Source organism: Faecalicatena contorta (assembly GCF_001404335.1).
GTDB classification, from domain to species: Bacteria; Bacillota; Clostridia; order Lachnospirales; family Lachnospiraceae; genus Faecalicatena; species Faecalicatena contortus_B.
Map to the genome: position 1 here is coordinate 1 of NZ_CYZU01000036.1, position 57,522 is coordinate 57,522.

The window sequence follows — 57,522 nt, forward strand, 5'->3', positions numbered from 1 at the left end:
TTTCTCGCGCTGGGTCAGCTGATTTTTGGATTCGGAATCCAAAAATCTCTCCATTTTCAGGGCTGTTTCCCACCAAGAATTTCTAAGGCCCGCTTAGAGCGTTTTTGAAAGGACATGGATGTTCTCCGGGAGGCTTTCGGCTATCCCTTTATGGAGCGTCCCCATCCGTGCCGAGAGTAAAGCTCGTCGCTAACTTTCTTTCTGGATTAGTGACAAAAACGTAGACGTTTGCTTGTGTGCAGGCACAACGCATGATAAAATATAACAAGTAAAAGAATATGAAAAGTTGGACTTATATCCCCGCAAACTGGGACAACATCTTGCAACAAGCAATTTTCAGACGCGCTCCAGTGGGATGTGGATTTCCGGCGGAGAGGGAAGGAATGAATAAAATGCGGGAATTTTATGAGATCGTCGAGGAAAATCCGGTGATCGCGGCAGTGAAGGATGAAGAGGGTGTGGAAACATGCTGCGCCATGGAAGAAATGAAGGTGATTTTTGTACTTTACGGGGATATCTGTTCTATACCCGGTATTGTGAAGCGGATCAAAGAGGCCGGGAAGACGGCTCTGGTACATATCGACCTGATTACCGGGCTGAGTGCCAAAGAGGCGGCAGTTGATTATATCAAGAACAGTACCGCCGCCGACGGGATTTTGTCCACAAAATCGCTGATGATCCAGCGGGCTAAGGAATTGTCAATGTATGCAGTGCTGCGTTATTTCGTCATAGATTCCATGGCCATTAAGAGCATAGAGAATCTGGACAGACAGCGGGGCAAAAAACCGGATTTTATCGAGGTCATGCCGGGAGTGATGCCCAAAGTGATCCGGAAGATCTGCAGAAGCAGCCGGATTCCGGTCATTGCAGGCGGATTGATCGCGGATAAAGAGGATGTGATGGGAGCCCTGGAGGCGGGGGCTGTGGCGGTATCGTCAACCAACCCCGGCGTATGGGAATTATAAGGCGTACAAGAATTATGGCGTGTATGGGAATAGAAGCAAATGCAGAAATCATAAAAGGAGGGTTTTACTATGGCAAGGTATGTGATGGCGCTGGACTCGGGGACGACCAGCAACCGGTGTATTCTTTTTAATGAAAAGGGGGATATGTGCAGTGTGGCACAGAAAGAGTTCACACAATATTTTCCGAAGCCGGGCTGGGTAGAGCACAATGCGGAAGAGATCTGGTCCAGCCAGCTTGAGGTGGCGCAGCAGGCAATGGCAAATATCAATGCGACGGCTGCGGATATAGCAGCCATTGGCATTACTAACCAGAGGGAGACGACGATCGTCTGGGATAAGGAATCCGGCGAGCCGGTCTATCAGGCGATTGTATGGCAGTGCAGGCGGACATCTGAGTATTGTGACAGCCTGAAAGAAAAAGGGCTGACAGACAAATTCAGGAAAAAAACAGGCTTGGTGATCGACGCCTATTTCTCCGGGACTAAGGTAAAGTGGATTCTGGACAATGTGGAAGGGGCCAGGGAACGTGCCGGGCGAGGGGAGCTTTTATTCGGGACGGTAGAGACATGGCTGATCTGGAAGCTGACAAAAGGGGCGGTTCATGTAACGGACTATTCCAATGCCTCCAGAACCATGCTGTTTAATATCAATACACTTCAGTGGGACGCAGAGATACTGGCGGAGCTTGGAATACCGGCCTCCATGCTTCCGGAGGCGAAGCCGTCCAGCTGCATATACGGTGAGGCGGACGCCGGGTTTTTCGGGGCGCCCATCCCGATTGCGGGGGCAGCAGGAGATCAGCAGGCGGCGCTTTTCGGCCAGACCTGCTTTCAGAAAGGCGAGGCCAAGAATACATATGGAACAGGCTGTTTTTTATTGATGAATACCGGGGAGAAGCCGGTATATTCCGAAAATGGTCTTGTGACGACGATTGCCTGGGGCATGGACGGGAAAGTCAATTATGCACTGGAAGGTTCCATCTTTGTAGCAGGTGCGGCGATCCAGTGGCTGCGGGACGAGATGCAGTTGATTGATTCGTCACAGGTGTCCGAATATATGGCCCAGAAGGTGGAGGACACAAACGGATGTTATGTAGTTCCCGCATTTACCGGTCTTGGAGCGCCGCGCTGGGATCAGTACGCCAGGGGAACCATCGTGGGCCTGACCCGCGGTGTAAACAAGTATCATATCATACGCGCCACCCTGGAGTCTTTGGCATATCAGGTAAATGACGTGCTGCGCGCCATGGAGGCGGATTCCGGGATAAAGCTTTCTGCACTCAAGGTAGACGGCGGCGCCAGCGCAAACAATTTCCTCATGCAGACGCAGGCAAATTTGAGCAATGCCCCTGTAAAACGTCCGCAGTGCGTGGAAACAACCGCCATGGGCGCAGCTTACCTGGCCGGGGTTGCTGTAGGATACTGGAAAAGTAAGGAAGAGGTATTAACAAACTGGGCGATCGACCGGGTATTTGAGCCGGATATCGAGGCCGATACACGGGAAAAGATGCTCCGGGGCTGGAACAAAGCGGTGAGGTACTCATACGGCTGGGCAAAAGAAGAATAAAGACAGCACAGTGAATCAGCAGCATCAGATCATTTTCAAAAATAGGGATATGTGAATACATATAGAAATGTGAGGCAGGACATGGGCAGGGTTAAAAATGAACCAAAGATTAAAAATGCATTAATAACGGCCATCCGGGAACAACTGGAGCACAGAGCAACCTGGCTTTATCTGCTGTGTGATGAGGCAGAAAAAAGAGGCCTGGACAAAAAAGATTTCGGCAGCGCCGCAATCAAACGCTGCGGGCTTACCCAGGGAGCGGCACTGGTGAAAAAGGGCGGCACAAAAGATTTCACAGGACTCAGGAAAACCTTATTCACAAAACCAGCCCAGTGGGTATTTGAAATGAAAATCCGAAAAAACACGCCAGAAGTATTGGCAATAGATTTCCATTACTGCCCGCTGGTAAAAGCGTGGCAGAAGGCGGGATGTTCCGATGAGGAAATCTCTGATCTGTGCGATATAGCCATGTGCGGAGACCGGGGAATCGGAGAAGCTTATGGCGGAAAACTAAAGCTATTAAAGAGCATTGCCAAGGGAGATGAGGTATGCAGATTATATTACCATAAACCAGATATTAGCTGACGAGCTTAAGTCTCGGCAGCGGATGGGGCCTCCGAAACGGTGGCAGCGTATTAATTAGAACGGTGGAACACGCTCTAGGCCAACTCAGTACAACCAAACGAATTAATCCGCTGCCACCGTTTCGGAACCCCACCCAGAGGGGAAACTTTCCCTCCTTAAATTCCGGTTGTAATTTGGGGGAGGGAGGCGTATAATATATATAGAAATAAATAATTTGTGCCGATGAGAACAGAGCCTGGCAGATGACATATCAGCAGATATGTTTGTTTGCGGGCTCTGTTTTTTGTCTTTAAAGACAAAATATTTTTCGGAATCCAGGAGGGATGAAATATGTATGATGTAATTATAATTGGAGCCGGTGTTTCCGGTGCGGCGGCAGCAAGGGAGCTGTCCAGATATAAGGTGAAGGTATGCGTTCTGGAAAAATCAGTGGATGTATGCTGCGGGACATCCAAAGCTAACAGCGGGATCGTCCATGCCGGATATGACGCACGGCCAGGTTCTCTAATGGCCAAGCTGAATGTGGAGGGAAACCGCATGATGGGGATGCTGTCAGAAGAGCTGGATTTTCCGTTTCAGAGAAAGGGGTCGCTGGTTATATGCAGGAATCAGGAGGAGCTTCCGGTTCTAATGAGGCTGCAGGCTCAGGGAAAAGAGAACGGTGTGGAAGGCCTGGAGATTCTGAACAGGGAACAAGCGCTTGCACTGGAACCCAATATTACGGAACAGGTGGAGGCCGTCTTGTATGCACCCACGGCCGGAATCGTTTGTCCTTTTGGCCTGAATATCGCAATGGCTGAAAATGCCTGTGCCAACGGCGTGGAATTTCGGTTTGATACGGAAGTGGATGCGATTGAGAAGGTGGAGGGCGGTTACCTTCTCAAGACAGATTCCGGTGATTACAAAGCCCGGTATGTGGTAAATGCTGCGGGTGTGTATGCGGACCGTTTCCATAATATGGTGAGCAGCAGAAAGCTCCATATCACTCCAAGGAAGGGAGAATATTTCCTGCTGGATAAAGGGGCAGGAAATCACGTTTCCAGAACTATATTCGCCCTTCCGGGGAAATTAGGAAAGGGAGTTCTGGTCACTCCGACTGTGCATGGAAATCTGCTGGTTGGACCTACGGCGGCAGATATCGAGAATAAAGAAGGCACAAATACTACAGCAGCAGGGCTTGCTGCGATTTCAGAGAAGGCCGGGCAGAATGTAAGGGATCTGCCTCTCAAAAAGGTGATCACCAGTTTTGCCGGTCTGCGTGCCCATGAGGACGGAAATGACTTTATCATAGAGGAGGCTTCAGATGCCCCGGGATTTATCGACTGTGCGGGAATAGAATCTCCCGGCCTTACCAGCGCACCGGCTGTGGGGCTTATGGTGGCGGAGATTCTGCGGGATAAGATGAAGCTGCAGAAAAATCCTGATTTTCAGGGGAGGAGAAAAGGGATACTGAATCCTGCGCTGCTCTCCATAGAAGATAGAAATAAACTGATTCTGGAACAGCCGGCCTATGGACACATTATCTGCCGGTGCGAAATGATTTCCGAAGGGGAGATATTGGATGCCATACACCGGCCGCTGGGGGCGCGTTCACTGGACGGCGTGAAGCGCAGGACGAGAGCAGGTATGGGACGGTGCCAGGCCGGATTCTGTTCGCCGAGGACGATGGAGATTCTGGCAAGGGAACTGGGCGTGTCCATGGAAGCGATTACAAAGGCCGGCGGAAACTCCGGACTGATCGTAGGGACGAATAAAGATGTGCTGTAGATGGATTGCATCAGATGTAACAGTTCAGGCAGGCATGAACTGTTATCATCAGATCAGCAGCATGGAGAAGATGAACTGGAAGTCTGCGGACAGTAGGAGGATATAAAAATGGAGAAATATAAGATCGTGATCATCGGAGGAGGGCCTGCGGGACTGGCAGCCGCAGTTTCAGCTAGAAATGCAGGAATAGAGAGCATTCTGATCCTGGAGCGGGATAAGGAGCTGGGGGGAATTTTGAACCAGTGCATCCATAATGGGTTTGGTCTGCATACCTTTCAAGAGGAGCTGACCGGTCCGGAATATGCGGCGCGTTTTGAGGCGCGCGTTTTGGAACTGGGGATTGAATACAGACTGGAAACCATGGTCATGGACATCAGCCGGGAGAAGCTGATTACTGCCATGAACCGGGAAAGAGGCATGTTTCAGATTCAGGCGGAGGCCATTGTCCTTGCCATGGGATGCAGAGAGCGTTCCAGGGGTGCGCTGAACATACCGGGCTACCGCCCGGCGGGGATCTATTCGGCCGGCACGGCGCAGCGGCTTGTAAATATGGAGGGCTTTCTGCCCGGCAGAAAGGTTGTGATACTGGGATCCGGGGACATTGGTCTGATTATGGCGAGAAGAATGACGCTGGAAGGCGCAGAGGTAAAAGTGGTGGCGGAGCTGATGCCTTACTCCGGCGGGCTGAAGCGGAATATCGTACAGTGTCTGGACGACTACGGCATACCACTGAAGTTGAGCCACACCGTAACAAATATTAAGGGAAAAGAGCGCGTGGAAGGGATAACGCTTGCGGCGGTTGATGAAAAAGGAAGACCCATTTCCGGGACAGAGGAGGACTATGAATGTGATACGCTTCTCTTGTCTGTCGGCCTGATTCCGGAAAATGAATTATCCGGGCAGATGGGAGCAGAGTTAAACCCCGTCACCTCCGGGCCGGTGGTGAATGAAAGCCTGGAGACCAGCGTGGCCGGAGTCTTTGCCTGTGGGAATGTTCTGCATGTCCACGATCTGGTAGATTTCGTTTCGGAGGAAGCGGAAATGGCAGGGCAGAATGCCGCACTTTATGTTAAGAAGCATGTGGATAAGTCCACAGAAAACGGCGGAGGATATGGAAAAGTGCTTCCAATACAGCCGTCAGGCGGGGTGCGCTATACAGTCCCTTCATTTATAAGACCGGATCATATGGAGGATAAGCTGACGGTAAGATTCCGGGTCGGCAGTGTGTACCGGAAGTGTTATGTCAGCGTATATCTCGGGGAAGAAAGAATCATTCACAAAAAACGTCCTGTAATGGCTCCGGGAGAGATGGAAGAGATCAGGCTGGAGAAGTCCCTTTTGCTGGGCTGCAATGAAGATGAAACAATCAGAATTCGGATAGAGGAGGCATAGAAATGGAGAAAAAAGAACTGATCTGTATCGGCTGTCCCATGGGATGTGCCTTAACGGTGGAGACAGAGGATCATGAGGTGCTGTCTGTGGCCGGAAATACCTGCCCCCGCGGGGAAAGCTATGCCAGAAAGGAAGTGACGAACCCGACCAGAATTGTGACCACAACAGTCAGAATGAGTGACAGCCGGGAGAAGACGGTCTCTGTAAAGACGGAGACGGATATTCCGAAAGGAAAGATATTTGAGTGTGTAAGGCAGCTGAAGGATGTGGAAATGAAACCTCCTGTGCATATAGGGGATATCGTTCTGGGGAATGCGGCGGGAACCGGAGTAAACGTGGTGGCTACCAGGGAAGTGCTTTGCTAAAGACCGTGACTAGTACAGCATTGCACTAATCATTCAGCAATAAATCCCTGCTCTCTACGCCATAGCTGTACCTGCTTTCGCTAGACGTAGGAACCACTAACTCTGACGCAGATATCAGGCGCTTATTACTGAAAGATTAATGCACTGCTGTACTAATTAAACAAATATGAACTTGTCACTGCGGTATATGGTCCTGGCAACCTCTACAACGGTTCCGGAGGGAAGCGTGACGCAGCGGCAGGTGAGAACAAGACAGGGAGCGTACCCTTTTATCTGCAGAAGGGAGCGCTCCTTTTTGCTGAGAGAAGAGACCGTAAGCTGCCGGTTCTCCGTATGCAGATTGGAATAGCCGCAATTATGGATATAGTCATAGACCGAAGTAATCGAGGCACCGTCCTCCTGAATGCAGGGGAACAGATCCTCCGCCATATAGCTGATATGTATGGCAGCAGGCTCACCATCCAGTATGCGCAGGCGGGTGATCTTATAAATAGGCTCCTCGAATTCCACACCCAGCATGCTGTGAATCAGAGAATCTCCCCGCAGTTTCTGGCATCCCATATTCCGGGTCTCAAAGGAAAGATTGAGATCCGCCATCTTGCTGGAAAAACTCCGGTCCTCCATAGAAAGCAGAATCTTATCCCGCCTGCCGGAAAAGAAACTGCCATAGCCCTGCATGGCATAGATATAACCCAGTTCCTTCAGCCGTTCATAAGCCTTCCGGATCTCGGAGCGGGGGACGCCAAATCGGACGGCCATCTTATTTTCACTTGGCATCTTATCGCCCTTCTTGTATATATTTTTCTGAAATTCCTGTATAAGAACATCAACAATGGACTCCCATGTCCAATTTTTCTTCATATAAGTACACCTCCGTGTATATTCAGACAATGAAGCTCAAGGGGGTCAGACCCCTTTGACCTCCCCTTCAAATTCTGCCTGTTTTCCCCACGATTATAACAACAGAATCTCTCAAGCACAACAATATTCAGACAACTTTACGAAGAGTTTACGCAACGCAGTTGGCAACTTTACATTCCTCACATAAGATGCTCAGAGAAGTAAAATATTTGAATTTAAACAAAGGCAGATCAGGAGGAATAGTTATGACGAAGCGGGAGATATCCGTAATTCTGGCAGGAGCTTCCCAGAAGGAAGTAATAGAAATTGCTGGTCCTATGAAAGAAAACTGTGAGATTCAAATTATGAAGCCGCCGCAGAAAACACTCGTGATGGTAAAAGCCAGGGAAACTGTTAAAAGATCCCTGTTCTATCTCGGCGAAGTGCTTGCAACAGAATGTATGGTGCTGGTGGATGGCGTGAAAGGCGCGGCAGTACTTGCGGGAGATGATTTTGATAAAGTGACGGCGGCAGCTGTTATTGACGGATTTCTGAATCTGCCGGATAAAAAGGCAGAGAAGCAGCAGGTACTCGGGCAGATTCAAGAGCTTGGCAGGCAGCAGGCAGCGGCGCGTGCAGAGTTAAATCGCGCGCTTAGAAAATCGAAGGTTAATTTTAATGTAATGGGAGAATAGAAAATGGTGAAGGAATTAAAACTTGCATATGAGTTTGATTTTGTGTTTGACGGACAGAAGGTATTCAGAAAACTGCTCCATGCCCTGGCTAATCCGGGAACAATCGGCAGTATCGGTCATCAGGCCGGTAAATTTGCAGGCAGCCACCAGGCTTTGATGGCACTGGGATGCACATTGCTGGATAATGAAGAAACAATGTATGTAGAAAAGAATCCGGTACTTTCTGCGGATTTACACAGTCTGACACTGTGCCATGAGGCGGATCTGGACAAGGCAGATTATATCTTCCTTTCCTCCGAGATGAATTATGGCTCCATGGAACAGATTTTGAAAAATATTAAGCATGGGACGTATGCCGATCCTCAGCAGTCGGCCACGGTTTTTCTGCAGTGCACGGAGCTGGCAGGCAGAGAATCCATGACACTGGAGGGACCCGGCATCAAAGACAGGCTTACTGTCGAGGTCTATCCTTATATAAAAAAGGTCACCGCTCTGCGTCAAAGTCTGCAGATTGAGTATCCGCTTGGGGTGGATTTGGTATTTGCGGATGTTACCGGGAACATTATGGGACTCCCGAGGTTGTGCAGGATGATATAAAAGCAGAGTATTCAAGAAAACAATAGGAGGCAGACATATGGCTTATGTAGCAGTTACCGGCGGCAAAGAGGCAATTGAACAGTCCTTGAAACTGCTGGAAATATTCAGAGAGAGCAAAGAAGATATCAGTGTGACATGCATGAAAGAAAATATGGCGCTGTTAGTAGATAAGATCATGAGCGAAGCAGGGTTTTACTCAGAAGAGTATGCTGCGCTGGCGCTGAAGCAGTGCGAGGGCAGTGTGGAGGAAGCGGTATTTTTACTGCGGGCCTACCGTTCCACCCTGCCTAGAAACTATTATTCACTGCCGATTGATACGGGGAAAATGCGGATTCTGCGGAGGATTTCCGCTGCCTTTAAAGATATCCCGGGAGGGCAGATATTGGGACCTACATACGATTATTCACATCGTCTTCTGGACTTTTCGCTGATGGAAGATATCATGGAAGACAATATAAAAGGCAGTAGAGAAGACAATACGAAAGGCGGAACAGAAGACCGTGTAAATCACGATAAACCACGGGAAGTGCAGGAACAAATAGAAAGAACTGTGGCAGAAGACGGCGCCGACATTCGCTGCAGCCGCGTGACAGATCTTTTAAAAGCCGAGAATCTACTGGAGGATACAGCGGAAGATAATACCCCTCCCTTTGATGTGACCAGCAGTCTGCTCACATTTCCCGCTCCGCGCAGTGCAAGGCTGCAGACGTTTGCAAGAAGTGATGCCGGATTCCTGGGGGGAGTTGCTTACAGCTCCATGCGCGGGTACGGGGCTGTACATCCGACCGTATCCGAGCTGCGGAGCGGATATGTGGAAGTATGCATTCCCTATGCACTGAATGAGGAAGAAGAGATCTGTATCGGAGAAATCCTTGTGACCGAAGTGGAAGCACTGGTGCCTTCCCACACAGAAACAGATGAGGAATTCGATAAGATGACGCTTTCCGGAGGATACGGCCTGATATTCGGCAGAAATGAGAACAAGGCCATTGCCATGTCTATTGCCGATGCGGGACTGGAAACCGAGGGGAGCACCCCGTCCCAGGATGAGGAATTTGTTCTCACCCACGGCGACTGTCTGGAAATGAGCGGCTTTATATCCCATCTAAAGCTGCCGCACTATGTCACCTTCCAATCGAAACTGGACAGAGTCAGAGAGACAGACACCAATGGCAAAGAGGGCAGACCCCTCTGCAGAGAAACGGAGGATGAATAAATGATTGATGCAAAGCACTATAATTTTGCCTTTCTGGATGAGGGCTCCAAGCGTGAAATCAGAAGAAGCATATTAAAGGCAGTGGCCATCCCCGGCTACCAGGTCCCTTTTGGTTCCAGAGAGCTGCCCATCGGCAGGGGCTGGGGAACAGGCGGCATTCAGATCACCCTGTCCATTATCGGAAAAGAGGATGTACTGAAAGTCATTGATCAGGGCAGCGATGACAGTGTCAATGCCGTAAATATAAAAAAACTGGTGGAAGAATGCACCGGGGTGGAACTCACCACAGATTCGGAAGAAGCAAGTATCATTCAGAGCCGTCACAGAATACCGGAGATTCCCATGAGAAATGACCAGATACTGGTCCTTCAGGTGCCGACGCCGGAACCTCTGCGTATTGTAGAGCCGAGGGAATCTGTGACAAAACAGATGCATGCAGAAGCAGAGTACAGCGGCATGTGGCTTTCTCTCTTTGAGGATCTGACCCAGTTCGGGGATATCAGCATCAGCTCAGAATACCCGGTCATGGTGGAGGAACGCTATGTCATGAACCCCAGCCCCATCCCGAGGTATGACAACCAGAAGCTGAATGACAGCGATACCCTGTATCTGTTTGGGGCAGGACGGGAAAAGAAGATCTATGCGATCCCGCCGCATACGGATGTGGAATCCATGTGTTTTGAGGATGTTCCGTTTAAAACAGAAGACTTTGAAGGAAAAAGATGCAGGCTGTGCGGTGCACAGGGGGTATATCTGGATGAAATCATAGATGAGAGCACAGGAGAAAAGGTATACGAATGCAGTGATACCGGATTCTGCCGTGGCAGAAGGGAGCGTGGAGCGTAATGGAAAAGCCCGTACTGGATATTCAGCACCTGACCGTGCGTTATGGAAAAACCTGTGATCACTGCAGGAATGGCGGAGCACTGGTCAAAAACACCTGCCCCCATTGTAAAACCGTCTGGGCATGCAGCGATATTAATGTAACTCTGTACGAGGGCGAGATACTGGGAATCGTGGGAGAGTCAGGTTCCGGAAAATCAACACTGATGAAGAGTCTGTACTTTGATTTTGATATAACGGAGGGACAAGGGTATCTCCGGGATTTTGAGAATGGGGAGGCAGATATCTTCGGACAGAGCCTGCAAAAGAAAAAATATATAAAAAACCATATCATGGGAATGGTTTACCAGAATCCCCTGCTGGGCCTTCGGATGGACTACTCAGGCGCCGGCAATATCGCCGAGAAGCTGATAGCCGCAGGCCAGCGGAATTTTGCAGGGATGAACGAGCGCGTAGAGGAACTGCTGGATGCGGTGGAAATCCTGCAGTCCAGAAAGAAAGAACCACCGAAAAACTTCAGCGGGGGCATGCAGCAGCGAGTACAGATCTCCAAGGCACTGGCAAATAATCCGGCGATTCTCCTGCTGGATGAAGTCACCACGGGGCTGGACCTGTCCGTGCAGGCAAAAGTGCTGGAACTGATCCGCAGAATCCGGCAGGAATTCCACATTTCCATCATGCTGGTTTCCCATGATCTGGCGGTGATACGCATGCTGGCAGACAGAACAATCGTCATGCTGGACGGAAAGATCATCGAGCAGGGGCTGACCGATCAGATTCTGGATGACCCGCAGCAGCCATATACCCAGCAGCTGGTCCATTCCCTTTTGTAAAAGGCAGAATGGGGGTTATACAACAACTGGAATGGGAATGATGCAACAGCCGGAATGGGAATGATGCAATAGCTGAAATGGGAATGATGCAACAGCTGAAATGAAATTTGTGTAACAAAGGATATAAAAATGATGCAACAGCTGAATTGGAAAATGTGAGGAAGATTACATGCAGAAAATAATAACAAACGGAATTATTGTCCTGGAGGAGCAGATGCTGCAGGCCCATGATGTGGTGATAGAAAACGGCAGGATCACCGGCATCCGGAGGACTGGGGATGCGGATAAAACCGGTTCCCGCGAAATCTATGATGCCGGTGGAGCCTATATTATGCCTGGGATCATAGATATTCACTCCGACATGATTGAGACATATATACAGCCGCGCAGTACTGCGGTTATGGATTTTGAAATGGCTTTGGGGGAAGCGGAGCGGGTGCTGGCCACCTGCGGTATTACCACAATGTTCCACTCGATATCCATGTTCCGGGACGGCTCCTGGGATGTAAAAGAAATCAGGCAGTCCTCCCAGGTTAAGAAACTGGCCGGTCTGATTGGAGAATACCGGCACAAGAAGAGACTGATCCGCCACAGATATCATCTGCGCTATGAAATTGATAATCTGGACTGCTATGAAGAGGTAGCGGACATGCTTGAAAGCGGCCTGGTGGATCTGCTGTCCTTTATGGATCATTCGCCGGGACAGGGGCAGTATAAAAATCTGGATATTTACCGGAAACATCAGCCAGACGAGGGCAGAGGCCTTTCGGAGAAGGAATTTGAGGAACTGGTAGAGCGGGAAATGCGGAAAAAAACAGTATCATTTCCTCAATTGAGAAAATTGGCAGAGACAGCAGCAAAATGTGGGATCTCCGTGGCGAGCCATGATGATGATACCGTAGAAAAGCTGGATATGAACCGGGAACTGGGCGTGTCCATCAGTGAATTCCCGATTACGCTGGAAGTGGCAGAGGCCGCGGTGAAAAAAGGCTTTCAGACCGTCTTAGGGGCGCCGAATATACTGCTGGGCGGATCGCATTCCGGTAATCTGTCCGCTCTGGAGGCGGTTCGTGCAGGTGCAGCCAATGTTCTTGTATCTGATTATTATCCCCAGGCCCTGCTGCAGGCGGTATTCTGCCTGAACCGGGAATACGGCATCCCTCTTTGTAAGGCAGTACAGTATGTGACGGCCAATCCCGCCAGAGCTGTGGGGCTTGATCAGGAATTGGGGTCTGTGGAAATTGGAAAGAGAGCGGATCTGCTTCTCGTAGATGCAGCAGAGGGAAAACCTGCAGTGAAGCAGGTATTTGTGAATGGAGAATGTATTATGGAATGCCGTTACCGTGTGGCGGATTAGGAGGAATTATGGAGCATATACTGGAAATAAAGGGCCTGTCAAAACAATTCTATCTGCATGAGCAGGGCAGGGAGATCAAGAGCTGCAGGGATATCAGCTTTACGCTGGACAAAGGCGGTTTTATTGGAATCGTGGGGACATCGGGGGCAGGAAAATCTACGGTCCTGCGCTGCATTTACCGCACCTATTCCGTCTCCACCGGAAGCGTGATGTACGATTCACTTTCATACGGAAGACTGGATCTGGCAAGCGCGGAAGAAAGAAAAATCATTCATCTGCGGAAAGTAGAGATCGGATATGTATCGCAGTTTCTGACGATACTTCCCCGTACCACAGCCAGGGAGCATGTGATCAACGGCGCCCTGGACGCTGGATTTTCCTATGAAGAGTCCAGAGAAAAAGCGGAAGAAATGCTGCGTTACTTTAAGCTGAGCGAGACGCTCTGGGATATTTATCCCAATACTTTTTCGGGCGGGGAAAAGCTGAGGCTGAACCTGGCTCATGCCATGGTAAAGGCGCCAAGGCTATTATTACTGGATGAACCGACGGCATCACTGGACAACGGCACAAAGCTTCTGGTAAAAGAATTACTGATGAAGCTGAAAGCAGAAGGAACATCTATGATAGGAATTTTCCACGATCTTGAGTTCATGGAAGGGCTTTGTGACCGCGTGTACAATATTTCAAAGGGCAGCTTTCAGACAGAGGAGGCGGTGTGATGTACCGGGCGGATTTACATATACATACGGCGGTATCTGACTGCAGCCTGCAGACAGAGGCCATCCTTGCCGGGGCCAAAGCGGAGGGGATTACGCACCTGTCTTTTACGGATCACGATACAACGATTGATGCCGAAAAGCACAAGGCGTTGGCGGAGGAACAGGGGATTCAGGCTATTCCGGGAATTGAAATGTCTGCATTTGATTTCAAAAGAAATAAAAAAGTTCACATACTTGGATATAAATATCAGACTAACCGACAGATAGAGGCCATTGGAAGAGAAACACTGAAAAAAAGAAATGAAAACTGCCTGAAGCAGATCGGGATTCTTAAGAACCTCGGGTACCGAATATCCGAGGAGGAGATCAGGAGGGCGGCAGGGTCCTGCATTTATAAGCAGCATATTCTGGATTATCTGGTAAAGACCGGGCAGAGTGAAACGCTGTTCGGGAGAGTTTACCAAAATATATTTAAAAATCAGGGCCCCTGTGACTTTGATATTGAGTACCCTGCTGCAGAGGATGTGGTGCAGGCAATCAAGGCCGATAAAGGATATGCGGTACTGGCGCATCCGGGGCAGCAGGGAAACTACGGGGTGATACACCGGTTGGCGGAGGCAGGGCTGGACGGAATCGAGTGGAACCACCCCTCCCACGGGAAGTCCGACCGAAGAAGGGTTGAGGAGTACTGCCGCAGCTACCGGCTGTTCATGACAGGGGGAAGTGATTTCCATGGCAGGTATGAAAATGGGAAGACAATGCTGGGAGCCTGTCCAGCTCATGAAAGCAGCGAGATCCTGTTTCTTCCCTGAATATGGTTACCGGGGATGAGTCGGCAAGCTTCAGTTTTGTCGACGGATGGGGGCGCGAAAGGAAGGGATAGCCGAAAGCCTCCCGGTGAACATCCATGTCCTTTCAAAAATGCGGCCACGAACCTAAGAAATTCTAGGCGGGAAACAGCCGCGAAAATGGAGCACAGCTGACACATCACGAGAAATCGGATGATTTCTCGCGCTGGGTCAGCTGAATTTTTGATTCGGTATCAAAAATTCTCTCCATTTTCACGGCTGTTTCCCACCAAGAATTTCTAAGGCCCGCTTTGAGCATTTTTGAAAGGACATGGATGTTCTCCGGGAGGTTTTCGGCTATCCCGTCCTTTCGCTGGGTTCATCCAATCGGCAGTAAAGCTCGTCTACTGGGGAGGGTCCGTAACGGGGGCAGTGTATTGATTCGACCGGTGGAACATGAAGTCCCCATTCATTTATCAACGATACGGTTGTAACTTTATAGAAATATAAATTGTTGTGCTGAAAGCGCATGAAAATTATTTTTGGAATGGGTCCTGCATTTAGTATTCAACATTTTCTAACACCCTGTATAGTAAAAGTATACCCAAGGGTACCCTGTAATTCATACCTGGGGAAGAGTCAGCAGCAGAATAAAGCTCAATTTACTCTTTCTATGTACCGGGGCTATGCTGTGTCATCAAACGACTCAATACGCTGCCCCCGTTACGGACCTCCCTAGTTGACAAGTTTATCTACCGATTGGATGAACCCAGCGAAATAAAGGGAACGCCGCCAGCCTTCCAAATATACATATGCCGTTGGAAAGCGCTAAAGCGGACCTTAGAAATTCTTGGAAGCCGACAGCCGAAAAAGTGGGGAAATTTTGTGATCACCGAATCACAAAATTAGGCGACCCAGCGCGAGAAATCATCTGATTTCTCGTGATGTGTCGCCTGTGCCCCACTTTTTTGGCTGTCGGCTTCCTAGAATTTCTTAGGTTCGTGTCCGCACTTTCCAACGGCATATGTATATTTGGAAGGCTGGCGGCGTTCCCTTTATTTCGCGTCCCCATCCGTCGACAAGTCTAAAGCTTGCCGACTATACTCCAGGTAACTGAAAATGTAAAATAATTTAACATTTCCAGGAAAATATTTTACAGAATTCCAACCAACAGATGATAAGAATTCAATAATCAGCCGATATAATTGCCTTGTGAAATGAAGATAAATAATAAATCTGGAGGTAATTATGAAGAAGATTATAGTAATGGGAATGATAGCGCTCATGACCCTGGGCACACTGACAGGATGCGTGACTAAGGCAAATGCAGAGGAAGGCAGCAGCACATCGGCAAGTGCAGGAGACGAGAATGTAATCAATGTATATACCGCTCTCGAGGACGAGCAGGTGACGGATTATCTGGAAGAATTTAAGGAACAGAACCCGGATGTCACAGTAAATGTCACAAGAGAATCCACGGGTATCATCACATCTAAACTGCTTGCGGAAAAGGATAATCCGGTTGCGGATGTGGTATGGGGCCTGTCGGCTACCAGTCTGCTTGTACTGGCACAGGATGATATGCTGGAACCATACGAACCGGAAGGGGCGGACAGAATCCTCCCGGAATTCAAAGATAGCGCGGATGTACCTTCCTGGGTGGGAATCGATGCATGGGAAACTGCGTTTATTGTAAATAAGGAAGTCCTGAAGTCAAAGGGAATTGATACCGTACCAAAATCTTATGAAGATCTGCTGGATCCGAAGTATAAGGGACTAATCGCAATGTCCAATCCCGCGTCTTCCGGCACCGGACTCTTAACTGTTAATGGAATTCTCAGCCTCTACGGAGATGAGGAAGGCTGGAACTATCTGGATAAGCTTCATGAAAACGTAGCGGTTTATATGCATTCTGGTTCTCAGCCTGCTAAGGCGACAGCAGCAGGGGAATATGGAATCGGCATCTCTTTCGGCTACCGCTGCATTCAGTCAGCAGAAGAAGTGGGAAGCGAGATCTGTGAGGCAGTGTTCCCGTCAGAGGGTTCCGGATGGGATATGGAAGCAAATGCTCTGATTAAAAAGGACAATGAAAAAGAGATATCCAAAAAGTTCCTGGACTGGGCGATATCTGATAATGTTATGAAAAAATATGCAACCAATTATCCGATCGTTGCAACGGGCGCCAGCGATAATATTCCGGAAGGATATTCACAGAATCCGCTGGATCAGCTGATCCCGGATATGGACTTTAACAAAGCGGCAAAGAACAGAGAATCCATTTTGGAAAGCTGGACTGACCGTTACGATTCCAAGAGTGCTCCGGAAGAATAGAGGTAGATCCTATGAGCGTAAGTTTAAAAATCAGTGATGTTTCAAAGGTTTTTGAGAAGAATGTGGCATTGAATCATGTGAATTTACAGATCCAAGCAGGCGAATTCGTCTGCCTGCTTGGCCCTTCCGGGTGCGGCAAATCTACATTGCTGCGCTTAATAGCCGGCCTGGACCGGCCAAGTGACGGGAGGATATACATCAATGACAGAGATGTGACCAATCTTCCGCCGGCCAGAAGAAACTTTGGGATCATGTTCCAGTCTTATGCGCTCTTTCCGAACCTTTCGGCATACGAAAATGTGGCATACGGGCTGCGCAACAAAAAGATAAAAAATAAAGACATCGAAGAGCGGGTTGGGCGCCTTTTTGAGATGATTAAACTGACCAATGCAAAGGACCGCCTGCCGTCACAGATGTCGGGGGGAGAACAGCAGCGTGTTGCACTGGCAAGGGCACTGGCGACAGAGCCCGATTTTTTGCTGCTGGATGAACCGTTGTCCGCGCTGGATGCAAAGGTCAGGATATCTCTGAGGAAAGAGATCTGCAGTATTCAAAAAGAACTGGGTCTAACAACGATCATGGTAACCCATGACCAGGATGAGGCCCTGACCATGGCAGACAGAATCATTGTAATGAATAAGGCTGTTGTGATGCAGGAGGGAACCCCGGAAGAAATCTATGAGCACCCGGAAAATCCTTTTGTAGCGGATTTCATCGGCTCCATCAATTTTATTGACCGTGAAAAGAGCCAGGTATACAATCTGGGCAATTATGAGCGCGTTGCCATACGCCCTGAAAAGATAGAAATAGAAAGAACGGCAGGCAGGGAAAGCCTGCGCGGAAAGATCGCAGACATTGAATTCAGAGGATTTTATAACCGTGTTTCCGTACAGGTAAGCCATGTGGTCTACGGCGATATGGTGCTGTATGTGGATGTGCCTTTTCAGGCGGCAAAAGAAAAGAAATTCAGAGTGGGCGAGATCGTGTTTGTTAATATGCCGCGCGAAGAACTGCTGGGATTTGAATCCGCATAATAAAGCGGGCGGGGCAGAAAATCAGCAGATATATCCCGGGCCCTGCAACGGTTCAGACAAGTATGAACTATTACCCGGGCCCCGTCAATTCCAGAACATCATTTGAAGGAGAAAATAACATAACATGAACCGTATAAAAAAATTAGTAAGGAGTGGAGAGAAGGAAGACATTGTCAGAGGAGCCGCGATTTACCTGGTTATGATTTTTCTGGTACTCTTCCTGGTTCTCCCCCTGTGCACCCTGTTCCTGAAGGCATTTCAGGATAAGAGCGGTGCATTTGCAGGCTTGTCCCAGTTTGCAAAATATTTTCAGAGCAAATCCATGGTTTATTCCATATCACATACTTTTTTTATTGCAGCCGTATCAACACTTATATCAGTGACACTGGCATTTTTCTTCTCCTATTCCCTGTCGAGAAAAAATGTACCGTGGAAAGGCTTTTTCAGATACATCGGAATGATCCCGATCTTTGCCCCTACCATGCTTCTTGGTATCGCATTGATCTACCTGTTTGGAAATAAAGGCATCTTCACCGCACTTGGCTGGCAGGTGCCTTTATACGGCAAGGTGGGGATTATCATCGCCGAAAGCATCTACTGCTTTCCAGTGGCGACAACGATCCTGATGGTGGCATTTTCTGCTGCAGACAACCGTCTGTATGAGGCGGCGGAAACAATGGGCACTTCGGCGATCCGGAAAATGTTTACGATCACCATACCGAACGTCAAGTACGGGCTGATCAGCGCCATATTTGTAGCGTTTACATACAGTTTTACCGATTTTGGAGCCCCCTCGGTTGTGGGCGGCAACTACAACGTACTGGCCACAGACGTCTATAAACAGGTGGTCGGGCAGCAGAACTTTAACATGGGTGCGGTAGTGGGAATCATCCTGCTGTTTCCGGCCGTACTGTCCTTCGCAGTGGACCGGATTACAAATAAAAAGCAGAATGCGGCGATCAGCGCAAAATCGATACCATACCAGATTAAACCCCACAGGCCAAGCGACATGGCGGCAACGATATTCTGTCTCGTGATCACACTGGCTATGCTGTTGTTTTTCGCAGTCGCTCTGTTTGCCTCCCTGATCAAATTCTGGCCCTATAACCTGACATTTACACTTTCCAACTATGATCTGGGGCAAATCTCATCAGGCAGCGGAACCACTGCATTCAAAAATTCCATAATCATAGCGCTCATATCGGCTTTTCTGGGAACTTTCATCACATTCCTGGGAGCATACCTGATTGAGAAAAACCAGAAATTCAAGGTCAGCAGAAGAATTACTTACCTGCTCTCCATCACCCCCCTGGCGATACCGGGAACCGTAGTAGGCCTGAGTTTCATTATGTTCTTCAACGCACCAAACTTCAAGATCCCATTTGCAGACGGCTACGTATTACAAAACCCTTTCCACTTTATATACGGAACCATCTGGATCATCGTACTGGCGAACATGATACACTTCTACTCCGTACCTTTTAGCACCGCCACAACCGCTCTGAAAAGGCTTGACAAAGAATTCGAAACGGTATCCGAATCCCTCGCAGTCCCATTCTACAAGACCCTGCGCCGCGTCACCCTCCCCCTGTGCACGCCCGCAATCTGCGAAATGTGGGTATACTTTTTCGTAAATTCCCTGGTTACCGTATCCGCGGTCGTATTCCTGTTTACCCCCACCGCCCCCATAGCCTCCGTAGCCATAGTAAGCCTCGAAGGCGCCGGTCAGACCGCTCCTGCCGTAGCTATGTGCATGCTCCTCCTCTTCATAAACCTGATAGTAAGGGGCCTTTACGAAGCCAGCAGGCATAAAGGGCAAAAGGCAGGTTTATCATCCTGATGTTTCCGCAAAGCCCAGTCAGAATGTAACAGTTCAGGCAGGCCCGAACTGTTACGTCAGAATACCTGTCCCGCAGCATGTGTATCTGCAACGGGGCGGGTATTCGCGTTATTACGAAAAATATAAGAACTATTTGTAATTTTTTATCAGATCCCCGTTCTTTTATTGACAATTTTCTTATTTCAGGGTATGTTTGTCTGGAAAAACTGAATCATACTATTCATCAAATGCTCGTAAGAGGTAAAAGGGAATCAGGTGAAAAGCCTGAACGGTCCGGCCACTGTATCCAGGGAGTGAAAGCTGTAAGATGTCATTGCAGAATCTTTATTTTGTGAGAAGGCACAGCATGAGCGATAATCTGGAAGTCAGGAAACCTGTTTGACGAATAAGAGAGGAAACTTCCGGTTAAAAGCGTCCTGTCTGAATATTTAAAGTTGTTATGTACATTTTTGAAAACAACTTTATTTGTGTATACCTAATGGATACACATGTATTAGACATTTGCTAATTTCGGGCAGATGTCTTTTTTGTGATATAGGAAATTCCAGAGGAATTTCCTATATCACAAAGATGCACACGCCGCGATAAGGTATATAGCCGCAAAGCGGCATCGCGGCGGCGCGCAAAGTGGGCAAGCCCGTTCTATTCTTATGCAGTTATAAGCAAAATGGAGAAAATGAAGATGGATATCTATGAGGATAGTTTTAAACTATTATTGAAAAGAGGAGAAAAAGTATGAAATTGAGAAACAAACTGATTAGCATAATGCTGGTGCTTGCATTAGGAATGAGTATTACAGCATGTGGAAAAGATGCTTCCGATGCGGATGCAGCAGCCGCGGAAAAGGCAAAGCCGGCACAGGAAGAAGAATCTAAATCTGAGGGGGAATTTCCTTTCACATTAAAAACGCAGGATGATATTGAAGTTACATTTACACACGTGCCTGAAAGAGTAATTGCAGCAAATGCATGCACGGGTGACGAATTAATGGCAATGGGACTGGGAGACAAAATTATAGGCAGGGCATATACAAATTCTAAAATCAACCCGAAGTGGAATGATGAGTATTTGAAGATTCCGGAACTTGCAGAGTCAGCCCCCTCATTGGAGGCAATTCTGGCTGAGGAGCCGGATTTTATTTATGGGCGGTCCAGTGCATTTTCTGAAAAAAATAATACAGAACACGAGACATTAAACGGCTATGGTATCATGTCACTAGCGTCTATTGAAGGGTATACCATCGGTGCAGATGTTGATGTTGTATATGAAGATTTTTATAACCTTGGACGCATCTTTGATCTGGAAGATAAAGCAGAAGAAATAGTAGATGCAATGAAAGCTCAGATCGAGTCGGCAGAAAATGCGGTGAAGGGTCAGGAAACCGTAAAAGTATTTGTTTATGATATGGCGCAAGATGGCGGAGCATATACCTGCGGAAATAATTTTACTGCAAAACTGATTGAGCACGCAGGAGGGAAAAATATCTTTTCCGATATGGATAAGACCTGGGCAAATGTAAGCTGGGAAGAAGTAGTGGAGCGTGCCCCGGAAGTTATTGTAATAGACGATTACGGCGATACTTCCTTAGAACAGAAAATATCCGAATTAAAAGAGAATCCGGCATTGGCAGCCGTACCGGCAATTGCAAATGACAGAATTATTTCTGTAAATCTTTGCGAGGTATTCGCAAGCTCTATGACGGGGGATACAATTGAAAAATTTGCAAAGGCATTCCATCCGGACTGTTTTGAATGAAAGTGATGCACAGGTATGAAGAATATTTGTATGACTATAAAGAAACATAGCGTTTTAAGCTCGATTATTCTTTGTATACTGCTGATCATTTCTATTATTTTGGCCGTCGGAATCGGGCCGGTTACCATAGACTTTTTTTCCGTCTGGAAAATTGTACTGTATAACATATCCCAGTACATTGGCCTGGAGCATCTGATTTCTATAGAAGAAATGAAAAGCAGTACACAGAATATCGTCTGGTTTTTAAGGGTGCCCAGGGTTCTGCTGGGCGGCCTTGTAGGAGCGGGTCTAACACTTTCCGGGATCTGTATGCAGGCATTTACCAAGAATCCGCTTGCAGAACCGTATGTGCTGGGAATCTCATCCGGCGCATCTCTGGGAGCCGTACTGGCAATGCTTGCCGGGGTCTGGCTTCCATGGGGCGGGAGGTTAACTGTCTCCACAGGAGCTTTTGCCGGAGCGCTTGTATCAATGCTTTTTGTGTACACTCTGGCAAGAACAGGAAATACAGTGACTCCAATCCGTTTAATACTAGTGGGAGTCGCTGTTTCATCTTTATTCAGCGCTTTGACGAATTACATCGTATATACAGCTCCGAATGATGCGGCAGTAAGAGAGGCAACCTTCTGGATGCTGGGTGGACTGGGAAGCGCAGCATGGAGCGATATCCCTTTATTGGGGATACTCATAATCCCGGCATTTTTGTGCCTGATGTACCTGTCCAGGGCCTTAAACGCACTACTGATGGGAGAACATTCAGCCATTACACTTGGAGTAAACGTAAATATTGTGAGGCGGATTCTCATCATTGTGTCTGCCTTATTGACAGCCTCTGCAGTTGCAGTAAGCGGATGTATTGGTTTTATCGGGCTGGTAGTTCCCCATATGGTCCGCTCCATCGTAGGAGCAGATCACAAAAAACTAATCCCGCTTTCAGTTCTTACAGGCGCCCTATTCATGATCTGGGTAGATGTGGGAGCCAGAATGCTTCATCCGCCGACGGAAATCCCCATAGGAATCCTGACAGCATTTATCGGGGCGCCATTATTCCTATGGATGATAAAGGTGCGTCAATACGAATTTAAATAGGGGGATCAGTATGAAATGATAGAAATCAAAGAACTTTCTTATCAAGTCCGGGACAGACAAATACTATCCCAGATTGAGATGCACATAAAAAAGCAAGAATTTGTAGGCATAATCGGCCCGAACGGCAGCGGAAAGTCTACACTTCTAAAAAACATATACAAAGTCCTCAAACCACAGGAAGGCAGCATCTTCCTCATGGGGGAAGATCTAACAGCCATAAGCAACCGTGAAATGGCAGAAAAATTATCGGTCCTCATCCAGGAGCAGGAATCAAGCTTTGACTTTACCGTAGAAGAAGTCGTAATGATGGGCCGCCACGCCAGAAAAAAGATGCTGGAATCAGAAGACAAAACCGACAAAAAAACAGTACAAGAAATCTTAAAAAAGATCGGACTCCATTCCATAAGCAATCAGAGTTTTCTCACCCTCTCAGGAGGCGAAAAACAAAGAGTCCTGATAGCCCGCGCATTCGTCCAGGACACACCCTGCCTGATCCTGGACGAGCCCACAAACCACCTGGACATCAAATACCAGCTAGAACTAATGAATCTGGTAAAAGCCCAAAACAAAACCATAATAGCCGCAATCCACGACCTAAACATAGCCGCACTCTACTGCACCTACATATACGTCCTAAAAAACGGCCAAATAGCAGCCCAAGGCCCGCCCCAGGAAGTCCTGACAGAAAAAACAATCCACGAAGTATACGGAGTACACGCAACCCTATACACAGACCAAACCAACCAAAAACACATCCTATTCCACCCCCAGTAGATGTTAAACACCTGTCCGCCAATTCACTCCAATCCGCCACCCCCACAGCGGTTCCCCCTCCCCGGGAGTCAAGCTTTCCGCCCGGATGAGCCCAGCGAAGCGTGCGTCAGAATGTCCGGCCGGGTGCAGATAAACATGCTGTGTGAAAAATGCTCCCAGCGAGCTTAGCGGCAGTTAGGAGGAAACGGACAGAAACGTATGGCTGAAAACTGATCTCCGAATCAGTTTTCAAGAAAGCCTGAGCCGTTCAGGCATCAGCCTGGACGGTGAATGCTTTCGGTGCCATACGTTTCTGTCCGTTTCCTCCTTACTGCCGCTTAGCGCAGCGCCCGCATTTCTCACACAGCATGTTTATCTGCACCCGGCCGGACATTCTGACGCACACTTCGCGAACCACCCAGCCAAAAAACTTCCCTCCCCCCAAACCGCCCCCTTTTATTGTAACGATTTAGATGCTATAATGTTCACATCGAATAAAAAGAGAGGTGTACTATGAGTATTTATGATTTGGATGCATACGAACTGATATTAAAAGAAGACTTATCAGATTTAAAATCGAAGGGCAGCCTTTTGCGACATAAAAAGACCGGGGCGAGAGTTCTGTTAATGGAAAACGATGACGAGAACAAGGTATTTTCCATTGGATTCCGCACCCCGCCTTCCGACAGCACGGGTGTTCCGCACATCATGGAACATTCTGTACTGTGCGGTTCCAGGGACTTCCCGGTTAAGGACCCTTTCGTAGAACTGGTGAAAGGTTCCCTGAACACTTTTTTGAATGCCATGACCTATCCGGACAAGACGGTTTATCCGGTTGCGAGCTGCAATGACAAGGATTTCCAGAATCTGATGCATGTATATATGGATGCGGTATTCTATCCAAATATCTACGAGCACGAAGAAATCTTCCGCCAGGAGGGCTGGAGTTATAAACTGGACAGCCCGGATGCGGACCTGGAATACAATGGTGTTGTTTACAACGAGATGAAGGGGGCGTTTTCCTCTCCTGAGGGAGTGCTGGACCGGGTAGTCTTGAATTCCCTTTTCCCGGATACGTCCTATGCAAATGAGTCGGGCGGAGATCCGGAGTTTATCCCCGAATTGACATATGAGCAATTTCTGAATTTCCATAGAAAGTATTATCATCCTTCTAATAGCTATATCTATCTGTATGGTGATATGGATATGGAAGAGAAGCTTCAGTGGCTGGACCGGGAATACCTGAGCCGGTTCGATCAGATTTCGTTGGATTCCGAGATTAAATACCAGGAGCCTTTCGAAAAAGTGAAGGAACTTGAAATCGAGTATTCTATTTCAAGCGAGGAGGGTGAGGAGGATAATACGTATCTGTCCTACAACAAAGTCATTGGTACGAGCCTGGATGAAAAGCTGTATTTGGCATTCCAGATTCTCGACTATGCGCTGCTTTCCGCACCGGGAGCCCCGCTGAAGAAAGCGCTGGTGGATGCCGGAATTGGCAAGGATATTATGGGGTCCTATGACAATGGGATCTACCAGCCTATATTCTCGGTGATTGCAAAGAATGCCAATGTGGAGCAAAAAGAAGCGTTCCTTTCAATTATTGAAGGTACACTGAAAGACATTGTAGAGAAGGGAATCGATAAAAAGGCACTGGAAGCCGGAATCAATTACCACGAATTCCGCTTCCGCGAAGCTGATTTTGGAAACTATCCAAAGGGGCTCATGTACGGCCTTCAGATGTTTGACAGCTGGCTTTACGACGAAGAAAAACCATTCATCCATATGCAGGCAATTCCGACTTTTGACTTTTTGAAAGAGCAGATGGACACCGGGTATTTTGAGTCACTGATTCAGACCTATCTTCTGGACAATACACACGCCTCTGTCGTAGTGGTGAAGCCGGAGAAGGGCAGGACAGCGCGGCAGGACAAAGAGCTGGCTGATAAACTGCAGGCTTATAAGAGAAATTTAAGTCAGGAAGAAATTAATAAATTAGTAGAAGACACTAAATCCTTGCTCGCATACCAGGAGGAAGAATCTCCGAAAGAGGATCAGGAGAAGATACCGGTATTGAGCCCGGAGGATATTTCCAGAGAAATCGCGCCGATCTGCAATGAAGAAAAAGAGCTGGACGGCATTAAAATGATCCATCACAATGTGGAGACAAATGGCATCGGGTATATCACACTGATGTTTGATTTATCCGGCGTGCCGGAGGAAAAACTGGTATATGCCGGACTGCTGCAGGCGGTGCTCGGAATGATCGATACGAATCATTACGGTTATGGAGAATTATTTAATGAGATCAATGTCCACACCGGGGGAATCGGAACTTCCCTGGAACTGTATGCAGATGTAACGAAAGTAAAGGAAAAGGAATTCCGCGCCACTTTGGAGATGAAAGGAAAGGCCCTTTATCCGAAGATGGACATCCTGCTTGCCATGATGCGTGAGATTCTGATGGAATCCAAACTGGATGATGAAAAGCGTCTGAAAGAGATCCTGGCTATGCTGAAATCCAGGATGCAGATGAGCTTCCAGTCCTCCGGCCATACAACGTCGGCTCTGCGTGCGCTGTCCTATGACTCACCGCTTGCTAAGTTCAAGGATGATACGGAGGGCATTGGATTTTATCAGGCCGTAAAGGAAATCGAAGAAAACTTTGAAGAAAAGAAAGCAGAACTGATCTGGAACCTCAAAGCGATTGCCATGGATATCTTCCGCGCAGATAATATGATGATAAGCTATACTTCCGCAGAGGAAGGACTGGAATCTATCAAACCGGGGGTCGGAAAAATAAAATCAGGTCTTCACGAGGAACCAAAGTCTGAGGAAACACCTTGTATCATTCACTGCAAAAAGAGAAATGAAGGCTTTAAGACATCATCCAAAGTGCAGTATGTTGCAAGGGTGGGCAACTTTATTGACCACGGAGCGGATTACAACGGAGCACTCCAGATCCTGAAAGTCATTTTAAGCTATGACTACCTGTGGCAGAATGTACGCGTTAAAGGCGGGGCATACGGCTGCATGAGCAGTTTCAACCGGATTGGGGAGGGATACTTTATCTCCTACCGCGATCCGAATCTGAGGAAAACCATGGAGACTTACGAAGGGGTTGTGGATTATCTCAGAAAGTTTACTGTAGATGAAAGAGACATGAATAAGTATATCATCGGCACCATCAGCAATATTGACCGTCCGATGACTCCGGCCACAAAAGGAGACCGTTCGATGAATCTCTATATGAATCATGTGTCGGCGGACATGATCCGGAAAGAGCGCATGGAAATACTTGGGGCGCAACAGGAGGATATCCGTGCACTCGCAGGCGTTGTGGAGGCGGTACTTGCTGCAGACCAGCTGTGCGTAATCGGAAGCGAAGAAAAAATAGAAGAACAGAAAGATATGTTTGGCGAAGTAAAGACATTGTTTTAGCGTGTATTTGGCAGATCATGCCTCCGGCACAGGCCGTTTTGCGCTGCAGATTGTTACTATTCACGGCTAAGGGCTGTGTATAGTAACTGCAGATCCGCCGTGGTGCAGTTTATGCACGGGGCGGTCCGCACAGCAGCGGATGCCCGCCGGGGGCGGTGAATGCCCATGTACACTCTGACTCAGGCCAAAATGAAAGGTGAAAGAATGAAAGAAAATTATAAGTCAGGATTTGTTACTTTGATCGGACGTCCAAATGTGGGAAAGTCTACTTTAATGAACTATCTGATCGGCCAGAAGATTGCGATTACATCCAATAAACCGCAGACTACCCGAAACCGGATTCAGACGGTTCTGACGACGGAGGAAGGCCAGATTGTATTCGTAGATACTCCGGGGATCCACAAGGCCAAAAATAAGCTGGGCGAATACATGGTAAATGTTGCAGAAAGGACGCTGAACGAGGTGGATGTAGTCTTGTGGCTCGTGGAGCCGTCCACCTTTATAGGCGCCGGAGAGCAGCATATCATCGAACAACTGAAGCATGTTAAGACACCGGTTATCCTTGTGATCAATAAGACAGATATGGTAAAAAAAGAAGAAGTTCTGACTTTTATAGATGCATATAGTAAGGCGTATGATTTTGCCGCGATCGTGCCGGTGTCTGCAAGAAATGGTGATAATACAGATGAGCTGGTCAAGGTAATTATGCAGCATCTCCCTTACGGGCCGCAATTTTATGATGAAGACACGATTACGGATCAGCCCGAGCGCCAGATCGTAGCAGAACTCATCCGTGAGAAGGCCCTGCACTGCCTGCAGGAAGAAATTCCCCACGGAATCGCCGTGGCGATTGACAGTATGAAGATGGAAAAACGGGTCATGCATATCGACGCCACGATCATCTGTGAGAGAGATTCACACAAAGGAATTATCATAGGAAAGCAGGGAAGTATGCTGAAAAAAATCGGCAGCACCGCGAGGTATGAGATCGAGCGTCTGCTCGACTGCAGGGTAAATCTAAAACTCTGGGTAAAAGTGCAGAAAAACTGGCGTGACAGTGATTTTATGATGAAAAACTTTGGCTACCAGGACGAGCAAAGATAGAGCAAAGCCAGAAAAAATAAGGGTGTCAAGGCATTTTGTCCAAAATGTGCTGGTAGATTTTACGAGGTATAGTGCTGTTTGAATCGGAGAACCTAATAGTATAACCCAAGGGTATTATATAACAAGTACCCGGCAGGCGGGGCTGCGGCAAAGCCGCAGTATTATGTATACCCAAGGGCATCCCGTAACTCATGCCCTTCGGGCGGATCTGCGGCAAAGCCGCAGAATTATGTACCACATAAGAAGAGGTGATCTGATGGAAGAAGAATACTGGAATAAGTTTTTTGCAACCGGAAGTGTGAAGGATTATCTGTCCTATAAGATGCAGGAATCTGCAGACGAGAAAGGGCAGATGAAGGAAAAAAGTGTGGGAGTAAGCAATTGTGAATCAGATTGTACTGACAGGTATGGTTCTGTCTACAGCGCCAATTGGGGAATATGACAGAAGAGTAGTAATTTTAACAAAAGAACAGGGAAAGTTAGCTGCGTTTGCCAAGGGCTCAAGGCGTCCAAACAGCCCTCTGGTAGGCGCAGTTAATCCGTTTACATTTGGGGAGTTCACCATGTATGAGGGTCGCTCTTCCCATACGATACAGTCTGTCAATGTTCTGAACTATTTTGCAGAACTCCGGGAAGATATCATGGGCGCATATTACGGTTTTTATTTTCTCGAGTTTGCAAATTATTATACAAAAGAATCAAATGATGAGAGAGAAATGCTGAAACTTTTATATCAGACCATGAGAGCGCTGACCAATCCGCATATTCCCAACAGGCTCATCCGATACATATTTGAACTAAAGGCCTACTGCATCAACGGAGAGGGTCCGGAAGTTTTCCAGTGCGTGTCGTGCGGAGATAAGGAACGCCCAGCTGTATTCAGCGTCCGAAAAGGAGGCCTGGTATGCACAGAATGTGACAGAGATCTCATAGACGGCATCCATCTGGATAATTCGACATTATATAGCATGCAATATATAGAAAGCAGTAAAATAGAGAAGTTGTATACATTTAATGTGACAGATAAAGTGCTGGATCAACTGTCCCGGGTACTGGATCGATACAGGGAAGTCTACGTAGATAAACGGTTTAAGGCACTGGAGATACTTGAGACTCTCCTATAAAACGGGAGTTAGCGACGAGCTTTAGCCTCGGCGCGGATGGGGTGAGGACGCCAAGCGGACTGTAAGCGGCAAGCCCTCCGGCCTGTAGGGTCGGTTTCAAATCCTGACCGCTTAACGAAGAAGCTCTAAGAGAGCCGGAGGCACCCGGAAGGGCACAACCGGCATGCGCTGAAAAATTGATATTTTTTCAGCACAGGCCGGATTGAAAATTGATTTTGGAGAATCAATTTTCATCCCTTCCGGGTGTCTCCGGCTCTCTAAGAGCTTCTAGTCGTCCGCTATAAGGCGTTTGAAACCGACCCTACAGGCCGGAGGGCTTGCCGCTTACAGTCCGCTTGGCTGGTTCATCCGATCGGTAGGAAAGAAGTCGTTGCCAGGGTGGCGACCTAGACGGGGGAGGCGGATGGAATGGGCTATGCGTATCAGGCATCCTGCTTAAATGAATTTTAGAGCTTTTATGCATGGAATCTTTTGAACTGTTTTTGGTTAGATAGCATTAACTAATGCCGACATAACAGAACCACCAATTCTATCCCATCCGCTGCAACCGCACGGGACCCCTCCGGGGAATGAGCTTTTACCTGCCGTCTGGATGCAACAGCGAATGACGAGGTGAGTCCGGGCGCTGGCGGGGCAATGTCTGCTGGTGAAAAGTCCATAAAGCGAGCGATTAGAAGCTGTTGAAGAAAACGGAACGGGAAGGGAGGGCAGAATTTGCCTTACCAGGCAAATTCTGAAACCGCCTGCGGCGCGAATGCATCGGCATTCGGGCCAAATGCGGTGGTACCTCCCTTCCCGTTCCGTTTTCTTCTACAGCTTCTTCGCGCAGTGTCAGGACATTTCACCAGCAGACATTGCCCCGCCAGCGCCCGGACTCACCTCGTCATTCGCGTCCGCCATCCGTCAACGAGTCTAAAGCTCGTTAACTATATCCCGATTTTTGGGCAAACGGCTTGAAAATCTCCCCCATAGCCGTTATAATAGTTACCAATTGAGATGAAATAGAATGTGAGGAGCAGTATTATGGTAGAAAAAACGATGGATAAAATTGTGGCTCTTGCCAAAACAAGAGGATTTGTTTACCCGGGGTCCGAGATATACGGTGGACTTGCTAATACATGGGATTACGGAAACCTCGGTGTAGAGCTAAAGAATAACGTGAAAAGAGCCTGGTGGCAGAAGTTCATTCAGGAGTCCCCTTATAATGTGGGCGTGGACTGTGCGATTCTTATGAACCCACAGACATGGATTGCATCCGGACATCTGGGCGGATTTTCAGATCCTTTGATGGACTGCCGGGAATGCCATGAGCGTTTCAGGGCAGATAAGATTATTGAGGACTACTGTGCGGAACATGATATTGCAATCGAAGGCGCGGTTGACGCATGGTCACAGGAACAGATGTCCGCGTTTATAGAAGAGCACCAGATTCCGTGCCCTTCCTGCGGAAAGCATAATTTTACGGATATCCGTCAGTTTAACCTGATGTTTAAGACCTTCCAGGGAGTTACGGAAGATGCGAAAAACACAGTTTACCTCAGACCAGAGACTGCCCAGGGTATTTTTGTGAATTTTAAAAATGTCCAGAGAACATCCAGAAAGAAGATCCCGTTTGGTATCGGACAGATCGGAAAATCTTTCAGAAATGAGATCACACCCGGTAACTTTACCTTCCGTACAAGAGAATTCGAGCAGATGGAGCTGGAATTCTTCTGTGAGCCAGGCACCGATCTGGACTGGTTTGCATACTGGAAGCAGTTCTGCCTTGACTGGCTGAGTTCACTGGGGCTCAAAGAGGATGAGGTCAGATACCGTGATCACGACAAAGAAGAACTTTCCTTCTACAGCAAGGCAACTACAGACGTGGAATTCCTTTTCCCGTTTGGTTGGGGCGAGCTGTGGGGAATCGCGGACAGAACCGACTATGACCTGACACAGCATCAGGAAGTATCGAAGCAGGATATGTCCTATTTTGATGATGAGAAGAAAGAAAAATACATCCCGTATGTAATCGAACCGTCACTGGGAGCGGACCGTATGGTACTGGCATTCCTCTGCAGCGCATATGACGAGGAAGAGCTGGAGGGCGGAGACATGCGTACTGTTCTGCATTTTCATCCTGCGCTTGCGCCGGTGAAGATTGGTGTTCTGCCGTTGTCCAAGAAGCTGAACGAGGGTGCGGAAAAGGTATTTGCAGAATTGTCCAAACTTTATAACTGTGAATTCGACGACCGTGGAAATATTGGAAAACGTTACCGCCGTCAGGATGAGATCGGAACACCGTTCTGTGTGACCTACGACTTTGATTCAGAGGAAGACGGTGCTGTGACGGTACGAGACAGAGACACCATGGAACAGGAAAGAATCAAAATCGAAGATCTGAAAGCATACTTCGAGGAAAAGTTAAGATTTTAACAATTTTAGGGCGTACTCTTTAGAAAAAGAGCTGCGTCCTAATCTGCTATCAGCAGCATCTGGTACAAAACGTGTGGGGCATTTTCTCCAGACGGTAAATATAAAATTAAAAGAAAGGATAACGCAGGCACGCATTTTGCATACAGTGTCTGCGCCCTTCGGATACTGGAGCATCCGTAGACTGCAAGTATCTGCAGGGGGCGGTAAAGGATATGGAAAAAAATTTGTGGGAAGTTTATACAGAAGATCAGTTAAAAGAACTGGAATCGCTGACAGGTGACTACAAAAAGTTTCTGGATACAGGGAAAACAGAACGCGAGTGTGTTACAGAAGTCATCAGACAGGCTGAGGCTGCCGGTTACATAGAACTCTCCAAGGCAAATGAAGTGAAACCCGGAGATAAGGTGTATGCTGCATGGATGGGCAAATCAATTGCGCTTTTTAACATTGGAGAGGAACCGGTTGAGAATGGTATGAACATTCTCGGTGCACACATCGATTCCCCGCGCATGGATCTGAAACAGAATCCATTGTATGAGGAAAGTGGATTCGCGTATTTTGATACACATTATTATGGCGGCATTAAAAAATATCAGTGGGTGACGATTCCGCTGGCAATCCATGGAGTAGTAGTACGCAAAGACGGAACTACGGTAGAGGTTTCAATTGGAGAAAAAGACGAAGATCCGGTTTTTGTAGTAACGGATCTGCTGATACATCTTTCAGGCAAGCAGCTGGAAAAGAAAGCAAACACAGTGGTGGAGGGGGAAAACCTGGATATCCTGATTGGAAGCAGGCCGCTGGCAGGCGAGGAAAAGGACGCGGCTGCCGCACAGATTCTGAAGCTTCTGAAAGAGACTTATGATATTGAAAAAGAAGACCTGATGTCTGCCGAGCTGGAAGTTGTACCGGCAGGAAAGGCCAGGGACTGCGGACTGGACAGAAGTATGATCATGGCTTATGGTCAGGATGACCGCGTATGTGCTTATACCTCACTCGCTGCTATGCTGGATGTACAGGATGTGAAACGCACTTCCTGCTGTATCCTGGTAGATAAAGAGGAAATCGGAAGCGTCGGTGCTACCGGAATGCATTCCCGTTTCTTTGAAAATGCAGTTGCAGATCTGCTGGATAAGATGAGCGTTTTCTCTGAATTGAAGCTCCGCCATGCACTTGCGAATTCAACAATGATTTCCTCCGATGTAGGGGCCGCGTATGATCCAATGTATGCAGATGTGTATGATAAGAAATCTTCTTCTTTCTTTGGAAACGGACTTGTGATCAAGAAGCACACGGGCTCCAGGGGAAAGAGCGGTTCCAACGATGCGAATGCGGAGTATATCGCAAAGCTGCGCAGAGTATTTGATAAAAATCAGGTTGCCTTCCAGATGACAGAGATGGGCAAGATCGATGTCGGAGGAGGCGGCACTATAGCATACATACTGGCTCAGTTCGGAATGGAAGTGATAGACGGCGGAGTCGCAGTGCTCTGCATGCATGCACCATGGGAGGTGTCAAGCAAGGCGGATGTCTATGAGGCTTACAGAGCATACTGCGCATTTTTAAAAGATATGAATTAATCTGGCTGCGCAAATGGCAGTGCCAATCGTTTTTGACAAAATCAATGCCGCAATACAGGCAGTAAGACTGCCCGGCAGGTAAGTAACAGGAAGACGGGATGAAGGAACAGCCGCCGCCGCGGCAGGACTGAAATCCCGTCTTTTCCTATGCAGAAAGAATAGATTCTGGCAGAATCATCCATACTATCTTTTAGTAAAAGCAATGATGCAGAATATAAAAGTAGAAAGAGGAAGTAGTTATGGAGAGAAAAAATGCCTGGAACTATTACGGTGCGGAGGAGAGAAAACGTGTGGAGGATATCTGCCATGCATACTGTCATTTTTTGGACTGCAGTAAAACGGAACGGGAGTGTGCAGCGTCGGCGATCAAACTCGCCAGGGCCCAGGGGTACCGGGATCTGGATCAGATCCGGGAGGCAAAGGAGCCGCTGAAGCCCGGGGATAAAGTATATGCCTGCCAGATGGATAAAACCGTGGTGCTCTTTCAGATCGGCACAGAGCCTTTTGAAAAGGGTATGAACATACTGGGTGCACATATCGATTCCCCGCGGATCGACGTGAAGCAGGTTCCGCTTTATGAGGAAAAGGGGAATGTGTATCTGGACACGCATTATTACGGAGGCATCAAAAAGTATCAGTGGCTGGCGCTGCCTCTGGCACTTCATGGCGTAGTTGTCAGAAAGGACGGCACCAAAACGGAGATCAAAATCGGAGAAAAGGAGAAGGATCCGGTATTTGTCATTACAGACCTCCTGCCCCATCTTGGGAGAGAGCAGAATGAAAAGAAAGTAAAGGAACTGATTGACGCCGAAAAACTGGATCTTCTTATTGGCAATCTGCCATGTGCAAAGACGGAGCTCAAAAAGAGTAATACGAAGAAACATCTGGAATTTATAAACAGCGATGATGATAAAAAAGAAACGGAAATGGTAAAACAGACAATTTTAAAGTTGCTTCAGGAGCAGTATCAGATCAAAGAAGAAGACTTTATTTCTGCAGAACTGGAGATCGTACCTGCCGGCAGGGCCAGAGACTGCGGCCTGGACCGGAGTATGATATTGGCATATGGGCAAGATGACAGAAGCTGTGCCTTTACCTCTTTGCTTGCACTTCTGGAACTGAAGATGTCCAGGCGGACCTCGTGTTGTCTTCTGGTAGACAAAGAGGAGATCGGCAGCACAGGCGCCACAGGTATGCGCTCTCATTTTTTTGAAAATACAGTGGCAGAGATTATGGATCTGTGCGGTGACTTTTCCGAATTGAAGCTGCGCCGGGCTCTGAGCCATTCCCAGATGCTTTCCTCGGATGTCAGCGCAGCCTATGACCCTATGTTTGAAGAGTATTATGAGAAAAAGAATTCCGCATATCTCGGAAACGGCCTGGTCTTTAACAAATATTCCGGCAGCGGAGGAAAATCCGGCGGAAACGACGCAAATCCTGAATATATGGCCCAGCTGCGGCAGATTATGGACAAATATAAGGTCGTTATCCAAACGGCGGAACTGGGAGCGGTAGACAAAGGGGGAGGCGGTACCATAGCCTATCTGATGGCCGACTATGGGATGAATGTGATTGACTGCGGGATACCTGTACTGAACATGCATGCGCCCTGGGAAGTCTCCAGTAAAGCCGATATTTATGAAGCGCTGAAAGGATATCTTGCATTTTTAAAAGACGCATAATAATAGGTACAAAAAGAAATCGTTAAAACCGGGGAAACTACTGTGTACAGTGAGATTTGCCCGGTTTTAACCTGATACCAAAAAGAAAATTGTGAATAATTCCGAAGAAAAGTTGAAAAGAAATCGAAAAAAGGAATATTACACAAAAAAAACTTGCAAATCTTGTGCAAATTTACGGACAAAATGCTTGACGAGCATAACCAAAACCATTAGAATATTATATGCGACTTAGTGCAGTTTTATTTGAAAAAATTATTTAGGAGGTCATTAAAAAATGGCAAAATGGGTTTATATGTTTACGGAAGGTAATGCAACCATGAGAAACCTGCTTGGTGGTAAAGGTGCTAACCTTGCTGAGATGACAAACCTGGGTCTTCCTGTACCACAGGGATTTACAATCACGACAGAAGCTTGTACCCAGTATTATGAAGATGGCAGAAAGATCAATGACGAGATTATGGATCAGATTATGGATGCCATCACAAAGATGGAAGAAGTAACCGGAAAGAAATTTGGTGATAAAGAGAACCCGCTTCTTGTTTCCGTTCGTTCAGGAGCAAGAGCTTCTATGCCAGGTATGATGGACACTATCCTGAACCTTGGTTTAAATGAAGAAGTAGTTGACGTACTGGCTGCTAAGTCCGGCAATCCGCGCTGGGCATGGGACTGCTACAGAAGATTCATCCAGATGTACTCTGACGTAGTTATGGAAGTTGGTAAGAAATACTTTGAAGAGCTCATCGATAAGATGAAAGAAGAAAAAGGCGTAACACAGGACGTTGACCTGACGGCAGAAGATCTGAAGGTTCTGGCCGGACAGTTCAAAGATGAATATAAAGCTATGATCGGCGAAGAGTTCCCAACTGATCCGAAGGAACAGCTGATGGGCGCTATTAAAGCTGTATTCCGTTCATGGGACAACCCGAGAGCTAACGTATACCGTCGTGACAATGATATCCCGTATTCATGGGGAACCGCTGTTAACGTACAGATGATGGCATTCGGTAACATGGGCGACACATCAGGTACAGGTGTTGCATTTACACGTGATCCTGCTACAGGCGAGAAGAAGCTCATGGGAGAATTCCTGATGAACGCACAGGGCGAGGACGTTGTTGCCGGTGTTCGTACACCTCAGAAGATTTCTCAGCTGCATGAAGTTATGCCTGAAGTTTATGATCAGTTTGTAGCAATCTGTGATAAACTGGAAGACCACTACAGAGATATGCAGGACATGGAGTTCACGATCGAAGACAGAAAACTCTACATGCTGCAGACACGTAATGGTAAGAGAACAGCTCAGGCTGCTCTGCAGATTGCATGCGATTTAGTAGACGAAGGAATGATCACAGAAGAAAAAGCTGTTGTAATGATCGATCCTAGAAACTTAGATACACTGCTTCACCCACAGTTTGATGCTGCTGCGCTGAAAGCTGCCGTACCGGTTGGCAAAGCACTCGGAGCTTCACCAGGAGCTGCTTGCGGTAAAGTTGTATTTACAGCTGACGATGCAAAAGAGTGGGCTGCAAGAGGCGAAAAAGTCGTACTTGTACGTCTTGAAACTTCACCGGAAGATATCGAAGGTATGAAAGCTGCTCAGGGTATCCTGACAGTACGCGGCGGTATGACATCTCACGCTGCCGTTGTTGCACGTGGAATGGGTACATGCTGTGTATCAGGATGCGGCGACATCGTTATGGACGAAGCAAACAAGAAGTTTACACTTGGCGGAAAAGAATACCACGAAGGAGATGCAATCTCACTGGATGGTTCTACAGGTAACATCTATGACGGATTAATCCCGACTGTAGACGCTACAATCGCTGGTGAGTTCGGAAGAATCATGGGATGGGCTGACAAGTACAGAACCATGAAAGTTCGTACAAACGCAGATACACCGGAAGATGCTAAGAAAGCTCGCGAACTCGGGGCAGAAGGTATCGGACTCTGCCGTACAGAGCACATGTTCTTCGAGGGCGACAGAATCGACGCATTCCGTGAAATGATCTGCTCAGATACATTAGAAGAAAGAGAAGCAGCACTCGAAAAGATCCTTCCTGTACAGCAGGGTGACTTTGAAGGTCTGTTTGAAGCACTGGAAGGAAACCCGGTTACCATCCGTTTCTTAGACCCACCGCTTCATGAATTCGTTCCTACAGAAGAAGAGGATATCAAGAAACTTGCAGATGCTCAGGGCAAGACTGTAGAGCAGATCAAGACAATCATTGATTCCCTTCATGAATTCAACCCAATGATGGGACACCGTGGATGCCGTCTTGCAGTAACTTACCCAGAGATCGCAAAGATGCAGACAAAGGCTATCATCCGTGCAGCTATCAACGTACAGAAAGCACACGCTGACTGGAGCGTTTGCCCGGAAATCATGATTCCGCTGGTTGGAGATATCAAAGAATTTAAGTTTGTAAAGAATATCGTTGTTGAGACAGCTGATGCTGAGATCGCAGCAGCTGGAATCGAGCTTAAGTATGAAGTTGGTACTATGATCGAGATTCCAAGAGCCTGCCTGACAGCTGATGATATTGCGAAAGAAGCTGACTTCTTCTGCTTCGGAACCAATGACTTAACACAGATGACATACGGATTCTCACGTGATGATGCTGGTAAGTTCTTAGATGCTTACTATGACACCAAGATCTTCGAGAATGACCCATTTGCAAAACTTGACCAGACAGGTGTTGGTAAGTTAATGGAAATGTCACTGAAGTTAGGAAAACCGGTTAATCCAAGTCTGCACGTAGGTATCTGCGGCGAGCACGGCGGAGACCCAAGTTCAGTTGAATTCTGCAACACAATTGGTCTGGATTATGTATCCTGCTCACCATTCCGTGTTCCGATTGCAAGACTGGCTGCTGCTCAGGCTGCAATTGCTAAGAAGAATGCATAGTCAAGTTTCGTTGATAATTTAAATAGAGATTTTTATCAATTAGTCTATTCGTTGAAGAAAAATAAAAAGCCCCTATATTGACCGATTGCAGGTTAATATAGGGCTTTTTTTATTTTACCATCAACTTTATGAGCAGAATAGGTGAGTTTCATAAATTCATTTGTGGATAACTTTGCCTATGGAAATCGATCACTGTGAATTTCCAGGCGAGGGACACATTTGTTTTTGCAGCAACATGATGACACAATCTGTGCCTATTGATGCACATATTGAGTTTAAAGTGAGTGATGACCGGTTCTACGATGGTCTGGTTCTTAGAAAATAATTCATTTATTGGGACAGCTGGGATATCCTATTCCAAAATGTTATAGCTGACTTTGGAAACGTACCTTTGTTGCATACGGTATAGAGGCTTAGTGATTTGAGAAGATGACTTCTTTTTTCAGGAGTTTATAGGAAACGATGCGTTTAAGGCGGAGTTTTCAAGAAAAGTATCCAGTGAGAATTGGGGTGGAGCTTAGAAGAACACCTGATACCCTATCTTCTAAGAGGTAACGTCAGGAGGATTTTGAAGTAAACCTGTCATCATTTCGTGAGCGGATAGAGAAGTTTGGTATTGCTTTCTGTAATATAAGGTTCAATACCACAAGTTTCAAAGGGCAGGCTATTGATGTTGGTAGGGTTAATTAAGTGCTAGATCGGCTCCGTAGGGCTGCCTATCTTCTAGAACATGACATTAATATAGGGTATGAAAATAGTCTTGAAGCGGGAAAAGCGGGGCCACATGAGAAATTTGAAAGAGCTGCAGAAATCGCGTAGTTTCTGATAGAGGGCAAGGGAAATGAGGCACAGGGAGTTAAGGGGATGGAAAAGACTTTCTGAAGGATGAGTATAGAATGGAATTCCTTAAGAAGATAGTGTGGTTTCCCGCTAAAAGTCAGATAAAACGTGGTAGAAACCCGCAGGTGATTTCGGAAATGTCAACCGTATCACCTGGAAAAAAAGAAGAAGGATATTCCTGGAATATAACAGGACAGTTTAAAAAGGGTATTAGGTTAATCTGATATCTAGCGGCTGCAAATCATCTTCTTTGTGAGTTGTGGATTTGTTGGTGAGGTTATTACGTTTTTATATTTGTAGAGAGAAAATTATATAAAAGAAGCAAAAAAACAGTATAATTAATGAGGTCGCGATTTAACAATTGTCTGCGAGTAAAATGGTAATCATTAATCTTATGAAGTAAAAGTATAAGGTGCGAATGTGAAGTGAACATAAATTTCCTGGGAGATTCGCACCAATTAAAAGAGTAAGATATAGTATATAGATAAAAAAAATTAGAAATTTATGCGGAATGAATTGTAATATGTACGAGAATAGTATGTAAATGTCAATATAAAAATGATCAAAAAGTGGAAAATAAAAATGTACATTTTCCAAGATCTATTCCTCAGTTTGTGTTTCCATAAAGGCTCGTTTTTCTTTTAAACGGTATGACGGTCCTTTGATGGAAATAACCTGTGAATGATGCAACAGTCGATCTAGCACCGCATTTGCCAGAGTAGGAGAGCCAAAAATTTCTCCCCATTTAGAGAAGGGCATATTGGTTGTTATAAGTGTGCAATGCTTTTCGTACCTCTTGGCTATCAGTTGAAAAAATAAGTTGGCTGAATCTGTATCGATTGGCATATAGCCAATCTCGTCAATGATCAGTACTTTGTATTTTGCAAAAAATTTCATCCTTGCTTCCAAGCGGTTTTCCAAAAGTGCTTTTTTCAATTGAGTCATAAGCGACTCAAATGAAATAAAATACGTAGAATAGCGTGCTCTGGCGCAGGCGATTCCAATGGCTGTAGCTAAATGGGTTTTGCCAACACCACTACTGCCGACAAATAAAATATTTTCTTTTCGGTCGATGAAACCTAAGTTTCCTAACTCCAGCATTTCTTTTCGATTGATACCTGGCTGGAAATCAAATTCAAAATCATCCAGAGTCTTGATGAATGGAAAGTTTGCTGTTTTCACGCAGGCGTTCTCTGCCCGGAGTTGATTATTTTTCTTTTCAATATCAATCAATTCCTCCAGGGCATCACTGAACGATTTTTGCCCTTTGTTAACAAGGTCTATGTAATAATCCAGATGCTCCTGCATCTTGTGGATTCCAAGGTCTGTAAGACCGTTGAGTAGTTTTGCATAAGTTGCCATCGTATTCCTCCTTACAGGAAGGCATCCATCTGCTTTAGATTTACTTCAGCCAGTTCTGCGACCATATCAGCTTCTTTCATTGTTTGAGTCAGAAGCTGCTGGTAATGATCCTTTTGATAATTCATCCTTTTTGTACTTAATGCATGCACTGCAATAAGATCCGTGCTAGAATAGATACGCAGGGTATTGTCGGAAACCAGTAATCTTACAGGTTTTCCTATGTACTCTGGTGGTACGGAATACTTGCAGTTGTGATAGGTGACCAGAGAATCTGATCTTACCGTGGTTTGGCGATCGTGGGGAAGATAAGATTCAATAACATCATCTGATGGAAGCGGCTGTAAGTATTCCTTTTCTTTTTGGAAGAGTACCAGCGGCGGCATGTTCGTTTCCTGGCATGGATAGGTATTTACCTTTTGGTTGATCTTATTGAGGATTGCAATGAATTCATCCTCCGTTTCAAACTCTCCCTCATAAGGGAGTAACCATGCAAGGAACTTGTTTACCGCCTCAACCTTTCCTTTGGTAAAAGGATGTCTTGGCTTACACAGTTTAATTTTAAAATTGAAATCTTTCGCAAACGCCCGCACCTGATTAGAGATGTTTTTACGCTCACCATCACGATCGACAATTGAGGACATGTTATCAAAAAGGATTTCTCTGGGAACTCCACCGGTTGCTTGGAACGAAGCAATCAGGCAGTCAAATACATCCTGTCTTGTCTTATAAAGTTTGTAAGTGAAATGGGTGTATCTAGAATTCCCAAGTTTATAATCAAACACCTGAAAGGTGAAGATTTCGCCAAATCTATTTGCGATTGATACATCTTCTTTCCAATCGACCTGAGCCTGAATACCGGGTGCGGTTTCAAATCTTGGATGTCCTGCAACAGTTCTTACTGGCTTAAGCCCTTTGGATTTGATGTATTTATTAAAGTTTGAGTAGGTACCGATATCTGGATCCCTCTCTGAAAGAATGAACTCATACACAGCGCGGATATTCGCACCTCTGATAGAAAGTTTCTGTTTGATGAGATCATAATGTTTATCCAGTTTGCTTGGTTTATCTCGGTGTGCAGCTTTGCCTTCGTATCCGTCATAATACTTTTTGACAGTTCTGCGATCCAGATCATAAAACCGTGCGAGTTCTGAAAAGTTTGGTTTTATATCACTCAATTTGAGGATTTTGAGCTGAGTCTTTAATGCTTCGTTCATGGATAACACCTCCATGAATACGATAGCATGATGACTTGGATTGTACATTTTTATTTTCCATTAAATGTACATTTTTATTTTACCATTTACAATAGTATAAAATTTTAGAAGAATAGCATAATTATTTTACATCTAAATTGTGCAATTTTGCCGTCACTCCCTGCGTGGGAGTGTGGATTGAAATCAAGTATATCCTGGACTTTGTAAAAATCAGAAAGGTCACTCCCTGCGTGGGAGTGTGGATTGAAATTTTTATTCGGACTTTGCCGATCCTGCACCAACTATGTCACTCCCTGCGTGGGAGTGTGGATTGAAATAGCCTGGGCGGTGGGTGTAGATTATGGTGGGAACCGTCACTCCCTGCGTGGGAGTGTGGATTGAAATCACTTTAATGTTATACCATTGATTCCGTTTGCGATGTCACTCCCTGCGTGGGAGTGTGGATTGAAATTATTTTTTTCAATGCTCAATCTATCAGCAATAAGTCACTCCCTGCGTGGGAGTGTGGATTGAAATATCACAAACGATCATAAGCGGGGTTTTTTGAGCGTCACTCCCTGCGTGGGAGTGTGGATTGAAATTTCTTTTCCACCTGGATAAAATATCTGCGCACCTGGTCACTCCCTGCGTGGGAGTGTGGATTGAAATCTCCTTAAAAAGCAGGGGCGGTTTTCAGGGAGGAGTCACTCCCTGCGTGGGAGTGTGGATTGAAATCACAGAAGACCAAAGAAGAAACATTTGACAAGGATGTCACTCCCTGCGTGGGAGTGTGGATTGAAATAGGTGATATGCCGGGAAGGAAAAATAATGGAAGAGTCACTCCCTGCGTGGGAGTGTGGATTGAAATGATTTTTAGCGGATTTGCTTTGACGAATTTGGGGATGTCACTCCCTGCGTGGGAGTGTGGATTGAAATTTTAACAAAACCAAAATTTAGGAGGGATAGATTGAGTCACTCCCTGCGTGGGAGTGTGGATTGAAATCGTCACGAAGAACTTTTGAAGCCGCAGAAGCTGCGTCACTCCCTGCGTGGGAGTGTGGATTGAAATCGAATTTGTACGAATTAGGAATTGATGAAAAGTATGGTCACTCCCTGCGTGGGAGTGTGGATTGAAATGCAAGTCTTGATACTGATAATGGATACATAGCACGTCACTCCCTGCGTGGGAGTGTGGATTGAAATAATATCTGCGCAGGGAGGGAACGATCGCCGTTCCGTCACTCCCTGCGTGGGAGTGTGGATTGAAATCTTTGACAGATTACTTGATACCCTGTCTGCTTCTGTCACTCCCTGCGTGGGAGTGTGGATTGAAATTGCCGCCTGAGCGGAAACCTTATTAGCCTGCATCCGTCACTCCCTGCGTGGGAGTGTGGATTGAAATCACACGATGAATTATCAGAAATATTATCCGACAACGTCACTCCCTGCGTGGGAGTGTGGATTGAAATCACACGATGAATTATCAGAAATATTATCCGACAACGAGTCACTCCCTGCGTGGGAGTGTGGATTGAAATTATGTCAAGGCAAATCGGGCTGAACGCAAGAAGGTCACTCCCTGCGTGGGAGTGTGGATTGAAATTTAAAGAGCTTGCTATAAATATGTACAAATGGGGTCACTCCCTGCGTGGGAGTGTGGATTGAAATCTTACAGAACAAAATATTGGAGGTAATCATATGAGTCACTCCCTGCGTGGGAGTGTGGATTGAAATAAAGCGGGGGCAGAAACAGAAGCCCCTGTCTTAGTCACTCCCTGCGTGGGAGTGTGGATTGAAATTACCGCCTAAGCGGTTTTCTCCAACGTATATTCAGTCACTCCCTGCGTGGGAGTGTGGATTGAAATGTAGTTTGGTGTTTTGTTTGTATGTGACATATTTTAGTCACTCCCTGCGTGGGAGTGTGGATTGAAATTCAGCTCAGGAATCCGCAGAAGCCTTCGAATATAGTCACTCCCTGCGTGGGAGTGTGGATTGAAATGCCACCCTGATGCTTGCCAGGTGGTTCCCCGCGGTGTCACTCCCTGCGTGGGAGTGTGGATTGAAATCATTTGAATTCTATGCTCATACTAACCACCCAAGTCACTCCCTGCGTGGGAGTGTGGATTGAAATAGCCTTACTGTCAGGAGCATCTTCTGCCATATGCGTCACTCCCTGCGTGGGAGTGTGGATTGAAATAACTTTATCTGCGGCGGGAGTCCGTGCCAGGATTTCGTCACTCCCTGTGTGGGAGTGTGGATTGAAATGCGCTTACAAAACCATAACCAGCTATCCTTAAGTAAGCGTCAAATATATGGTGTATTTCTTTTCCACTAAAAATTAGTGCTAGAGCTTTTAGACTTTTTGAAGTCTATTCTTAAAAATCTAAAATACGGAAGTCTGATATGGAAGAACGTAAGCGATTGTGTCAATATGCATGTCCTTGCCAGTGCGGGAAGAATGGAAGATTGTGTCGTTAAAGAGATGATGGATTTGTTATTGTAAAAATTTATGTGTTGTAATTGACTTTGTAGTATGAAATGGATATAATATGATTAGAATATTACTACCATTACAAAATCAAGGAGGTGCCGTTATGAATATCCGTCCATCTGCAGCAATACGTCAGAATTACAATGAGATTGCGGAGATGTGTAGAAAAACCGCAGAACCGGTTTTCCTTACTAAAAATGGCGAGGGTGATTTGGTTGTTATGGATATTGAAACCTATAATAGACGGGAAAAAATGCTGAAGCTTCGTGAGGAATTGCTTGCCGTCGAGGAGGACAGGATGCATGGTAGCAAAGGATACTCTGTCAGTGAAGTTACTACGATGATGCGTAGTGCAGTCAAGGAGGCATCAGGTCGTGGAACAGCAGAATAAATACCGTGTCATTATATCGGAAAGGGCAGCGCAGATGCTTATTTCTCATGCTGCATTTTTGACACAGGTTAGCCCTGAAGCGGCAGAACGGTTGACAGTTGAATTTGAAAAGACCGCAAATTCGTTGGAGATGATGCCGCAGAGATGTCCGTGGCTTACAGGTGAATATATTCCCAGAAATGCTTACCGTTTTATTCTGTTTGAAAAACGCTATGTGATAATCTTTCAGATAGTGGATGATATAGTCTATGCCGATTATGTGGTAGATTGCAGACAGGATTACAGTTGGCTTATCAGATAAGAATAGAATAAACAGAACAGGATATTGTCACTCTATGGCAGGTGACGTTTTTTCGTCAAACAGAAGTTCCCTATATTGACTGATTACAGCTTGATATAGGGACCTTTTTAAATTTTCATATGGTTTATGAATTAAAAGGTTGTTTTGATGAATAAAAACAGATGGACAGAGCTGTGTGCAAATTATAGGTATTTATAGGTGTATTTTTCGGCGTAACGGCTACGGGGCTGAAGGCTCTGTCATAAAGTTTGTTTATATTTTTCGGCTCCATCAACATTATCTTATTTTGTCAAGGCACTGAGGTTTACCTACTTGGGATGTGAGTAAATGGTAAAATTATTATACGAATTATAAAGTGCGAATGCTAAGTGGACATGAATCTACTGGGAGATTCGCACCAAATAAAAGTATAAATTGTAATATAAAATACAAAAAAATGGGGATTTGTGCGAAAAGAATTGTAATATTTAAGAGAATGGTATAAAATTTTAGGGGAAAAGCATAATTCTCTTATGCATAAATTGTGTGATTTTGCTGTCACTCCCTGCGTGGGAGTGTGGATTGAAATGTTAGAAACTATATCTCGAAGATTAGGCCATGAGTCACTCCCTGCGTGGGAGTGTGGATTGAAATTCGAAAATATCAGGCTTGCATGGGTAAACTTCTCGTCACTCCCTGCGTGGGAGTGTGGATTGAAATGCCTTGAAATCGGAATCTTACGCTCTTTGCATAGTCACTCCCTGCGTGGGAGTGTGGATTGAAATCACGACCGTTGCCGGAAGGGGATTTAAGGTAATGACCGTCACTCCCTGCGTGGGAGTGTGGATTGAAATCCCGGAATTACACAACTACCGGAAGTACCGGATACGTCACTCCCTGCGTGGGAGTGTGGATTGAAATCCTTATTAATAAAATGGATACGCTTGGGGCAAAGTGTCACTCCCTGCGTGGGAGTGTGGATTGAAATCAACTTATAACCTCTGTGTGAGTCACAACATAATCGTCACTCCCTGCGTGGGAGTGTGGATTGAAATTGCACAAAAATGAAAGAGTTTTGACGGCAGAAGAGGTCACTCCCTGCGTGGGAGTGTGGATTGAAATCAAGATAATCCCTTTTTATCAGCATCAATATAGGTCACTCCCTGCGTGGGAGTGTGGATTGAAATTTCGGCATACAAAAAAGACCGCAGCCACTCGTTGTCACTCCCTGCGTGGGAGTGTGGATTGAAATAAAAACTTTTCTCAAATACTGCATTACAAATGTTGTCACTCCCTGCGTGGGAGTGTGGATTGAAATAGAATAAAATCGAAACCCCATCGCTTACGGGAAAGTCACTCCCTGCGTGGGAGTGTGGATTGAAATAAAACAAAATCGAAACCCCATCACTTACGGGAAATAGTCACTCCCTGCGTGGGAGTGTGGATTGAAATAGAAAGCTGGCCGATGAAACAAGCCTGACAGAAAGTCACTCCCTGCGTGGGAGTGTGGATTGAAATCTTTGATGCCAATAGCTAAGCCTTGCCCAAAAAAGTCACTCCCTGCGTGGGAGTGTGGATTGAAATAACTCTAAATCAATTATATATCAGTCATTAATTGGTCACTCCCTGCGTAGGAGTGTGGATTGAAATTGACCTTTATACTGCAAAGCACAATACTGGACCACGCCACTCCCTGCTCAGCAATAAGGTACAAGATGCCGATATGAAGGCACAAGTTGAGCCATGATAAGAAAAGGAGATCTTCTTTACAGTACTAGCTTTGGATTTATTATGTTCACTATGTTAGAAAAAAGGAGGAACTCAATGAGATATTTAGCGCATATTGCAGAAGATTCAGGAGAACAAACGTTAAAGGAGCACTTGACAAATGTAGCCGATTTATCAGCAGAATTTGCAAAGGCCTTTGGCTGCTATGATTGGGGCTATTGTTGTGGCATGCTGCATGATATTGGAAAATATTCCAAGGAATTTCAGCAACGTTTGGCAGGAAGCGATATACGTGTTGACCATTCTACCGCTGGGGCAAAATTATGCTATGAAATAGGCGGCATGTATGGCTTTCTTAGTTACTGTATAGCGGGGCATCATGCAGGCTTGCCAGATACGGGAGAGGACTCGAATACAAGTACGGCGTCTACCTTAAAGGGAAGGCTGAAGAAAAACGTGAAAGACTATCAGGCATATAAAAAAGAAATTAGTGTTCCACCTTTGTCAAATCCTCCGTTTAATCCAAATGGCGCCCCAAATATAGATTTTACGCTAAGTACTTTTATCAGAATGCTCTATTCTTGTCTGGTGGATGCTGATTTTTTAGATACTGAAAATTTTATGAAACTAGGGGAAACAGCCAGAGATTCAGGTGATTCCGTTGAAATATTGCTTGGCAGACTAAAAAAACATATTTTAGGCTGGCTGGCTAATACGGATATTGATACGGTAAACGGCAGAAGGACGGAAATACTTAAAAACTGTCTGGATATGGGAAATTCAGACAGAGGACTTTTTAGCCTTACAGTACCAACTGGAGGCGGAAAAACAGTGGCCTCACTGGCCTTTGCCCTCCAACATGCCGTTAAGAATAATATGGAACGAATTATTTATGTGATTCCTTATACAAGCATTATTGAACAGAATGCCAAAGTTTTCAGTGAGATTCTGGGCAAGAATAATGTCCTGGAAAATCATTGCAATGTAGATTATGAAAGTGATGAAGAATTAAAGCCAATGCAATTGGCAGCAGAAAACTGGGATAAGCCGGTGATTGTTACGACAAATGTCCAGTTTTTTGAGTCGCTATTTGCAAATAAATCATCTAAATGCAGGAAGCTCCATAATATTGCGAACAGTGTGATTATTTTTGATGAGGCGCAGATGCTGCCAAATGATTATTTAAAACCATGTATAGCCATGATGGAAGAACTTTTAAAACGTTATCGGTCAAGCATTGTTCTGTGTACAGCAACACAGCCGGCATTATCACAATTTTTTCAGGAAGATATAACACCAAAAGAATTGTGTCCCAGATGCAAGGAACAGTTCCAGTTTTTTAAACGTGTATCCTTTCAAAATTTGGAAACGATATCGGAGGACGATTTAGTTGCCAGACTGGAAACAGAAAGCCAGGCACTATGTATAGTGAATACGAAAAAGAGGGCACAAATCATCTATAAAAGACTGGGAAAAGAAGGAGTATATCATCTCTCCACGTGCATGTACCCCTGCCACAGAAAACGCGTGTTGGCTGAGATCAGGAAGCGCTTGCAGGATGGAGAAAGATGTATCGTGATATCAACCAGCCTTGTAGAAGCCGGAGTGGATTTAGATTTTCAATCAGTTTACAGACAGTTAGCCGGAGTGGATTCCATCATTCAGGCAGCGGGAAGATGCAATAGAGAGGGGAAAAGAGGCGTCGGGGAGAGCAAGACTTATATATTCCAATTTGTTGAAAAAGAATATGTTCCGGGACAGAAACAACAGATTGCGGTTACGAAAGATTTACTGGAGGATGAAGTTGACATATCTTCGTTGGACTCCGTGTCTAAATATTTTAGAATGCTGTATCATTTCCGGGGAGAAAGTCTGGACAAAAAAGATATTTTAGGAGAATTTAGAAAAGGAAGATTCCCCTTCGCTAAAGTAAGCCGAGAGTTTAAAATCATAGAAGAGAATACAAAGACTATTTTTATAAACAGAGAACAAGCGGCGGATGAGATACTGACAAGATTAAAATATGAAGGTTTTACAAAAAGACTAATGAGACAGGCAGGGCAGTTTTGCATCAATGTATATGACAACGAATTTCAGAAACTCTTTGCAGCGGGCATGCTTCAGGAAATTACGGAAGACATGAAAGAAGATTTTTTCTTGCTGCGTACGGAAGAGCAGTATACAGAAGAAATGGGGCTGGTTTTGGATGTTGAGTTTGGAAGGGCAGTCATGTTATAAAAAGTAAGGGGTACTATTAGGATGTTATTATCGCTTGCGGAAACGGAGAGTCTCACAGTTATGAGATTGTAGAAGGCCCTATGGCTGATGATTCAATATTTAACTATGTTCAGAACTTTATGGATGGGAAGAGATCAAGGGCAGCATTTTGGGAACTTGTAAAGTTTAATCATCCAACTCATCAAATTAGTTTCCATACTATTTCTGCTCTTGATACTCTAGACTTTATTGGAAGCGAGGTAGTGTATGGGAACAAAAAATAATAATAAACTATTCTTTACATGCAGCTTAATTGAATATATTGGAAGAGGGATGAAAAGGACAAGAAAAGAAATTACAGATGAGCTTGGGAAAGAGGCTATTGAAAGAATTTACGAGTACGCAGATGTTTTTCATTGTGAACCAATAGAAACGGTAGCAGTTGAGTTTATAGAAGAATATGGAATAACGCAAGGTGATTTTGATAATGAAAAGGAGTGCAGATATAGAGTTCCTGATTATTGGATCATGGGGGAGGTGTATGAACGTCTGATAGAAGATTCGTATTCAAATGAAGCGATAACAGATTGGATTTGGGAGGTTTATCATTCCTGGATTGATGATCATCTGTCAGATTATAATACGGATTTCTATTATCAGCCAAGGGATTATATAGCTGCATGCTATCGTTCGGGTGAAATTTTATCTTGAAAGCAGATAAGACTCCCACCGCTGTAAGCGGCAGGTAAGTAATAAGTTCGTTCTGGCGGGAGTCTAATCTCCTTTCAAGGTAAAGCCGCCGGTGGATGGCAGAGGCATGTAGAGGTATTATGTCATGCGGAGCATGCGCGTGCCTCGCCGCAAGGACGCCAAGGCGTACTTGAAAAAATACGGGAAGGAGGAAGAAGTATGGGGATAGGCGTGAAAGTAAGGGTCTGGGGGGAGTATGCACTCTTCGGCAGACCTGAGATGAAAGTGGAAAGATGCTCCTACGATGTCATGACGCCTTCAGCAGCCAGAGGGATTTTGGAGGCTGTATACTGGCATCCCGGCATGCGCTGGGTGATTGACCGGATCTATGTGGTAAACCCCATACAGTTTACCAGCATACGCAGGAATGAGGTGAAAAGCAAAATATCCGCCAGCAATGCACTGGCGGCATATAATGGCGGGAAAAAACCGCTTTTTATCAGCACCAAGGAAGACATTGTACAAAGGGCATCTCTGCTTTTGTGCGATGTGGAATATGTGATCGAAGCGCATTTCGATATGACGGAAAAAGCCAATGCAACTGATAATCCTGGGAAGTTTAAAGACATTATCATGAGGCGGCTTAGAAGGGGGGAGTGTTTTCACAACCCCTATTTTGGATGCAGAGAATTTCCGGCTAATTTCAAGCTCTGTGAGGAAGAAGAAATATCAACGGCTTATGAGGATGTGGAAGAGCAAGATTTAGGGTTTATGCTGTATGATATGGAATATTTAGCCGATGGGGAGATCAGACCCATGTTTTTCCGGGCTGTTATGAAAAAAGGTGTATTAGATTTAAGGGACTGTGAGGTGATCCGATGATTTTACAGGCTTTGGTGAAGCATTATGAGACGCTTGCGGATGCAGATAAAGTTACAAGGCAGGGCTGGTGCCATGCGAAAGTGTCATTTGGAATTAACCTCTCAAAAGACGGAGATATAAAAGGGATTATATCACTAAAACGTGAAGCGGAGCGAGGAAAGAAAACAGTGTGGCTTCCTTCTTTAATTATAGTTCCGGAGATGGTTGCAAGGTCATCAGGAGTGTCTGCCAATTTTTTGTGCGACAATTCTAAATATCTGCTGGGTATTGATGCGGAGGGGACAAATCAAAGGGTATTGGACTGTTTTCAGGCGGCAAAGGAAAAACACCTGTCATTATTAGCCAATGTCCACAGTGAAATGGCGGAAGCGGTCAAAAAGTATTTCGAAAAATGGGAACCTGAACATGCGGCTGACAATCCAAAACTGCTGGAAGACTGGGATGAAATAACGGAAGGCGGTAACTTAATATTCTGTATGGGCTTAGACTATGCGCAAGACGACAGTGAAATAAAGAGCGCATGGGAGCAGGTGTTGGCAGCAGGCTCAGAACAGGTTACAGGGACATGCCTGGTAACAGGTGAGAAAGCGGAAATTACGAGAATACATAACACAATTAAAGGCGTGCCAGGAGCGCAGTCCAGCGGGGCGGCGCTGGTATCTTTTAATGCTCCGGCATTTGAATCATATGGGAAGGAGCAGAGTTACAACGCCCCGGTTGGTAAATATGCTGCATTTGCATATACAACAGCATTGAATTATCTGCTGGCCCAGAGGAATTACACCTTTCAGTTTGGCGACACGATGGTTGTATTTTGGGCAGAAGATGGGAATGAAGTTTATCAGGATATATTTTCCTGGTCAGTGGATCCGAAACTGGATAATCAGGAGACGGTACGCGGGGTATTTGATGCATTAAAAAAACAGGAAGCAATAGATATTGACGGAATTCAGATAAATACGGAGCAGGAATTCTATATTTTAGGCTTAGCTCCCAATGCTGCCCGGCTGGCTGTCCGGTTTTTCTATCAGAACTCTTTTGGGAATATTTTAAATAATATTTCCAGGCATTATGAAAGAATGAAAATTGTAAAGCCTTCCTGGGAGGAACGTGAATACTTGGGAATAGGCCAGATGCTCCAGGAGACGGTGAATCAAAAATCAAAAGAGAAGAAACCTGTACCGAATATGGCGGCGATGGTATTGCAGGCTGTCTTATCCGGCGGCAGATACCCGGCCAATCTATACAGTAATACCATGATCCGAATCCGGGCAGAACAGGGAAAGATAACATGGGGAAGGGCAGGGATTATAAAGGCTTATTTAATAAGGAATTGTACATGGGGTAAAGGAGATGATTTTATGGGATTAAATGAAGAATGTAATGATGCGGCATATGTATTGGGACGAATTTTTTCTGTGTTGGAAGCGGTTCAGGAAGAAGCGAACCCGGGAATAAATGCAACCATTCGGGACAGATACTTCAATGCGGCATGTACTACACCGGAATCTATTTTTCCTATCCTGATTAAATTAAAGAATAGTCATATCAAAAAAATAGATAGAACAAAAGAAGCTGCAAAAGTGTACTATGAAAAACTTCTTACGAATCTTATGGGAAAGCTGGACCAGTATCCAAAGCGTCTGACATTGGAAGAGCAGGGAAGATTTATGTTAGGTTACTATCATCAGGTACAGAAAAGGTATGAGAAAAAGGAGGATAAGTAAATGAGCGAAGTGATAAAAAACAGGTATGAGTTCGTCGTATTATTTGATGTAGAAAATGGTAACCCGAACGGAGATCCGGATGCAGGTAATATGCCGAGAATCGACCCGGAGAGCGGATATGGTATAGTTACAGATGTATGTCTGAAAAGAAAAATCAGGAATTATGTAGAGACTGTAAAAGAGGATGCGGAAGGCTACAGGATATATATCAAAGAAGATGTTCCATTAAACAGGAGCGATAACAAGGCTTATATACATCTGGGCGTGAATGATAAAACAATAAAAGAACTGAAAAGGAAAGATCCTGATGCAGATGTGAAAATCAGGGATTTTATGTGTGAGAAGTTTTATGACATCAGAACTTTTGGAGCTGTGATGACTACCTTTGTGAAAGCGGCACTGAACTGTGGTCAAGTCAGAGGCCCGGTACAGCTTGGTTTTGCAAGAAGTATTGACCCTATTATCAGTCAGGAAGTAACAATTACCAGAGTTGCTATTACAACGGAAAAAGATGCTGAAAATAAGAGCACAGAAATGGGAAGAAAAAATATTGTTCCATATGCACTGTATCGTGTGGAGGGGTATATTTCTGCCAACCTGGCCAGAAAGGTAACTGGATTTTCCGAGGAAGATCTTGAACTTTTGTGGGAGGCAGTCATTAATATGTTTGAGCATGACCGCTCTGCCGCCAGAGGGAAGATGGCAGTCCGGGAACTGATTGTATTTAAGCACAGCAAAGAATTGGGCGACTGCCCGGCTTACAAATTATTTGATGCAGTGGAAGTGAAGAGAAAGGCGGATGTACAGTATCCTAGAAAGTATCAGGATTATACAGTAGAGATACATGAGGACATGATACCGGATTCTATTGAGGTGAAATGGAAGATATAATGGAATATTCAGAAGATGATTATTTGATGATATCGGGAATACAGCATTTTAAATATTGCCGTCGGCAGTGGGCTTTGATTCATATTGAACATCAATGGGATGAAAATGTTCATACGGTGGTAGGTGAATTAATGCACAAAAAAGTCCATGACCCATATTTAACGGAGAAAAGGAAAGATGTATTGATCACGAGGGCGCTTCCAGTGTCTTCCAGGATCATGGGAGTCAGCGGAGAGTGTGATGTGGTAGAGTTCCAAAAAAGTGAAGATGGAATCAAATTGCACGGACATCGCGGACTTTATAAAGTCTATCCGATTGAATATAAAAAAGGAAAACCGAAAGTAACCGGGGAAGATCGGCTTCAACTTACTGCACAGGCGCTTTGTCTGGAAGAAATGTTTTCCATCCCTGTCCCCGAGGGAGCAATATTCTACGGTGAGACGAGAAGACGGGAAATCATTCAAATAACCGAGGAGCTTCGAAAAGAAGTGAAGGATATGTTTCTAGAGATGCACCAATACTACAACAGACAATACACCCCAAAAGTGAAGTATAGCAAAGCATGTAATGCATGCTCTCTTAAAGATATCTGTCTTCCTAAATTGGGAAAGGCTGTTTCCGTGAAGGAATACATGGATCAGATGCTGAAGGAGGGGGAAGAATGAAAAAACTACTAAACACACTTTACGTTACATCTGAAAACAGCTATTTATCTTTGGATGGAGAAAATATTGTAGTGCTGGATTCAGAGAAAGAAGTTGGCAGACTTCCTCTGCATAATTTGGAAGGAATTGTTTCCTTTGGTTACCGTGGTACAAGCCCTGCTCTGATGGGAGCCTGCGCAGACCGGAATATTTCGTTATGTTACCTGACGCCGCAGGGAAAATTTCTGGCAAGAGTTTCGGGAAAAGTAAAAGGAAACGTCATCTTAAGAGAGCAGCAGTATGCAAGCAGCCAGAGCGAAGAGAAAAGTCTGGAAATCGCAAAGAATTGTATTATAGGAAAAGTACATAATGCCCGCTGGGTACTTGAGCGGGCCACAAGAGACCATAGCATGCAGATCGATGTTGAAAAGGTTAAAAGTGCGTCCGATAAATTAAGGAAATCCTTAGAACTTATTAAGTCATGCCATTCAAAAGAGCAGCTGAGAGGCTTTGAAGGAGAAGCAGCAAGCGTTTATTTCAGCGTGCTTGACGAATTGATCTTGCAGCAGAAAAAGGAGTTTACTTTTCAGGGGAGGAATAAAAGACCGCCATTGGATAATGTAAATGCATTGCTTTCTTTTGTTTATACATTACTAACGAATACAATAACCTCTGCGCTGGAAACCGTAGGATTAGATCCGTGTATCGGATATCTGCACACTGAACGTCCGGGACGGGCATCATTATCATTAGACCTTATAGAAGAACTTCGTGCTGTGTTAGCGGATCGCTTTGTACTGTCTTTGATCAATAAAAAGATTATTAGCGGAAAGAATTTTGATAAAAAAGAAAATGGCGCGGTCCTTATGGATGATGAGCTACGTAGAACTGTTTTGACGGAATGGCAGAATAAAAAGAAGGAAACTTTAACGCATCCATACTTGAAAGAAAAGGTTGAATGGGGTATGGTTCCCTATGTACAGGCGATGTTGCTTGCCAGGTACCTTAGAGGTGACTTAGACGGATATCCCGTGTTCATGTGGAAGTGAGGTGGGGCAATGCTGGTACTGATTACATATGATGTGAATACGGAAACGGCTGCCGGAAAAACCAGATTGAGAAAAGTGGCGAAACAATGTGTCAATTATGGAAGACGGGTGCAGAATTCAGTATTTGAGTGTATACTAGATCATGCACAGTGTGTCAGGCTGAAGGCAATATTATCGGAAATCATTGATGAGAACGTGGATAGTCTTAGATTTTATTATTTGGGCAATAATTATAAGACCAAGGTTGAACATTTTGGGGTCGAAAGGGGAACTTCTGCTGATCAGACGTTGATTATGTAGCATCCTATAGGCTCTCACTAAACAAGGAAGAAAGGCGTAGACTGATGGCAGAGTTTACTATGGAATTACAACTAAATAATGGGATTCATATGCCCCGCCTTGGCATGGGCGCGTGGCTTTTGGGTGAAAGTAAAAAAACGGAAACGGAAGAACTTGAGGCACTGCAGGCCGGACTGGATGCAGGCGTGCGTCTGATTGATACTGCCGAGATGTACGGGAATGGCCGCTCAGAAGGGCTCATTGGTGAAGCGATAAAAGGATACAATCGGGATCATTTATTTCTGGTATCAAAGGTCTTGCCGCAGAATGCCGGGAAACGGCATATTTTTAGAAGCGTTGAGAAGACATTAAAGAATCTGGAAACAGATTATCTGGATCTCTATCTGCTTCACTGGCGCGGGTCAATTCCTCTGGAGGAAACGGTATCCTGTATGGAACAACTGGTGAAAGAAGGGAAAATACGAAGCTGGGGCGTTTCTAATTTCGACACAGATGACATGGAGGAACTGTTCAGTATTCCGGCTGGCAGAAACTGTGTTGTGAATCAAGTTTTGTATCATCTCGGCTCCCGGGGAGTGGAATATGATTTGCTTCCATGGCTGACAAAACATAAAATCCCGTTGATGGCATACTGCCCTCTGGCACAGGCGGGAGATCTTAGAGGAGAACTGTTGTCTGATGAGAGCGTCCGCAAGGTCGCAGAAACACATGGAATTACAAAAATGCAGGTTCTGCTGGCATTTGTGCTGTATAAGAAAAATGTAATAGCGATTCCGCGCAGTGGAAAAAAGGAACATGTTCTGCAAAACTGGGATGTGCGGAGAATTGAATTGACGGAGGAAGAGTATCATATGCTGGATGACGCATTTCCGGCTCCGCAGCGTAAGACTTACCTGGATATTGTTTGAGATACAGATGTTTCTTTGTAAAAGTTTAGACAGCTCTGTGCATTTATTGCACAGACCGTAGTGAAACATGATGGTTTCAGGCATTCTGTCTCCACTTCGTTTCATGTTATCCGTGCGCTACTGGCGCACGGAACCTTTATCATAGATGAATTTCAATGAGCTAGATACGTAACAGTAATGCTTAAATTATTACCTTACGATAACGGTATAATTATATTACTGTAGGAGAGTGTAGTTCACTTAGGGGCTGCACCATGTAGCCCTTGGGGAATATAATTATCAGTAAACTGTAAAAATATAGAAAATATCAAAAGAAAATTGCTTATGGGAATGTTCTGATAGTATTTATGGTGTTTTAGGTGCGAATGTGAAGTGAACATAAATTCCCCGGGAGATTCGCACCATATAAATCTGTAAAATATTATATTGAGACGAGAAAAAAACGAGTTTGAGCTAAAACAATTGTAATTTCTAGGAAAATGCTATAGAATTTTAGGGGAAATGTATAATTTTCATGTGTAAAAATTGTGCAATTCTGCTGTCACTCCCTGCGTGGGAGTGTGGATTGAAATACCCACAACTGCTACTGTTGCAAAAGGGAGTGTGTCACTCCCTGCGTGGGAGTGTGGATTGAAATTGAGGACGAGAACAGCACTTTAAACGAACGTTTGGTCACTCCCTGCGTGGGAGTGTGGATTGAAATTCTGAAGTGTAGTTGATCCGAATAAGTTCCCTAGAGTCACTCCCTGCGTGGGAGTGTGGATTGAAATACAAATGACATGGATCACTGCATGTATACAAAGGTCACTCCCTGCGTGGGAGTGTGGATTGAAATATCTATTTTTGTGTACTATTGCATATTGAATTATCGTCACTCCCTGCGTGGGAGTGTGGATTGAAATCGGTTTGCCTGTATGATGCAAGCAAAAGGAGTAAGGTCACTCCCTGCGTGGGAGTGTGGATTGAAATAAGCAAAGTACTTTACTTACCCAATTGAGGTTAGTCACTCCCTGCGTGGGAGTGTGGATTGAAATACAGAATTTATTGATAGCGTGAAAGAAGATTATGTGTCACTCCCTGCGTGGGAGTGTGGATTGAAATTAGCAAATTCTACTTTTACAGATTTTACTACATAGTCACTCCCTGCGTGGGAGTGTGGATTGAAATGTTTTGTGTAAAAATTTTGTTACCCCATGCGTCGTCACTCCCTGCGTGGGAGTGTGGATTGAAATTGACCGGACAATCGATAATGCGGTAAGTCTGACAAAGTCACTCCCTGCGTGGGAGTGTGGATTGAAATCCGAGCAACAATGTCGGGACAGATAGGTATAGCGTCACTCCCTGCGTGGGAGTGTGGATTGAAATTGCGCTTTACGATAAGCCGTTTATAGAGATTACGTCACTCCCTGCGTGGGAGTGTGGATTGAAATATGAAATTATTAAACTCCATTCTAACGCTATCCCGTCACTCCCTGCGTGGGAGTGTGGATTGAAATCTGAAAATTACGATAATCTATATAACTGCGATTAGTCACTCCCTGCGTGGGAGTGTGGATTGAAATAATATCTTCGCAGGGATGGGACGATTGCTGTTCCGTCACTCCCTGCGTGGGAGTGTGGATTGAAATGCCATGAACTTACTTATAGCAGATGATGATATTGTCACTCCCTGCGTGGGAGTGTGGATTGAAATTTTTTTGTCAGTTGCTGCATTTTCTCCGTCTGTCGTCACTCCCTGCGTGGGAGTGTGGATTGAAATACCGGTGAGGAGCCAATAACAAAAGCGAACAGCGTCACTCCCTGCGTGGGAGTGTGGATTGAAATTATTTATTACAGAGGAGCATCCTGTTCCACACAGTCACTCCCTGCGTGGGAGTGTGGATTGAAATTCATACACTTGTATCGCAAAGGTTTCAAGGCCACGTCACTCCCTGCGTGGGAGTGTGGATTGAAATTTCGCTGGTATCTGCTATTCTGTCTGTCAGCTCATCGTCACTCCCTGCGTGGGAGTGTGGATTGAAATTACGACGGTTAAAGAAGCGAATGACGCTGATTACGTCACTCCCTGCGTGGGAGTGTGGATTGAAATCGATGATGGTTTTTATCACGATAAAGTTGCCCGTGTCACTCCCTGCGTGGGAGTGTGGATTGAAATCCAGTGTTTCTGTAGACATAAATATATGGGATACAGTCACTCCCTGCGTGGGAGTGTGGATTGAAATTATGCACAGCTTAAGAAGGGATCACTGGTTGGCCACGTCACTCCCGTATACGGTAAATCACTAGTACCGTGCTAGTTTTATCTATCTATGAGATAATAACTCCAGAAAACTACAAGTTTTTTAAAG

Annotated in this window: 44 protein-coding genes, 1 pseudogene, 3 CRISPR repeat arrays and 1 riboswitch; of the genes and pseudogenes, 42 read left to right on the forward strand and 3 right to left on the reverse strand. The window is 45.6% G+C overall.

The features are described from left to right. Window positions 1-383: 383 nt before the first annotated feature. The 6 genes from ARB69_RS16605 (at window position 384) to ARB69_RS16630 (ending at window position 6,640) form a co-directional block, all read left to right on the forward strand. Window positions 384-965, forward strand: a complete 582-nt coding sequence (locus ARB69_RS16605; RefSeq protein WP_055154365.1) for a glycerol-3-phosphate responsive antiterminator — start codon at window positions 384-386, stop codon at window positions 963-965. A gap of 69 nt (window positions 966-1,034) precedes the next feature. Further along, window positions 1,035-2,531 (forward strand): glycerol kinase GlpK, encoded by a 1,497-nt coding sequence (gene glpK, locus ARB69_RS16610; protein ID WP_050641495.1) that lies wholly within the window; start codon window positions 1,035-1,037, stop codon window positions 2,529-2,531. A gap of 81 nt (window positions 2,532-2,612) precedes the next feature. Beyond that, a complete protein-coding gene (locus ARB69_RS16615; protein ID WP_055154367.1) occupies window positions 2,613-3,116 on the forward strand; it encodes an L-2-amino-thiazoline-4-carboxylic acid hydrolase in 504 nt (167 codons plus the stop codon). A gap of 330 nt (window positions 3,117-3,446) precedes the next feature. Beyond that, on the forward strand, window positions 3,447-4,883 hold the full coding sequence (locus tag ARB69_RS16620) for an NAD(P)/FAD-dependent oxidoreductase (protein ID WP_055154369.1): 1,437 nt from the start codon (window positions 3,447-3,449) through the stop codon (window positions 4,881-4,883). Window positions 4,884-4,991: 108 nt separating this feature from the next. After that, entirely contained in the window at window positions 4,992-6,275 is a 1,284-nt protein-coding gene (locus ARB69_RS16625) for an NAD(P)/FAD-dependent oxidoreductase (RefSeq protein ID WP_055154371.1), read from the forward strand. Window positions 6,276-6,277: 2 nt separating this feature from the next. After that, a complete protein-coding gene (locus ARB69_RS16630; protein WP_050641491.1) occupies window positions 6,278-6,640 on the forward strand; it encodes a DUF1667 domain-containing protein in 363 nt (120 codons plus the stop codon). A 156-nt stretch (window positions 6,641-6,796) separates the two neighbouring features. Here ARB69_RS16630 and ARB69_RS16635 read toward each other — a convergent pair whose 3' ends face one another. Next, window positions 6,797-7,501 (reverse strand): GntR family transcriptional regulator, encoded by a 705-nt coding sequence (locus ARB69_RS16635; RefSeq protein ID WP_050641490.1) that lies wholly within the window; start codon window positions 7,499-7,501, stop codon window positions 6,797-6,799. Window positions 7,502-7,746: 245 nt separating this feature from the next. On the opposite strand from ARB69_RS16635, the gene phnG reads away from it, so the two are divergent. The 24 genes from phnG to ARB69_RS26775 all read left to right on the forward strand — a co-directional run bounded on the left by phnG (window position 7,747) and on the right by ARB69_RS26775 (window position 38,645). After that, complete coding sequence (gene phnG, locus ARB69_RS16640; protein ID WP_050641489.1) at window positions 7,747-8,175, forward strand: phosphonate C-P lyase system protein PhnG; 429 nt, start codon at window positions 7,747-7,749, stop codon at window positions 8,173-8,175. Between the two features lie 3 nt (window positions 8,176-8,178). After that, window positions 8,179-8,772: a phosphonate C-P lyase system protein PhnH gene (gene phnH, locus ARB69_RS16645; protein WP_050641488.1), complete on the forward strand. Its 594-nt coding sequence runs from the start codon at window positions 8,179-8,181 to the stop codon at window positions 8,770-8,772. A 37-nt stretch (window positions 8,773-8,809) separates the two neighbouring features. After that, window positions 8,810-9,988 (forward strand): carbon-phosphorus lyase complex subunit PhnI, encoded by a 1,179-nt coding sequence (locus tag ARB69_RS16650; protein ID WP_050641487.1) that lies wholly within the window; start codon window positions 8,810-8,812, stop codon window positions 9,986-9,988. Further along, on the forward strand, window positions 9,989-10,834 hold the full coding sequence (locus ARB69_RS16655) for an alpha-D-ribose 1-methylphosphonate 5-phosphate C-P-lyase PhnJ (RefSeq protein WP_050641486.1): 846 nt from the start codon (window positions 9,989-9,991) through the stop codon (window positions 10,832-10,834). Further along, the gene (locus ARB69_RS16660; protein WP_050641485.1) at window positions 10,834-11,664 is read left to right on the forward strand and encodes an ATP-binding cassette domain-containing protein; all 831 of its coding nucleotides are present in this window, start codon (window positions 10,834-10,836) and stop codon (window positions 11,662-11,664) included. The genes ARB69_RS16655 and ARB69_RS16660 overlap by 1 nt, the downstream gene beginning before the upstream one ends. 169 nt (window positions 11,665-11,833) lie before the next feature. After that, the gene (gene phnM, locus ARB69_RS16665; RefSeq protein WP_055154373.1) at window positions 11,834-13,021 is read left to right on the forward strand and encodes a phosphonate metabolism protein PhnM; all 1,188 of its coding nucleotides are present in this window, start codon (window positions 11,834-11,836) and stop codon (window positions 13,019-13,021) included. A gap of 8 nt (window positions 13,022-13,029) precedes the next feature. Continuing rightward, window positions 13,030-13,740: a phosphonate C-P lyase system protein PhnL gene (locus tag ARB69_RS16670; protein WP_050641483.1), complete on the forward strand. Its 711-nt coding sequence runs from the start codon at window positions 13,030-13,032 to the stop codon at window positions 13,738-13,740. Next, window positions 13,740-14,552, forward strand: coding sequence for a PHP domain-containing protein (locus ARB69_RS16675; RefSeq protein WP_055154375.1), 813 nt, complete (start codon window positions 13,740-13,742; stop codon window positions 14,550-14,552). Before ARB69_RS16670 ends, ARB69_RS16675 begins: the two co-directional genes overlap by 1 nt. Window positions 14,553-15,776: 1,224 nt before the next feature. Continuing rightward, entirely contained in the window at window positions 15,777-16,859 is a 1,083-nt protein-coding gene (locus ARB69_RS16680; protein ID WP_050641481.1) for a putative 2-aminoethylphosphonate ABC transporter substrate-binding protein, read from the forward strand. An 11-nt stretch (window positions 16,860-16,870) separates the two neighbouring features. Next, window positions 16,871-17,893 carry an ABC transporter ATP-binding protein gene (locus ARB69_RS16685; RefSeq protein WP_055154377.1) on the forward strand — a complete coding sequence of 341 codons (1,023 nt, stop codon included), beginning with the start codon at window positions 16,871-16,873 and terminating at the stop codon, window positions 17,891-17,893. A 124-nt stretch (window positions 17,894-18,017) separates the two neighbouring features. Further along, complete coding sequence (locus tag ARB69_RS16690) at window positions 18,018-19,733, forward strand: putative 2-aminoethylphosphonate ABC transporter permease subunit (protein WP_055154379.1); 1,716 nt, start codon at window positions 18,018-18,020, stop codon at window positions 19,731-19,733. A gap of 208 nt (window positions 19,734-19,941) precedes the next feature. Beyond that, a riboswitch (cobalamin riboswitch) is annotated at window positions 19,942-20,130 on the forward strand. Window positions 20,131-20,468: 338 nt separating this feature from the next. Next, a complete protein-coding gene (locus tag ARB69_RS16695) occupies window positions 20,469-21,488 on the forward strand; it encodes an ABC transporter substrate-binding protein (protein WP_055154381.1) in 1,020 nt (339 codons plus the stop codon). A gap of 30 nt (window positions 21,489-21,518) precedes the next feature. Further along, a complete protein-coding gene (locus ARB69_RS16700; protein WP_242843874.1) occupies window positions 21,519-22,577 on the forward strand; it encodes a FecCD family ABC transporter permease in 1,059 nt (352 codons plus the stop codon). 15 nt (window positions 22,578-22,592) lie between these two features. Next, window positions 22,593-23,351 carry an ABC transporter ATP-binding protein gene (locus tag ARB69_RS16705; protein WP_050641476.1) on the forward strand — a complete coding sequence of 253 codons (759 nt, stop codon included), beginning with the start codon at window positions 22,593-22,595 and terminating at the stop codon, window positions 23,349-23,351. A 492-nt stretch (window positions 23,352-23,843) separates the two neighbouring features. Beyond that, complete coding sequence (locus tag ARB69_RS16710) at window positions 23,844-26,771, forward strand: insulinase family protein (RefSeq protein WP_055154382.1); 2,928 nt, start codon at window positions 23,844-23,846, stop codon at window positions 26,769-26,771. Window positions 26,772-26,975: 204 nt separating this feature from the next. After that, window positions 26,976-27,875, forward strand: a complete 900-nt coding sequence (gene era / locus ARB69_RS16715) for a GTPase Era (protein WP_055154392.1) — start codon at window positions 26,976-26,978, stop codon at window positions 27,873-27,875. 256 nt (window positions 27,876-28,131) lie between these two features. Further along, window positions 28,132-28,317, forward strand: coding sequence for a hypothetical protein (locus ARB69_RS16720; RefSeq protein ID WP_055154383.1), 186 nt, complete (start codon window positions 28,132-28,134; stop codon window positions 28,315-28,317). Continuing rightward, window positions 28,283-28,999: a DNA repair protein RecO gene (recO, locus tag ARB69_RS16725; RefSeq protein ID WP_055154384.1), complete on the forward strand. Its 717-nt coding sequence runs from the start codon at window positions 28,283-28,285 to the stop codon at window positions 28,997-28,999. The genes ARB69_RS16720 and recO overlap by 35 nt, the downstream gene beginning before the upstream one ends. 1,023 nt (window positions 29,000-30,022) lie before the next feature. Beyond that, window positions 30,023-31,414 (forward strand): glycine--tRNA ligase, encoded by a 1,392-nt coding sequence (locus ARB69_RS16730; protein WP_050641472.1) that lies wholly within the window; start codon window positions 30,023-30,025, stop codon window positions 31,412-31,414. A 212-nt stretch (window positions 31,415-31,626) separates the two neighbouring features. Beyond that, window positions 31,627-32,994, forward strand: a complete 1,368-nt coding sequence (locus tag ARB69_RS16735) for an aminopeptidase (protein WP_055154385.1) — start codon at window positions 31,627-31,629, stop codon at window positions 32,992-32,994. 239 nt (window positions 32,995-33,233) lie between these two features. After that, window positions 33,234-34,676: an aminopeptidase gene (locus tag ARB69_RS16740; RefSeq protein WP_050641470.1), complete on the forward strand. Its 1,443-nt coding sequence runs from the start codon at window positions 33,234-33,236 to the stop codon at window positions 34,674-34,676. Between the two features lie 274 nt (window positions 34,677-34,950). Next, complete coding sequence (ppdK, locus tag ARB69_RS16745; RefSeq protein WP_050641469.1) at window positions 34,951-37,581, forward strand: pyruvate, phosphate dikinase; 2,631 nt, start codon at window positions 34,951-34,953, stop codon at window positions 37,579-37,581. Between the two features lie 178 nt (window positions 37,582-37,759). Beyond that, entirely contained in the window at window positions 37,760-37,906 is a 147-nt protein-coding gene (locus ARB69_RS26770; RefSeq protein WP_157355658.1) for a hypothetical protein, read from the forward strand. A 571-nt stretch (window positions 37,907-38,477) separates the two neighbouring features. Continuing rightward, on the forward strand, window positions 38,478-38,645 hold the full coding sequence (locus ARB69_RS26775; RefSeq protein ID WP_154253396.1) for a hypothetical protein: 168 nt from the start codon (window positions 38,478-38,480) through the stop codon (window positions 38,643-38,645). A 376-nt stretch (window positions 38,646-39,021) separates the two neighbouring features. On the opposite strand, the gene istB is transcribed toward ARB69_RS26775, so the two are convergent. Both istB and istA read right to left on the reverse strand, forming a co-directional pair. Next, on the reverse strand, window positions 39,022-39,783 hold the full coding sequence (gene istB, locus ARB69_RS16750; RefSeq protein WP_044822756.1) for an IS21-like element helper ATPase IstB: 762 nt from the start codon (window positions 39,781-39,783) through the stop codon (window positions 39,022-39,024). Between the two features lie 11 nt (window positions 39,784-39,794). Next, entirely contained in the window at window positions 39,795-40,997 is a 1,203-nt protein-coding gene (istA, locus tag ARB69_RS16755; protein ID WP_044822755.1) for an IS21 family transposase, read from the reverse strand. A 152-nt stretch (window positions 40,998-41,149) separates the two neighbouring features. Next, window positions 41,150-43,241: a CRISPR direct-repeat array (repeat unit 32 nt; unit sequence GTCACTCCCTGCGTGGGAGTGTGGATTGAAAT). A 329-nt stretch (window positions 43,242-43,570) separates the two neighbouring features. Between istA and ARB69_RS16760 the strand changes: the two genes are divergently transcribed. From ARB69_RS16760 to ARB69_RS16815, 12 genes and pseudogenes are all read left to right on the forward strand, one after another. Further along, entirely contained in the window at window positions 43,571-43,858 is a 288-nt protein-coding gene (locus tag ARB69_RS16760; protein ID WP_050641467.1) for a type II toxin-antitoxin system Phd/YefM family antitoxin, read from the forward strand. Next, a complete protein-coding gene (locus tag ARB69_RS16765) occupies window positions 43,842-44,159 on the forward strand; it encodes a type II toxin-antitoxin system RelE/ParE family toxin (protein WP_050641466.1) in 318 nt (105 codons plus the stop codon). Before ARB69_RS16760 ends, ARB69_RS16765 begins: the two co-directional genes overlap by 17 nt. Before the next feature lie 536 nt (window positions 44,160-44,695). Further along, window positions 44,696-45,788: a CRISPR direct-repeat array (repeat unit 32 nt; unit sequence GTCACTCCCTGCGTGGGAGTGTGGATTGAAAT). A 174-nt stretch (window positions 45,789-45,962) separates the two neighbouring features. Continuing rightward, window positions 45,963-48,104: a CRISPR-associated helicase/endonuclease Cas3 gene (locus ARB69_RS16770; RefSeq protein WP_055154386.1), complete on the forward strand. Its 2,142-nt coding sequence runs from the start codon at window positions 45,963-45,965 to the stop codon at window positions 48,102-48,104. 20 nt (window positions 48,105-48,124) lie between these two features. Continuing rightward, window positions 48,125-48,367: pseudogene (locus ARB69_RS16775) on the forward strand (DUF3990 domain-containing protein); the annotation flags it as partial. Then, complete coding sequence (locus ARB69_RS16780) at window positions 48,351-48,794, forward strand: hypothetical protein (RefSeq protein ID WP_055154387.1); 444 nt, start codon at window positions 48,351-48,353, stop codon at window positions 48,792-48,794. The pseudogene ARB69_RS16775 and the gene ARB69_RS16780, both read left to right, overlap by 17 nt. A gap of 198 nt (window positions 48,795-48,992) precedes the next feature. Next, window positions 48,993-49,655: a type I-C CRISPR-associated protein Cas5c gene (cas5c, locus tag ARB69_RS16785; RefSeq protein ID WP_055154388.1), complete on the forward strand. Its 663-nt coding sequence runs from the start codon at window positions 48,993-48,995 to the stop codon at window positions 49,653-49,655. Next, window positions 49,652-51,382 (forward strand): type I-C CRISPR-associated protein Cas8c/Csd1, encoded by a 1,731-nt coding sequence (gene cas8c, locus ARB69_RS16790; RefSeq protein ID WP_055154389.1) that lies wholly within the window; start codon window positions 49,652-49,654, stop codon window positions 51,380-51,382. Before cas5c ends, cas8c begins: the two co-directional genes overlap by 4 nt. Further along, on the forward strand, window positions 51,383-52,273 hold the full coding sequence (gene cas7c / locus ARB69_RS16795; RefSeq protein ID WP_055154390.1) for a type I-C CRISPR-associated protein Cas7/Csd2: 891 nt from the start codon (window positions 51,383-51,385) through the stop codon (window positions 52,271-52,273). Continuing rightward, a complete protein-coding gene (cas4, locus tag ARB69_RS16800; RefSeq protein WP_055154391.1) occupies window positions 52,273-52,938 on the forward strand; it encodes a CRISPR-associated protein Cas4 in 666 nt (221 codons plus the stop codon). Before cas7c ends, cas4 begins: the two co-directional genes overlap by 1 nt. Continuing rightward, a complete protein-coding gene (cas1c, locus tag ARB69_RS16805; protein ID WP_050641459.1) occupies window positions 52,935-53,966 on the forward strand; it encodes a type I-C CRISPR-associated endonuclease Cas1c in 1,032 nt (343 codons plus the stop codon). Before cas4 ends, cas1c begins: the two co-directional genes overlap by 4 nt. 9 nt (window positions 53,967-53,975) lie before the next feature. After that, window positions 53,976-54,266: a CRISPR-associated endonuclease Cas2 gene (cas2, locus tag ARB69_RS16810; RefSeq protein WP_050641458.1), complete on the forward strand. Its 291-nt coding sequence runs from the start codon at window positions 53,976-53,978 to the stop codon at window positions 54,264-54,266. Between the two features lie 59 nt (window positions 54,267-54,325). Then, window positions 54,326-55,174 (forward strand): aldo/keto reductase, encoded by an 849-nt coding sequence (locus ARB69_RS16815; protein ID WP_055154393.1) that lies wholly within the window; start codon window positions 54,326-54,328, stop codon window positions 55,172-55,174. Window positions 55,175-55,714: 540 nt separating this feature from the next. Next, a CRISPR array of direct repeats spans window positions 55,715-57,396; the repeat unit is 32 nt; unit sequence GTCACTCCCTGCGTGGGAGTGTGGATTGAAAT. Window positions 57,397-57,522: the final 126 nt, after the last annotated feature.

Bases quoted from the DNA above. Each gene is read 5' to 3' on its own strand.
- ARB69_RS16770 (WP_055154386.1), top strand. From the start codon at position 45,963: ATGAGATATTTAGCGCATATTGCAGAAGATTCAGGAGAACAAACGTTA.
- ARB69_RS16760 (WP_050641467.1), top strand. From the start codon at position 43,571: ATGAATATCCGTCCATCTGCAGCAATACGTCAGAATTACAATGAGATT.
- istB (WP_044822756.1), bottom strand. From the start codon at position 39,783: ATGGCAACTTATGCAAAACTACTCAACGGTCTTACAGACCTTGGAATC.
- ARB69_RS16680 (WP_050641481.1), top strand. From the start codon at position 15,777: ATGAAGAAGATTATAGTAATGGGAATGATAGCGCTCATGACCCTGGGC.
- ARB69_RS16695 (WP_055154381.1), top strand. From the start codon at position 20,469: ATGAAATTGAGAAACAAACTGATTAGCATAATGCTGGTGCTTGCATTA.
- phnM (WP_055154373.1), top strand. From the start codon at position 11,834: ATGCAGAAAATAATAACAAACGGAATTATTGTCCTGGAGGAGCAGATG.
- ARB69_RS16655 (WP_050641486.1), top strand. From the start codon at position 9,989: ATGATTGATGCAAAGCACTATAATTTTGCCTTTCTGGATGAGGGCTCC.
- ARB69_RS16675 (WP_055154375.1), top strand. From the start codon at position 13,740: ATGTACCGGGCGGATTTACATATACATACGGCGGTATCTGACTGCAGC.
- ARB69_RS26775 (WP_154253396.1), top strand. From the start codon at position 38,478: ATGGAATTCCTTAAGAAGATAGTGTGGTTTCCCGCTAAAAGTCAGATA.
- ARB69_RS16630 (WP_050641491.1), top strand. From the start codon at position 6,278: ATGGAGAAAAAAGAACTGATCTGTATCGGCTGTCCCATGGGATGTGCC.
- ARB69_RS16720 (WP_055154383.1), top strand. From the start codon at position 28,132: ATGGAAGAAGAATACTGGAATAAGTTTTTTGCAACCGGAAGTGTGAAG.
- recO (WP_055154384.1), top strand. From the start codon at position 28,283: ATGGTTCTGTCTACAGCGCCAATTGGGGAATATGACAGAAGAGTAGTA.
- cas1c (WP_050641459.1), top strand. From the start codon at position 52,935: ATGAAAAAACTACTAAACACACTTTACGTTACATCTGAAAACAGCTAT.
- ARB69_RS16740 (WP_050641470.1), top strand. From the start codon at position 33,234: ATGGAGAGAAAAAATGCCTGGAACTATTACGGTGCGGAGGAGAGAAAA.
- phnH (WP_050641488.1), top strand. From the start codon at position 8,179: ATGGTGAAGGAATTAAAACTTGCATATGAGTTTGATTTTGTGTTTGAC.
- ARB69_RS16615 (WP_055154367.1), top strand. From the start codon at position 2,613: ATGGGCAGGGTTAAAAATGAACCAAAGATTAAAAATGCATTAATAACG.
- cas7c (WP_055154390.1), top strand. From the start codon at position 51,383: ATGAGCGAAGTGATAAAAAACAGGTATGAGTTCGTCGTATTATTTGAT.
- ARB69_RS16705 (WP_050641476.1), top strand. From the start codon at position 22,593: ATGATAGAAATCAAAGAACTTTCTTATCAAGTCCGGGACAGACAAATA.
- era (WP_055154392.1), top strand. From the start codon at position 26,976: ATGAAAGAAAATTATAAGTCAGGATTTGTTACTTTGATCGGACGTCCA.
- ARB69_RS16685 (WP_055154377.1), top strand. From the start codon at position 16,871: ATGAGCGTAAGTTTAAAAATCAGTGATGTTTCAAAGGTTTTTGAGAAG.
- ARB69_RS16670 (WP_050641483.1), top strand. From the start codon at position 13,030: ATGGAGCATATACTGGAAATAAAGGGCCTGTCAAAACAATTCTATCTG.
- glpK (WP_050641495.1), top strand. From the start codon at position 1,035: ATGGCAAGGTATGTGATGGCGCTGGACTCGGGGACGACCAGCAACCGG.
- ARB69_RS16635 (WP_050641490.1), bottom strand. From the start codon at position 7,501: ATGAAGAAAAATTGGACATGGGAGTCCATTGTTGATGTTCTTATACAG.
- ARB69_RS16650 (WP_050641487.1), top strand. From the start codon at position 8,810: ATGGCTTATGTAGCAGTTACCGGCGGCAAAGAGGCAATTGAACAGTCC.
- ARB69_RS16735 (WP_055154385.1), top strand. From the start codon at position 31,627: ATGGAAAAAAATTTGTGGGAAGTTTATACAGAAGATCAGTTAAAAGAA.
- ARB69_RS16780 (WP_055154387.1), top strand. From the start codon at position 48,351: ATGGGAACAAAAAATAATAATAAACTATTCTTTACATGCAGCTTAATT.
- cas5c (WP_055154388.1), top strand. From the start codon at position 48,993: ATGGGGATAGGCGTGAAAGTAAGGGTCTGGGGGGAGTATGCACTCTTC.
- ARB69_RS16700 (WP_242843874.1), top strand. From the start codon at position 21,519: ATGACTATAAAGAAACATAGCGTTTTAAGCTCGATTATTCTTTGTATA.
- cas2 (WP_050641458.1), top strand. From the start codon at position 53,976: ATGCTGGTACTGATTACATATGATGTGAATACGGAAACGGCTGCCGGA.
- ARB69_RS16710 (WP_055154382.1), top strand. From the start codon at position 23,844: ATGAGTATTTATGATTTGGATGCATACGAACTGATATTAAAAGAAGAC.
- ARB69_RS26770 (WP_157355658.1), top strand. From the start codon at position 37,760: ATGGAAATCGATCACTGTGAATTTCCAGGCGAGGGACACATTTGTTTT.
- ARB69_RS16625 (WP_055154371.1), top strand. From the start codon at position 4,992: ATGGAGAAATATAAGATCGTGATCATCGGAGGAGGGCCTGCGGGACTG.
- phnG (WP_050641489.1), top strand. From the start codon at position 7,747: ATGACGAAGCGGGAGATATCCGTAATTCTGGCAGGAGCTTCCCAGAAG.
- istA (WP_044822755.1), bottom strand. From the start codon at position 40,997: ATGAACGAAGCATTAAAGACTCAGCTCAAAATCCTCAAATTGAGTGAT.
- ARB69_RS16815 (WP_055154393.1), top strand. From the start codon at position 54,326: ATGGAATTACAACTAAATAATGGGATTCATATGCCCCGCCTTGGCATG.
- cas8c (WP_055154389.1), top strand. From the start codon at position 49,652: ATGATTTTACAGGCTTTGGTGAAGCATTATGAGACGCTTGCGGATGCA.
- ppdK (WP_050641469.1), top strand. From the start codon at position 34,951: ATGGCAAAATGGGTTTATATGTTTACGGAAGGTAATGCAACCATGAGA.
- ARB69_RS16660 (WP_050641485.1), top strand. From the start codon at position 10,834: ATGGAAAAGCCCGTACTGGATATTCAGCACCTGACCGTGCGTTATGGA.
- ARB69_RS16730 (WP_050641472.1), top strand. From the start codon at position 30,023: ATGGTAGAAAAAACGATGGATAAAATTGTGGCTCTTGCCAAAACAAGA.
- ARB69_RS16690 (WP_055154379.1), top strand. From the start codon at position 18,018: ATGAACCGTATAAAAAAATTAGTAAGGAGTGGAGAGAAGGAAGACATT.
- ARB69_RS16620 (WP_055154369.1), top strand. From the start codon at position 3,447: ATGTATGATGTAATTATAATTGGAGCCGGTGTTTCCGGTGCGGCGGCA.
- ARB69_RS16605 (WP_055154365.1), top strand. From the start codon at position 384: ATGAATAAAATGCGGGAATTTTATGAGATCGTCGAGGAAAATCCGGTG.
- cas4 (WP_055154391.1), top strand. From the start codon at position 52,273: ATGGAATATTCAGAAGATGATTATTTGATGATATCGGGAATACAGCAT.